Below are 56,003 nucleotides of genomic sequence, written 5' to 3'. Positions count from 1 at the left end.
TTCAGCTAAAAAGTCTAATGCACGATAAATAGTTGCAGGTTTAGCACCTGTTTCAGTTACTTTTAATTGCTCAAGCAAATCGTATGCACCAACACCACCTTGTGCACTGGCTAATAGACGAAATACTTTCTCGCGGATAGGCGTAAAACGCGCACCACGGTTGTCACAAACTTGTTTTGCTTTACTTACGAGTGATTCTATATTCATCATTACTCTTATCCTTATGCTACCGTGGTATACTAACATACTGTGTTGTAGTTGCAGCGTTTTTATTAAGCGCTTTTTACCTAGGAAACCCAGTAATGCACGAACTATTGGCTATATTTATTTTCTTTTTTGCGGTTATTGACCCCATTGGCACTGTCCCTGTATTTATTGCAGTCACACGTGGTGATGATGAGAAATTTAAACGTAAAGTTATATTTAAAGCGGTAGGCGTATCTGCATTAGTGCTCTTATTTTTTGTACTTGCAGGTGAGCAATTACTTAACGCAATTGAAATCCCACTTTCGGCTTTTCAAATAGCCGGCGGAATCATATTACTTATTTTTGCGCTTTCAATGATATTTGGTGAAAGTAAACCTGAAGCCGAAATTAAAAGTGTGCGCGATAGTACTGAAACCGCTATTTTTCCGTTAGCGATTCCATCTATTGCGAGCCCGGGCGCTATGTTAGGCGCCGTATTAATGACTCGTAATGAAGAGTATACCTGGGTTGAGCAGTTACTAACGTCTTCAATGATGCTTGCTGTATTAGCGGTTGTACTGGTTTTGTTATTGCTTGCAACGCATGTACATAAATTAATTGGTGACAGTGGTGCAAGTATAATAAGTAGAATTATGGGGCTTATTTTAAGTTCGGTTGCGGTTACCAATATTTTAAATGGCATAGCCCATTATTTTGGCTTGCAGGTGTTCTCTTAACATTGATGCCCGTTAGGCTTTTGTGTAAAATGCAGCGCCTTTTAAGCTGTGCTTAATAACTTTAATACCCTGAGGTTTGCTTTGAATAAATGTACTTTGGATAGACGCTTTTCTGTGGCACCAATGCTTGATTGGACTGATCGCCATTGTCGTACTTTTCATCGCAAAATGACTAAACATACTGTGCTTTATACTGAAATGATAACCACAGGAGCTATCTTATTTGGTCGAGGCGACTACTTACATTTTAATAAACACGAAGGCCCAGTGGCGTTGCAGCTTGGTGGCTCTGATCCTAAAGCGCTTGCGCAATGTGCAAAATTAGCCGGTGAGCGTGGTTATGACGAAATAAATTTAAATGTAGGTTGCCCGTCAGACAGAGTTCAAAATGGTCGATTTGGCGCATGCTTAATGGCTGAGCCTCAATTAGTTGCGGACTGTGTTGCAGCAATGAAAAACGAAGTAAACATTCCTGTTACCGTTAAAACGCGCATTGGCATTGATGAGCAAGATTCGTATGAGTTTTTATGTGCGCTAATTGAAGCGTCCCATAAAGTAGGGTGTGATGACTTTATTATTCATGCTCGTAAAGCATGGCTCAATGGTTTAAGCCCAAAAGAAAATCGTGAAGTTCCACCGCTTGATTACCTACGTGTTTATCAACTTAAAAAAGATTATCCGCAACTCGATTTAAGCTTAAATGGCGGTGTTAAAACAATTGAGCAGAGCCTAGAACATTTACAACATATCGATGGTGTAATGATTGGGCGTGAAGCTTACAGTAACCCATTTATGCTCAATGACGTTGATGAGAAAATTTATGGTGATGCTGCAAACACACAATCACGCCACGACGTAGTGCGCTCAATGTACAGCTACATTGAAGAAGAAATGCGTTTGGGTGCTAATTTTTGGCATATTGCACGTCACATGCTCGGTATTTTTCAGGGGCAGCCTGGTGCACGAGGCTTTAGGCGCCACCTTTCTGAAAGTGGTCACGGGAAGCAAGCTGATTTATCGGTAATGGATAAAGCATTAAGCTTTGTACCAGAATAAAGCTAAGCTTTAAAAATTCTAAATTTAAGCCACTTTCGAGTGGCTTTTTTGATCCTAAAAATTAGTCAAAATCATAATTTATTGGCCAATTACACTCTATATTGTTCAGCTTGAAGTCACTAAAATTTAGATGGCTTATTATTTATCACCTTGATTTTAAGTGTTTTATTTTTGTTTTGATGGACTTGGCACAACTCTTGGAATCTTCTTGTTGAAATTAATTAAAAATCAACAGGAGAATACCATGGGAATATTTAACCGCGTAAATGACGTTATTCAATCAAACATTGTGGCTATGCTTGATAAAGCAGAAGACCCTGAAAAACTTTTAAACCTAATGCTTAACGACATGCAAGATGCGTTGAATGAGTGTCGTAGTACAGCTGCTGCTTTATTGTGTGAAGAAAAAATAATTAATCGTCAAATTGATACTAAAAAAACAGAATTAGCAGCTTGGCAAGTTAAGGCTGAACATGCGGTTGAAAAAGGCAGTGATAACCTTGCTAAATCTGCTTTACTTGAAAAGCAGCGCGTTAACGAAAGCATTGTAAATAAGAAAACTCAGTTAGAAACTTTGCAAGAGTCTATCGCAAAAATTAAAGTTGATTGTGAGCGCCTGCAGCAAAAAATAGTAGAAGCTAAAACGAAGCAAGCACAATTAGTTAAACGCCATGATGTAGCAGCTGCAAGAAAAAAGATAAGTACAACGTTACAAAGCGACAAAGTAGCTAATGCATTATCTCGGTTTGAGCAAGTTGAGCAACGTGTAGAAAGTATTGAAGCCCAAATAGAAGCGTATGAGTTAACCGACTCTGCAAATACGACTGCTGCACAAATTGAAGCCTTAGTTAAAAATGAAAAAATAGATGCTGAGCTAGCTCAGTTGAAAACAAGTTTAAAAACTGATTTAAAACAGACTGCTTAAGGAGAAGATTATGAATAGCTTTAATCGCCAACGTGGTTGGTATAAAGATACGTTAAATAAAAAAATATCAGGTGTATGTAGTGGTTTGGCGCATCGATTAGATTTTCCGGTGTGGGCAACGCGCTTAGTAACTATTTTATTATTTTTAAGCTTTCCGTTTGCAGTTGCTCTTGGTTATTTTATTGCGCATTGCTGCCTTGAAAATAAAGAGTATTAATACCAATAGGCATAAATATTTGAACAATTTAACGAATTAAATCACTCTATAACGTTGTTAAAATTTATATGTATAACAACTAGATATAAAAACTTTTGCCTAGTTATAGCGCAATTTGCTTATCGTTAAATAAACCCCGTATATAAGCCGGTTGGTATAAGGAGAATTACTATGAAAGCTTTGGCAGTATGTGTAATTATCTATTTATTACTGTTTACTGATTTAATAGCGTTTGTGCATGTCGACTCTTGGCAGTTGCCGTTATGGATTGCTGATATTAGCTGGGCTGGGCTCGAGCTTGTAGGTGCTTTGGCCGCAATTGTTGCTGTAGTTGCTGTAGTGGCTTTAATTACTATGGGATTAGTTGGTGCAGGTGTAGTGGCATTAGCAGGGACTTTTTTAGCGCTTTTATTCGGATCTATAATGATTGCATGGCCGTTACTATTTGTTGCAGTCTTGTGTTGGCTTGTTGCCGATAACAAAAAAGTAGCCTCTTAATCCTTAATTTGACTGACTATTATAGGTTAACTATGTTAAATTTAGCCTGTAATTTAAAGTTTTCATAAGGATAAGAATGATGACGAAACTATGTTTTTCGATGGCTTCTGCATTACTATTTAGTTTTTTTTCGTCATCGTTGGCGGCGCACTCAGGACATGAACATGCTTCTGATGTGGCTGTACTCGAAGTAGCTAACGCGCAAGTTAGAGAGTTTTTACCTGGCAGTACTTCAACTGTAGGTTACTTAACGCTTACTAATCACGGCGGAACAGCAGCAACTTTAACTAAGGCAACGCTTGATGGCTTGGGCCGTGTTGAAATACACGAGCACTCACATGTAGACGGCATGATGAAAATGCAACAAGTTAAATCGGTTGAAATTAAAGCGCATGAAAGTGTCAGTTTTCAACCTGGCGGTTATCATTTAATGGTATTTGAACCACAAGAGCCATTAAAAGTAGGGCAAGAACGTAAACTCACGCTATATTTTAGTGACGGTAATCGCTTATTTACTAATGCTCAAGTCGTGTCGCTTGAAGCGCAAGCTAAACAGTCGAAACCTTCTACTCAACACGCTCACCATTAGGAGTACACATGTCGCAACATAAAGGAAAAATAGCAGGAATAGTTGTTTTACTGCTTATCATTTTTTACGCAATTGCTGTTTATTGGAGCACTGAACCTTCACGTTTTGACGTTGTTGCAAACGCTAAAGAGCAAGCGCAGCTTCGTAATGAAAAAATAGTAACGGGTTATGTAACTACTTCTACATTGATTACAGTAGCCAATACCTTACTCGATAAACCGGGTGGCTACTTATCAAATGATGTAATACCGCCAAGTATTATTATGGATGATATGCCAGCGTGGGAATATGGCGCGCTAGAAATGGTACGTGATTTATCGCTTTCTATGCGAAAAGATTTTAGTCGTTCACAATCACAGTCTACTGAACATGAAGCACTTAAAAAGGCGCAGCCACAGTTTAATATAAGCTCTGAAGCATGGGCATGGCCAAGTGCTGAAGGTGAGTACCAAAAAGGTATTGACTACTTAATGGTATATCGAGGACAAATTGCTAACGAGCATGAGCGCGATAGCCAATTTTACGCACGAGCAGATAACTTACGTAGTTGGCTGAAAGAAGCTGAAAAACGTTTAGGTAGTTTAAGTCAGCGTTTAAGCGCCAGTGTAGGCCAAGAAAAAGTGAATACCGATTTAGCAGGTAATTCATCTAATAAACAAGCAACTCTTGCTCCACTGCAGCAACAAGTAAGAACGCCGTGGTTAGAAATTGACGACGTGTTTTACGAGTCGCGCGGTGCTACTTGGGCGTTACTACACTTTTTACAAGCGATAGAGTATGACTTTAATGATGTACTTGAAAAGAAAAATGCACGTGTAAGTTTACAACAAATCATACGTGAACTTGAGGCAACTCAAGAAACAGTATGGAGCCCACTTATTTTAAACGGGAATGGTTTTGGCTATGTTGCTAACCACTCTTTAGTTATGGCAAATTATATTTCTAGAGCCAATGCGGCTTTAATCGAACTTAGTGAACTACTAGCTCAAGGATAAAAAATGAAAAAGTATTGTTTAGCAGCAGCCCTTTCAATGGCATGTTTAGCACCAGCGGCGCAAGCTGACACCCTATTAGGTTTATATGTAGGTGTTGATGGATGGAAGTCAGATAACGATGGCCAATTTTCTTACAAAAATAATGCATCTCAAGATTTTGATTTTGAAGATGAGACTTTTGTAAGTTACTACGCGGCGCTTGAGCACCCAGTGCCACTAGTTCCAAATATTAAATTAAAGTATACAGAGCTTGAGCTAAATGGTTCAGCGCTGCTTACAGATACATTTAGCTTCAATGGTTCTGATTATGTTGTTGGTTCTACTGTAAATACGGTAAGTGATTTAACGCATATTGATTATATTTTTTATTATGAAATTTTTGATAATGACTTAATTTCAATAGATCTAGGTTTAAATGCTAAACAGTTTGACGGTGATATTGTTGTAAGTGGCACTACCCAAAATGGTGGTACTAACTTTACCGAAACCAAAGACTTCTCCGGTTTTGTTCCTCTTGCATACGGCCGTGCCGAAGCTGGCTTACCATTTACTGGTTTAAGTGTATTTTTTGAAGGTAGCTTTTTGGCTATTGACGATAGCAAAGTACAAGATTACCAAGTAGGCGTAGCGTGGGAACTTATTGATAACCTAGCAGTAGATGTTGCTGTTAAAGCCGGTTACCGCTCTATGGTATTAGAACTTGATGATGTAGATGATATTACTACTGATATTGATGCATCTGGCCCATTTGCGGGTATTCAGGTTCATTTTTAATTAGTATTTTCTAATTAAACAAAGCGTGGCATTTTATTTTATTGCGTGCCACGCTAAATCAAACTCTCCCTCTAGCGCATTATTAATCAACTGCTTATAGACCTTATTGACAGGGAAATTAATGAGTTTAGAAAGCTCATCACCTGTTTGCGTAAATTTGTAATAGCTTAATACCAAATCACTACTCTTTGCCTTTAACGTTACTTTTTGCGATAAAAATGAAAGGGTAAGCTCTTGCCCCGCTTTAAGCACTGCAGATTCAATTTCTTTTCTATACAGTAAATTAAGATCCATGAGCGTTAAAATATCAGGAAAGCTAATACCCGTTTTTCCTAAATTTAGAGATACTTTATTGCCTTTTCGTAGCAAATCAAACAAGGACGGTTTTTTGTAAAAGCCGAGTAATATAAAGTGGCTGTCGTCTTTTTCGTTATAGCCTGAGAGCGACACACATTTTTGCAAAGAGTCTGCTTCTCGCTGTGTCATATGTTTTAAAGTTTGTAGGCTTTTAATTGAAAACGTACCAGGATTAAGGGTTTCTCCCGTTAAAATTTTTGCCCATAAAATTTGCATTGACGAATTAGAAGTATCTTCACACAGAGCTATAAAGTGTTCTACCCAGTCAACATCGGGCTGTTTACTACTTGCTACATCAGGGCAAAATCCCATAGCCATTGCTAAAATTGATTCTATATTTTGTTGTTGTTTAATAAGTAATAAATCTTGGCGTTTTTGAGCGCGAGCTAAAACAGAGTTTTCACTATTGATATGATAAAGCGGCTTAATTTGGCCCTTAATATCGTAACTCTGCTCGTTAGTAGGTAGTACACCGTTGCTTCCTACTTTTGTTATAGGGTAACCAAGTAAGGATTCAATGATGTTGGCTAGATTAATTCTCGCCTGTGCTGTTTTGACTGTCATGACTGTGCATTATCCTTTGTGGATCACTAAGCTGTGCAACAGTTTGAAGGTTATTTAAACCCAGTGAAACTGTATTACTGAGTACGTACTCACTTAAAATTGCAGTGTAACCAGATATTAAAGGAGCCGTTGTTTGACCTTTAATATTACATATTAACGTAACTATACCGTTTTGCTCGCTAAGGTTAAAAGTGCCTCTAATAATATGTTCAGCATTTAAAAGTATGTTGAAGCTGACTTTATTTTGGCTTACCGAAGTTATGATCATTTCACCATACCCCCATTTTCCTTTCCAAGACTGATGAGCTCCTAGGCCAGAACTGGGTTCGCCCAAAGTAAAACGTATGCTGGGGTCTACTTTTTCCCATGGAGACCATTTTTGCCATTGGCTAAAGTCGGTGATAAGCGGCTTTATTACTTTAAGATTGGCATTAATTTCGATTGTTTTATTTACACTATAACTTTGAGGCAGTATTAGCCCTACCAGTGCCAATACCAATAGTAATAACAGCACGCATTTGATTAATATTTTTAATGGTTTAATAAGCACACCTTTTATTAGTTTTTCAAGTTGAAATACAACAACTTTTTATTAATCGACTATAGTATGAATTAGATTATAAACCAAAAATAATTTATAGATTGCTACTTAGGAGAGCGAATGTCGTCAGATCAAAACGATTTTTTATTTTTTGAACAAGATTTTGAAGACGATGCTGTTGTTGAGCAGACTAAGTTTTGGGATATTTTAATTGTTGATGACGAACCTGAGATTCATTCTGTAACAAAATTAGCTTTGTCTGGAGTTGAGTTTTTAGGGGCTGGTTTGCGATTTCACGATGCTTATTCGGGTGCAGAAGCAATAGAGGTGTTAGCTAAAAATAAAAATATTTCGGTTATTTTTTTAGATGTTGTTATGGAAACTGACGATGCCGGTTTGCAGGTTGTAAAAAGAGTGCGTGACGAATTAAATAATCAACATGTAAGAATTATTTTAAGAACAGGGCAAGCAGGCAATACACCAGAAGAAAAAGTAATACGAGAATACGACATAAATGATTATAAAACGAAAACAGAGCTGACTCGCTCTAAGTTATTAACTTCGCTTATAACGGCTATTCGCTCATACGAGCAGGTATGCCAGCTTGAATATCAAAGTGATGCGATGAACACGATTGTTTCAGCATCAAAGTCTATTTTAGGACTTACTGATATTAAGCAGTTATGCAAAGAAGTCATCAAGCATATGAGTGTTATTTTAAAATGCGCACCTAGAGGGCTTGTTTGTAGCAAGCTGGATGGCGATGACTTTATTCAAGTATTAGGTGGTTGTGGGCATTACGAAGGCTATTTTGGTGAAAAATTAATTAATGTTGATAGCAGAGTATTTGAACAAGTTGAGTCATGTTTTGCTTTGTCAAAGCACCAACATATAGATTCAAGTTCAACATTTATATTAAAAAGCAAACATCGAAAAGCGGCTTTATATATAGAGTGCGACCACACTCCCTTACAAGCACAGCTACAATTTGCTGAAATTTTTTTAACTAACGTAAGTGTAGCACTTGATAACATAAGGCTATTTGTAAAGTTAAGAGATGCAGCTTATAAAGATGTGCTTACTGGTATTTCAAATCGTACTAACTTTATTGAACGGGTAGTGCATTATCAAAAGCCGCACGTTAATGATTATGTATTTGTATTACTTGATGTAGTTAACTTTGCAGATATTAATAATGGCTTAGGGCAAGAGGTCGGTAATAAAGTATTAATTGGTATTGTTCAAAGGCTAAAAGAAAATTACCAATCAGCTAAATTACTTTCACGTATTGGCGCAGATGTTTTTGGGTTTATTATTCGCCAAGACGAATTTGACTTAAAAAAATTGAATGAGCAACTAGGTATTCCATTTTACGCAGAAGAACATTTACTGCCTATCGACTTTAGAGTCGGCTTATGCCAACAACAAGACTTTCAAAGTAGTGGTATTGATACACTGAAAGTTGCTTATATCGCACTTAATCAAGCTAAAAAAGCAAAGCATAAAGAAGGCGTTTATTACAGTATTGATATGCAAGATAAAATGGCTTGGCGTTTAGGTATTATTAGGCAGCTACGTCATGACTTTGCTCGGAATAAGTTAGAGGTATGGTATCAACCCCAACTTGCACTAGATGATTTATCGCTAATTGGGTGTGAAGCATTATTACGCTGGCCGACAGGTGATGGCGTGTATATATCACCAGCTGTATTTGTACCACTTGCAGAGGATGCGGGCTTAATTGTCGATATAGGGCAGTGGGTATTAGAGCAAGCTTGCCAACAGCAAAAGCGCCTAGAAAATATGGGTACAGAAATTTGTATTGCGGTTAATGTGTCTGTTCCGCAGTTTAAAGTAAAAGGTTATGCACAAACTGTTAAAAATACATTGTTAAAATATGGTGTTAAGCCAAAGAACATAGAATTAGAAGTTACCGAGAGCGTAGTAATGGATGAGCTAGAAACTGTTATTAATACTCTAAGAGAGCTTAAAGAACTAGGGTTGGAAGTTGCTATTGATGACTTTGGCACTGGTTTTTCGTCGCTAAGCTATATTCAAAGTTTACCACTGGATAGATTAAAGATAGACCGCGCATTTATAAAGGGTTTACCAAACGATGATACAGGTGCTATTGCTGCTTTAGTTATATCACTTGGCGCTAAGTTGGGTTTAAAAACGATTGCTGAAGGGGTCGAAACACAAGCGCAAGCCCAGTTTTTAAAGAATTTAGGGTGTGATGAGGTACAAGGGTTTATGTATGCTAAACCCATGCCTGAGAATGAATTAATAGAATTTATAAATAAACGCTAAAAAAGATTAATTTATTATTTAAGCTAATGAACGATTTAGAATTTAAGGTGCGATATGCTATGACTACTTTGTATATATAAACAATTTAGTAGGGTATAATTCGCGCCTTTTGTTATTCTACGGCCACAATTATGAGCACACTCAAAGCTAAGCGCGCCTTATTTTCATACCCTAAATATTGGGCTGAATGTTATGGCACCGCGCCATTTTTACCAACTACACGTGAAGAAATGGATGCACTTGGCTGGGATAGCTGCGACATAATAATAATTAGTGGCGACGCGTACGTCGATCATCCTAGTTTTGGTATGGCGGTAATTGGCCGTGTACTTGAAGCGCAAGGCTTTAGAGTGGGTATTATTGCCCAGCCCGCGTGGGACTCTAAAGATGCATTTATGGAGCTAGGCAGACCTAATTTATTTTTTGGTGTAACAGCTGGCAACATGGATTCGATGATCAATCGCTATACAGCTGAAAAGCGTATGCGCCACGATGATGCTTACACGCCAGATAACGTAGGTGGTAAACGTCCAGATCGCGCCGTAATGATTTACTCGCAAAAATGCCGTGAAGCATACAAAGGTATCCCAATTGTTATTGGCGGTATTGAAGCCAGCCTTCGTCGTATAGCTCATTACGACTATTGGCAAGAAAAAGTACGTCGTAGTATTTTGTTTGATGCAAAAGCTGATATTTTAATTTACGGTAACGCAGAGCGTCCGTTAGTTGAAGTTGCACACCGTATTGCCGCAGGCGAAACAATGGATACTATTCAAGATATTCGCGGCACGGCTGTTATCAGAAAAGAACCTTTACCAGGTTGGCGTGGAAGTGACTCTACCGCTATAGATAAAATTGGTAAAATTGATCCAATTCCAAATCCATACGGCGCTGATGATGTTGGGTGTAGCAAATCTGAATTTAAACAAGCGGGTATTGATTTAAAGGCGGAAGCTGCAAAACCAATCATGGTTCAGCCTGCGCGACCTAAACCGTGGGAAAAAACTTACGTTAAGTTACCTGCTTATGAGCAAGTAAGTGTTAACAAACCTCTATACGCCCACGCTTCGCGTATTTTACATCAAGAAACAAACCCTGGTTGTGCAAGAGCGCTGTTTCAGCGACACGGCGATCGCTCTATTTGGGTAAACCCGCCTGCATACCCATTAGAAACACATGAAATGGACGCTGTGTTTGGTTTACCGTATCAGCGTATTCCTCACCCAAGTTACGGCGACTCTAAAATTCCAGCTTACGATATGATAAAAACATCGGTAAATATTATGCGCGGTTGTTTTGGTGGTTGTTCGTTTTGCTCAATTACGGAGCATGAAGGGCGTATTATTCAAAGCCGTTCGCAAGAATCTATTATTGAAGAAATTGAACAGATTAGAGATAAAGTACCTGGCTTTACTGGTGTGATTTCTGATTTAGGTGGCCCAACGGCAAATATGTATAAACTGCGTTGTACTAGTAAAAAAGCAGAAAGTACCTGTAGACGCTTATCATGTGTGTACCCTGAAATTTGTAAGCACATGGATACCGACCATACGCCAACAATAGACTTATATAAAAAAGCACGTGAAGTTAAGGGTATTAAAAAGGTTTTGATTGCTTCTGGTGTACGTTATGACTTAGCTGTACGCGACCCGCGTTATGTTAAAGAATTAGTAACGCATCATGTGGGCGGCTACTTAAAAATAGCGCCGGAGCATACAGAGGATGGTCCATTATCAAAAATGATGAAACCAGGTATGGGCGCGTACGATCAATTTAAAGAATTATTTGATAAGTACTCTAAAGAAGCAGGTAAAAAGCAGTATTTAATTCCTTACTTTATATCAGCTCATCCAGGTACAAAAGACGAAGACATGGTAAACATGGCTTTATGGCTTAAATCGAATGACTTTAAGCTTGATCAGGTACAAAATTTTTACCCATCACCGATGGCTAATGCGACGACTATTTACCACACAGAAATGAACTCTTTACGTAATATAAAAAACAATACAGAAGTTGTTCCAGTACCTAAAGGTGCTCGCCAACGTAGATTACATAAAGCTATTTTACGCTACCATGATGCAGCAGGTTGGCCGATGATACGTGAAGCACTGCGTAAAATGGGTAAAGCTAATTTAATTGGTAAAGGGCCTAACTGTTTAGTGCCTGAAGAAGGGCGTGATGAAAAAGCAGGTAAAGGTGGCAGTAAAGGCGGACGTCCGGCACTAACGCGACATACCGGTTTTAGCCAATTTAAAAAGGCAAACACTAAACCAAAAGTAGGCGGTAATCGTCAAAGTACACGTTAGTGATTCAATCTATTAATAACTAGTAGATTAGTTTAATTACGCTAAGGGTTTTTAAACCCTTTACATGCGTAAATTAAGTAAACCTTGCTCTTTATTACTTATATTATTATAGGTGATAAAGAGCGAGCTTTTAGAAACCCCTCTTGAGATAGCACGTATTTAGTGTCTATATACTTGCAGTTAGTTTTTTCTTAAAACGTTGATGATAACCACAAACGTAATTTAAGTGACCATAACGGCTGAATGCCTGTTAGCCCTTGCGTCATTTTATTATCTTTTAAGATTATATAGGAAGGCGTGACTTGCCCTTGCCAATCGGCAAATATCTCACCGTGTTGATCGTTGACAGTGATAAAACTGTAGCCATGATCATTTAGATACTCATGTAGTTTTTGATCCGAGCCTGATTTTATTGCGATGCTCACGACAGGGTAGTTATTCTCGTTTGCGAGTTCGTTTATGGCAGGGGAGGTAATACTACAAATAGGGCACCAAGTTCCCCAAAAATAGACAAGTGTTGGTTTATCTTGGCTCATTGCTGACAAATCAATGTTTTGCCCTTTATAATCTATTAATTGTAATTGAGGATTTGCTGGCATAACAGGTTGTCGCCACCAATTTACAGCGTTATAAATTACGAAAAATATGAAACCATATATCAACACACTTTTTAATATTGATAGGCCTTTTTGTTTTGGTGTTTTTTTAGGTGTGTCTTTTTTATTTTTGGTACCCGTTGTCATAGTTGCAGCTTTACCCTAAGTGTTTTTTACTTTAGTTATTTGCAAAGGTTTCTAATTTAAACCAGCAACCAAGTAGCAGTACCTAAAAAGGCGAATATACCCACAATATCTGTCACCGTGGTTAGCACCACACTCCCTGCAAGTGCTGGGTCTATATTCATTCTTTTAAGAATAATAGGGATACTCGCACCAGCAACACCTGCCACCACTAAGTTCATAAACATAGCGAAGGCGAGTACGCCACCAAGCATAAAGTCCCATTGCCATAGGGCAATAACACCTGCTATTAACAACGACCACAAAACACCGTTTAACGCGCCAATAGCAAGCTCTTTCATCATTAAAAAGCGTTGGTTAGTTTGATTTATATGGCCTACCGCAATACCACGAATAACAAGCGTTAATGATTGGCTACCTGCAACACCGCCCATAGAAGGGACAATACCGTTAAGTACAGCTAAAATAGGTAAAACATCTAAAGTGCCTTCAAAAAAGCTAGCTACAAAAGCAGCTGCAAGTGCAGTTAGTAAGTTGACACCTAACCAAACTGAGCGTTTTTTAGAGCTTTTTAGTACTGGCGCAAAGGTATCTTCTTCATCATCAAGACCGGCTAAGCCCAATAAACTATGCTCAGCATCTTCTCGGATTACGTCAACGATGTCATCGATAGTGACACGGCCAAGGAGCTGATCGTTATCATCGACTACGGGGGCCGATATCCAATTATGACGTTCAAATAATTGCGCGACTTCACTTTCATCCATAGAGATTGGAATGGATTCACAATCTTCATCCATTAAATCGCGAACAATTTTTTCTGGCGGGTTAGTTAATAATGTACTCAGCGATAAAGCGCCTATAAAGCAGTTATGCTTATCAACAACGTACAAGTCATCGGTACCTTCTGGTAACTCGCCACGTAGCCTAATATATCTAAGTACAACATCGAGCGTAACATCAGGGCGAATGGTCACCGTATCGGTGTTCATTAGCGCGCCAGCAGAACGCTCTTGATACGAAAGTGCTTGTGTTGCACGTTCACGGTCTTGAATGTCCATCGCGCTAACAACGTCTTTATAAACGGTGTCCGGCAGACTACGTAATACTTCACCTAAGTCATCGTGGCCCATATCTTCTGTTGCGGCTGCAATGTGCTTAGGTTCCATTTGGGCAATAATGCCTAAACGAACATCTTCTGAGAGTTCTTCAAGAACATCGCCTTGCACATCAGGATCAACCAACTGCCAAAGGAGTCGGCGAATTTTATGTGGTGATGATTCTAATAATAATGCGGTATCACAAGGAGCTGTTTTTGCGAGCATGCGCCTAACTTGAACAAATTGACCACTATTGAGTGACTTAGTCACCTGTTTTAGTTGCTGTAGTGGGTAATCTTGTTCAAAAGCTTCAGGCATTGGCGTCCTTTATAAATTTTTATATTACTTTATGGGGAGAGGTGAGTTAACTGGCGTCACTAACCGTATTTATTTTATATATCTGTTTTAGTTGGGGCATTAGTAATGCGAGCATTATTTTTATAACTGTTTATTCTTGTTCATTAAAACGTTGTGCTATTAATTCTCCAACAGCGTGTAAAGCTTGCTCAGAATCGGGGCCTTTACATACAACTTTTACTTCTTTGCCTTGGCTACTTTCAAGTAACATTAGTGCAAGTACGCTATCGCCTGCGGCTTCTTTGTCATCTTGAAATAATGTAATTGTCGCATCAAACTGCACTGCTAATTGGGCAAGTACGGTGGCTGCTCTGGCGTGCAATCCTAATTTGTTTTTTATTAAAAAAGTGTCTTCACAATGCATAACTTACTCTACCTAAGCTGAACAGGTGATTATTCAGCTATATTATTTTTCTTGTTCGCGATGGCGAATTTTCACATTGGGATGTGTCATTGCAAAACTTTCACCGATAGTTTGCGCTAAATATACAGAGCGATGTTGTCCGCCTGTACACCCAATAGCAATGGTTAAATAACTGCGGTTATTTCGCTCTAAGTGCGGTAACCACGTTTGTACAAATGTTTGAATTTGCCATGTGAATTTTTGCACTATGCTGTGATTGGCCAAATAATCTTTAACGGGTTGATCTAACCCATTTAAAGGTTTTAATTCAGGTTCCCAATGTGGATTTGGTAAAAAGCGTGCATCAAATACGTAATCTGCTTCTTTTGGTATACCGTATTTAAAACCAAACGATTCAAACGTGACAATCAGTTGCTTATCTTTTTTACCTAAAATCTTTTCACGAATAGATTCAGCAAGTTGATGAACGCTTAAATCAGTTGTATCTATCATAAAGTCGGCGCGGGTGATTAATACATCAAGTAATTCTTTTTCTTTTTTGATGGCTAAATCAAGAGGCAACGAGTCAATTGATAGTGGGTGTAATCTACGAGTTTCAGAAAAACGTTTGATCAATGTTTGATCGTCGCTATCTAAATAAAATAACGTAGGTTTTGCAAAGCCAGGCAAGTATTCAAGAATATCGTTAAATTCATCTTGTTGTTTAGGGATGTTACGCACATCAATGCTAACAGCAATTTTATCATAGCTATCAGACACACTGCGAACTAATGAAGGAAGCAAGTTAACTGGAATATTATCTACGCAATAATAACCTAAATCTTCTACAACGCGTAAAGCAACCGACTTTCCAGAACCAGAACGGCCGCTTATGATAATTAACTCCATTTAACACCCTTTATAAAACTATGATTGATTGACAATAACTTGGTAAAGCTCAGCATCTGATTTTGCACTGCGTAACTGTTTACAAAAATCTTTGTTGTTTAGTTTATCAGCAATGGTTGCTAGAGTCTTTAAGTGCTGCTGGTTATCGCCATCTGGTACGATGAGTGCGACGAAAATATCAACAGGGCGATTATCGATTGCATCAAAATTTATTGGAGTTTCGCTAACGAGTACTAAAGCCAAAGGCTCTTCTGCACCGCTCATTCTTCCATGAGGAATGGCAATGCCACGCCCTATACCTGTACTACCCAATTTTTCTCTGCTCATTAAAGCATTAAGAATATCTTGTTGCGGTAAATACGGAAGTTTGTCGTGAGCAAGTTCGCTAATGAACTCTAAAATTCTTTTTTTGCTATTAAAAAGGACCGCAGCTTTGCTGCAGTCCTGGCATATAAGTGAGCTTAATTTCATCATATTAGTGTCGAGCAAGCTTCTCTTTGTGTTTAATTACTTGTCGATCGAGCTTGTCGATCAACGAGTCAATGGCGGCATACATATCTTGATGTTCTGTAGAGGCAAATAACTCAGCACCGCTTACGTGTATGGTGGCTTCTGCTTTTTGATTTAATTTTTCTACATCGAGAATGACATGAACATTATTAATATGATCAGAGTGTCTTTCTAGCTTCGCAAATTTGGTATTAATATAGTCTCTTAGTGAATCGGTTAATTCTACGTGACGACCAGTTAAGTTTAGTTGCATAAGCATTACCCTCTTTTTTTTGCGTCTTAAATCAAACTTTTACGTTGATTTGACGGTGGAATAGCCAGAGATTCGCGGTATTTTGCGATTGTACGTCTCGCTACTTTAATTCCTTGCTCAGCCAATATATCCGCTATTTTGCTATCACTCAATGGTTTTGCTGAGTTTTCTGCTGCGATTAATTTTCGGATAAGCGCACGGATTGCTGTAGATGAACATTCACCCCCGTTTTCGGTGCTTACATGGCTTGAGAAAAAATATTTAAGCTCAAATATACCACGGGGTGTGTGCATATACTTTTGGGTTGTTACGCGCGAAATTGTTGATTCGTGCATTTCTACCATTTCAGCAACATCATTTAAAACCATTGGTTTCATGGCTTCAGGACCGTGTTCAAAAAAGCCTTGTTGTTGCTTAACAATACAATTTGTTACTTTTAATAGCGTGTCGTTTCTACTTTCTAAGCTTTTAATAAACCATTTAGCTTCTTGTAAATGCGAGCGAATAAACTGGCTGTCACCACTGGATTTTACAGTGCGAGACATTGCCGCGTATTGGCTATTAACACGAATTTTAGGCATGCTGTCTGGGTTTAACTCAACAACCCAGCGGCCTTTAATTTTTTTAACTGACACATCAGGAATAACATACTCAGATTCTTCTCTTACAATAGTATCTGCAGGTTTAGGGCTAAGAGTATGTATTAATGTCATTACTTCTTTAAGCTCTTCTTCTTTGAGCTTAGTTTTCTTCATTAATGTACGATAGTCACGAGCAGCTAATAAATCAATATGCTCGGTTAAAATCATTTTTGTTTCATTAATGTAAGGTGTTTCTTTGTCAAACTGGTTAAGCTGAATACACAAACACTCTTGTAAACTACGTGCAGCAATACCAACAGGATCAAACAGTTGGATGCGTTTTAATACAGCTTCAATTTCATCAAGTTCGACTTCGTTATCATCTTCGTTTTCTTGATTAAAGCTTTCTAAAATCTCTTCGCAGCTTAGTGTTAAAATACCTGAATCATCGACGGCTTCTACAATCGCAATAGCAATAGCTTCGTCTGTAGGGCTAAATGGCGTTAGTTGTAACTGCCACATTAAATACTCATGGAGCGTTTCAGTAGAGGCGCCTTGGTATATTGATTCGTCTTCAGGCATCGGACCCGATGATGCTGCTGGGGCGGCACTCATGTACTCATCCCAACTAACATCCATAGCCATGTCGTCACTTAGCGTGTCTTTTGCAAGTGCTTCACCACTATCTTGTTCGTATTCGCTTGGAGCATCATCGGCAGATGCGCTAACAGTTATGTCATCTGTATCTGCTTTTTGCTCGTTTTTACCTGCAGCGTCTTCTGAATAGTCTGCTTCTTCAACCTCTAATAGCGGGTTGCTGTCGAGAGCTTCTTGTATTTCTTGCTGGAGATCCAATGTACTGAGTTGCAACAAACGAATAGCTTGTTGCAGCTGTGGAGTCATTGTAAGTTGCTGGCCCATGCGCAGCTGTAGTGATTGCCTCATGTATCTCTAACAATCCTTTTATGTTGTTATAATTAATACTAGCAGATGCTTAAAGACATGGCGTAAATGTTACAGCCTAAATTGCTCGCCTAAGTAAACATCGCGTACTGTTTTATCATTTAATACGTGTTCTGGAGTACCTGATGCAATCAGCTCCCCATGAGAAACAATGTAGGCTTTTTCACAAACATCAAGGGTTTCTCTTACGTTATGATCGGTAATTAATACACCAATCCCACGATTTTTAAGATGTTCTATTATTTTCTTTATGTCTAATACCGAAATCGGGTCAACACCTGCAAATGGTTCATCCAGTAATATAAATTTAGGATCTGCTGCCAGCGCACGTGCTATTTCAACACGACGACGTTCGCCACCTGACAATGCCATACCTTGGCTATCACGAATGTGTTGTATGCTAAATTCATCTAATAATTTATCGAGAGTGTCTTCTCTAGCTTGTTTATTTAACTCTTTGCGCGTTTCTAAAATGGCCATTAAGTTTTGATAAACAGTCAGCTTTCTGAATATTGAAGACTCTTGCGGTAAGTAGCCAATGCCTAATCTAGCACGACTATGCATAGGTAAAAGAGTAATATCGTTATCGTCTATCGATATTTTACCTTTGTCGCTAGGTACAAGTCCTACTATCATATAAAACGTGGTGGTTTTACCTGCGCCGTTAGGGCCAAGTAAGCCAACAATACTGCCAGCTTTGACTTCAAGGCCGACGTTTTTTACAACTTCACGGCCTTTATAGCTCTTTGCTAATAGCTCTGCTTTTAATGTGCTCATGGTTGACCTTTGTCGCTTTTTTTACTTTTTTTAGTCTCGATTGGCACTAAAATTGTGTGAACGCGGTCAGTTGAGTTTTCATCTTTTTCGGCACTGATTAGCTGCTGCTCTATATCGTAGGTAATGCTTTTAGCATTTATTTTTTGTCCCGCTTGCGATACTTGTGCATTACCAACAAGCGTTAAAAAACGCTTAGATACATCATAACGTACTTCGTCAGCACTGGCGCTCATAGTCGTGCCATCTGATTGCTTTTCTTCAAAGTGCGCAGGGCTACCTGTAGCAATTAATAATTGTTTATTATCACCAAGTTCATCGCGTTTATGTACTTCTAAGCGGTCGGCTGTGATACGGCGGTTACCGTGAATAATTTCAACGTTTTTCTCAAAAATCCCGACATTAGCTTTTAATTGACCTTCTTGCTTATCGGCGCTTATTGAAATTTGATTTGCAGTCGGTTGCGTGTTTTGCTCTGCAGCACTACTATTAAACGCTAGTATAAGTGTAGGAATAATAAGTGATTTTAATATTTTATTGGTCATAATATATGGTTCGCGTATGGTTAATTAGTTTTATCACTTCGGTTTTTAAGTCGGCTTCTAGGCCTTTACCAGTGATTTTTAAATTGGGTCCAGTGATGATAACGGGTTGCTCCGAACGCATTGTTAATAGTTTTATATCTACCTGAATATTATCAGCATTGATTTTGTCTATCATGGCGTTATCGGTTAAGTTTTTGGCAACCACATTGCCTTCTAAAATTAATTGTTTGTCTTCGTATAATGTTGCTTCGTCTGCATTTATTTGCCACGTTTGCTTTTCGTTATATAAAGTAAAAATAGGTTTTTCAAAAAACGTAAAACCTAATTGTTGATATAGCTCCATTTTAGCCGCAGTGACTTTGTGGCTAATTTTACCTTGTTCGTCATAGGCTGTTTGTTTGAGTTCAATGGCTATGTAATCAGGCTTGGCAATAACTTCAGGCTCAGTCTGAGGCACAATATTTGTTTGTGTAAAATAAGGGTACCAAAGCCAAACCATACAGCTAATGAATAAAACGCTTAATATTATGCGCGCTGCATTCATGAACTAGTGCCTTGTGTAGTCAATGCCTTACCATTTTCAAGCATAAGTAAGTCGGTGAGCTCTCTTACTGCACCAAAGCCGCCAGGCATTTGCGTTACATAGTGTGATAAACGTTTAATAAGTGGATGGGCATCATTTACTGCAACAGCAAAGCCGACTAATTCCATAACGGGCATGTCAGGACCATCATCACCGATATAAGCAATTTGTTCATCGCTAAGGTTGAGTTTGTCTTTTAATTCTTGATAGGCAATGAGCTTATTTTCTTGGCCTTGATAAATATGCTGTACGGTTAAGCTGCTCATACGTTGTTGCACTATTTGTGAATGACGACCAGTAATTACAGCCACTTCAAAGCCACTGTTTATAAGCGCTTTAATGCCAAAACCATCTTTTGTATTAAATGCTTTTAGCTCTTCACCTTGATTACCAAGATAAATACGGCCATCAGAAAATACACCATCAATATCGCATATAAGTAGCTTTACTTTTTTAGCGCGTGCTTTTGCATCATCGCTCAGCGGTTGATAGAGTTCTTCAAATTGCATTTATAACACTCCTGCTTTTAATAGGTCTTGCATGTTTAATGCGCCAATAGGTTGGTTTTTCTCATTGACGACGATTAAGCCATTTATACGTTTGTGTTCCATAATATTAAGCGCTTCAGCGGCTAAAATATCTTGTGTAGCCGTAGTACATGACTTGGTCATAACAACATCTATTTGTGTTGTATGAATATCAATTCTTTGCTCTAAAATACGACGCAAATCGCCATCGGTAAATAATCCCACGAGCTGCTGATTTTCATCAACAATGGCTGTCATACCTAAACCTTTGGCGGACATTTCAATGAGGGCGTCTTTAACTGTTTGTGAAACGCTAATAATAGGTGTATTTGCGCCGCTGTGCATAACATCTTTTAAAGTAAGTAATAAGCGCTTGCCTAAACTACCACCTGGGTGAGATAGCGCGAAGTCATCAGCTGTAAACCCGCGAGCTTCTAATAATGCAACCGCCATGGCATCGCCCATCGCAAGCGTTGCAGTGGTACTTGATGTAGGAGCTAGACCCAATGAACAGGCTTCTTTTTCTACTTTAATACACACATGTACATTAGCAAGGGTCGCCATGGTTGATTGCGTATTGCCAGTCATCGATATCATTTTGGCACCAAGTCGTTTTAAAACCGGAATGATATTTAAAACTTCGCTGGTCTCCCCTGAATTAGAAATAAGCATAACCACGTCATTTTTAGTGATCATACCTAAATCACCATGACTTGCTTCACCAGGGTGAACAAAAAATGCTGGACTGCCAGTGCTTGCAAGGGTTGCCGCTATTTTATTGCCAATATGACCTGATTTACCCATACCAATGACAATAATACGGCCTTCGCAGTCGTACATTAATTGGCACGCGTTATGAAAGTTTTCATCTACATATTGTGCAATATCACTAAGTGCTTGGCGTTCAACATCTAAAACGCGAAGGCCTTGTTCAATAAAATTTAGCGTTGCCATCATTTATCCTACTTGACTAAAAATATACCCTTGGTAACCCAAAAATGCTATTAGCAATAAGCCGCCTTCTACTCTATTGATACGTTGGGTGCCTCTAAAGTTCAATGACATAATAATGAGAGCAAGTGTTGCACCAATCATAATTAATACGTCTCGGCTTACTAATGATGGGTCAATGGCAGAAGGGTTAATAATACCGGCAAGTGGTAATACCGCTAGAATATTAAATATGTTTGAGCCAACAATATTACCTAGTGCTAAATCATCTTCATTTTTAAGTACACCTGCAACCGAAGCGGCAAGTTCAGGCAAACTAGTACCGATGGCAATAATTGTTAAGCCAATGACTAAGTCGCTTAAGCCGAAGTATTTAGCAATATCGACAGCCGAACCTATTAAAAAATGAGAGCTAACAGGTAGGAGTATCATGCCGACAACTAACCAAAATACCGCTTTTTTCGTAGGTACATCGTTAGGGACATCGTCGCAGGCTTCTGAGACAAATGGGTCATCTTGGTTTTTTGCACGCATAGATACAATAATTAACCCACCGATGAATACGATAAAGCCAACCAAAAGTGCAACACCTTCATTAAATGAAAAGTAGTTATCTGAGAACACATACCAAGAAGCTAAAGATACGAGCATCACTAATGGCATTTCACGTTTTAACGTACTAGATGAAACTGAAAGAGGGCGAAATAGAGCAGTGATACCTAACACAAGTAAAATGTTTGTAATATTAGAGCCAACAGCATTGCCAACCGCTGTGTCGGTTTTGTTAGCCAGAGCGGCAGAGGCTGAAACCATCATTTCGGGTGCTGAAGAGCCCATAGCTACCACGGTTAAACCAACAATAAGTGTAGGTACACCAAAGTTTTTAGCAAGAGCCGCAGCGCCATAAACAAACCTGTCTGCACTCCAAACAAGAGCTGCAAAACCAAGAATTAAAATAACAAACGAGGTAACCATTGTGTTAAGCCAGTTATACAAAATACGGATGGCGCGAATAGTAACAAAAGCCAAGATGAAAGTATAAATAAAAGAGTAAGGTCAACTAGGTAACAATGCTGCTTTTAAACAGCTAATTTAAAAATTTAAGCCGGGGTTAAGCTGTTTTGAGCGAGTCTTATAATCCTTTTCATGGGTGTATTACAAAATCTTACGAATTGTTTTTTCCATCTTTGACAAAAAAGCTTTAAAATAGGTGCACTAGTGAACATTTTTATGGAGAGCGACTTGTCGCAATCAATAGTAGAAGTCAAGGATGTTAGCTTTTCGAGAGGCAATAGAACTATATATAAAAATATGAGTTTTAGCGTTCCTAAAGGTAAAATTACTGCGATCATGGGGCCAAGCGGAATTGGCAAAACCACTATGTTGCGTTTAATTGGTGGTCAGCTTAAACCAGATTCAGGTGATATTTTATTTGAAGGTGGCAGCATTCCTAAAATGTCTCGTAAAGAGTTATACGAAGCACGTACTAAAATGAGCATGCTTTTTCAAAGTGGTGCGCTGTTTACTGATATGTCGGTATTTGACAATATTGCGTTTCCTATAAGAGAGCACACAAAGCTAAGTGAAGACCTTATCCGATTAGTTGTATTAATGAAATTGCAAGCGGTTGGGCTACGTGGCGCTAAAGATTTAATGCCCTCTGAGTTATCGGGCGGTATGGCAAGACGTGCTGCACTTGCGCGCGCTATAGCACTTGATCCAGAGCTAATCATGTACGATGAACCATTTGCAGGACAAGATCCTATTTCGATGGGCGTATTGGTTAAGCTAATTAAGTCGCTTAACGAAGTATTGAGTTTATCGTCTTTAATTGTGACACACGATGTGACAGAGGTAATGAGTATTGCCGATCACGTTATAATTATCGCCGATCAAGGTGTAATTGGTTGTGGTACTCCTGATGAAATGCGCAATCATGAATCTCCTTTAGTTCAACAGTTTTTAAAAGGCTTGTCGGATGGTCCGGTACCATTTCATTTTCCGGCTCAAGCTTATGCAGACGAACTACTTGGAGAAAAAGCATAATGTTGGATTTATTTCAAAAGCTAGGGCATAAAACGCTAGGACGTTTTGCGGCTCTTGGCCGTTCGGCTTATATGCTGTTTAGTGCGCTTGCGCATGTTCCTAATTTTAAAAAAGGCACACCGTTACTTGTTCGCCAACTTTATATGGTGGGTTCGCAATCGTTACTGATTATTATGGTGTCGGGTTTGTTTATCGGCATGGTGTTGGCTCTACAAGGTTACACCGTATTAGTTGGTTATGGCGCTGAGGATAGTTTAGGGCCGTTAGTGGCACTGAGTTTATTGCGAGAACTGGGCCCGGTTGTTACTGCATTACTGTTTGCAGGACGCGCAGGTAGCGCATTGACTGCTGAAATTGGCTTAATGAAAGCAACAGAGCAACTTTCATCACTTGAAATGATGGCAATCGATCCGCTAAAACGTATTATTGCACCGCGCTTTTGGGCGGGTTTTATAAGCATGCCATTGCTTGCATTGATATTTTCAGCCGTAGCAATCATAGGCGCTCATTTAGTGGGTGTAGATTGGCTGGGGGTTGATACAGGTAGTTTTTGGTCAATCATGCAATCACAAGTGTCGTTTCAGCAAGACATACTAAACGGTATTATTAAGAGTTTTGTATTTGCCATAGTGGTGACCTGGATTGCGCTTTATAAAGGATATGACTGTGTGCCGACCTCAGAAGGGATCAGCAAAGCAACCACCGAAACGGTTGTTCATTCGTCATTAGCAGTTTTAGGTTTTGACTTTATTTTGACAGCGGTAATGTTTACCAGCTAATAGGGTATAGATAATGAATTCACGGAAATTAGAAATTTTAGTTGGTTTTTTTGTAGCGCTTGGCATTTTAGCTTTTGCGATGCTCGCACTTAAAGTTGCCAATTCAGGTATTAGTGGCTCTGGCGAAACATATACGCTTAATGCCAAGTTTGAAAACATTGGCTCGTTAAAAGCGCGTGCACCGGTAAAAGTAGGTGGTGTTGTAATTGGTCGTGTTGAATCAATTTATGTTCACCCACAAGAATTTTTACCAGTCGTTAATATGACTATTGATGCACAGTACTTATGTCGTTTTTCAGACACGAGTTCAATCTCTATTTTAACCTCGGGTATTTTAGGCGAGCAGTACTTAGGTATTCACCCTGTAATTTCTCCAGATTCGGCTAAGCAACGTTGTTTAGGCGAAACAGTGACTGAGAACAAGCAAGATGAAGCAATTGACGATTTGTTTGGTGTGGAAAGTAAAGCACTAGGTGATGGCGATTCAATTACCGACACTAAGTCTGCCATTGTACTTGAAGAATTAATCGGGCAGTTTTTATTCAACCAAGGTAGTGAGTAATTATTATGTTGAAAAAGTTTTTAGCTATTGTAGCAATTAGCACAATGACGCTAACTCAAAGCGTAAGTGCAGCAGATGTGAAATTGGTTGATCCAAATAAAATGGTACGCCAAGTTGCCGATAATACATTTGCACGTATTAAAAAAGATCAGCCATTAATTGTTAAAAATCAAGAGCATCTTCGCGTAATCGTTGAAGAAGAATTAATGCCTTATATCGACTACAAATATGCAGCACTTCGCGTACTAGGTAGTGAAGTATCTAAAGTACGTGCAATTACCGACGAAGCTGAAAAAGCCAAAGCAATTAAAGAAATTCAACGCTTTATTGGTGTGTTTAGAGAGTATTTAGTTGCTACTTATGCAGGTGTATTCACTCAATATACAAACCAGAAAGTTGAGTTTGGTGCAGAACAAGCATTTAAAGGCAAAGATGTCGTTGTCGTTAAAACTAAAATTATTGAAGATGGTAAACCTGATATCAGAATCGATTTTAAAGTACGCGAAGACCGTGACGGTGAATGGCGCGCGTACGATATGATTGCTGAAGGTATTAGTTTACTAGACGCAAAACAAAGTGAGCTACAAGGTATTTTGCGTCAGCAAGGTATTGATAATGTAAGTAACCTTTTAGAGCAAAAGAGTCAGCTACCAGTTCAGTTTAGAGGCAGTAACTCGAATGACTAAATTGGCAATAAGCCAAGTTGATGGACAACATTTTCGAGTAAACGGTGAGCTTACTCGAAATTCAATTGGCGATGAACAGCTTCTGAACAACAAGCTATTAACCAAGCATAAAATCATCTATTTCGACCTAAGTGGTGTATCTAGGGTTGACACAGCGGGCTTAGCTTGGTTAATTCACTCTTTTGCAGAATTAAAGCAGCAAGGCATTCGCCTTGAATTGCAAAACCTACCTGAGCAATTGCAAAATTTAATGCAATTGGGTCAGGTTACAACCCTATTTGAGTGAGAGTTATGGAAACTAGCCAAGTCGAAACATTATTACGCGAAGAACTTCAATTAGCTGAAGTACATGTAAAAGCCAATGGTAGTCATTATGAAGTTGTTGCAGTAGGTGAATGCTTTGACGGTTTAAGCCGAGTTAAAAAGCAGCAGCTAGTTTATGGCCCATTAATGAATACAATTTCAGATGGCACAATTCACGCAGTATCTATTCGTGCATTTACTCCTGTAGAGTGGAAGCGTGAACAAAAATTTATTTTACCGCAATAAATAGGGCCTCTTAATGGATCAATTTGTAATTCAAGGTGGTACTTCACTTGCTGGTGAAGTGACTATTTCTGGCGCTAAAAATGCCGCACTTCCTATTTTGTTTGCTTCATTATTAGCTGATGGAAAAAGTACATTTACTAATGTACCGCGCCTTCGCGATATAGTGACCACTGAAGCCTTATTAAAAACTCTAGGCGCTGATGTTAATTGGCACGGCGATACGCTAGTGATTGACGGCGCAACGGTTAATAAAACATTAGCGCCATACGACTTAGTTAAGCAAATGCGTGCCTCTGTACTTGCATTAGGCCCTTTAGTTGCTCGTTTTGGTGAAGCTCAAGTGTCTTTACCTGGTGGGTGTGCTATTGGTGCTCGCCCTGTTGATATACATATTCAAGGTTTGGAGCGCATGGGCGCACAAATAAACGTTGAAAATGGTTATATTAATGCCAAGGTAAACGGTCGCTTAAAAGGCGCTGAAATATTTATGGAAATGGTAAGCGTAGGCGCTACCGAAAATCTATTGATGGCAGCAGCCCTCGCTGATGGTAAAACCATACTTGATAATGCTGCACGCGAGCCCGAAATAATTGATTTAGCTAACTGCTTAATTGCTATGGGCGCTAAAATTACGGGTGCAGGCACTAGCCGCATTGAAGTTGAAGGCGTTGAGCGTTTAGCAGGATGCGAGCACAGCATTTTACCAGACAGAATAGAAACAGGTACATTTTTAGTCGCTGCAGCAATGGCAGGCGGTGAAGTACTTTGTAAAAACACTGACTTTCATTCTCTTGAGCCTGTGATTGAAAAGTTACGCGCAACAAATGCACATCTAGAAGTGCATAACGACAGTATTTATCTTGATATGCGCGGCCGAGAACTGAGAGCCGTGAATATTAAAACAGCTCCACACCCAGGTTTCCCTACGGATATGCAAGCTCAGTTTACAGCATTAAATGTAGTAGCGAATGGTAGTGCGACTATTACAGAAACGATTTTTGAAAACCGTTTTATGCATGTACCTGAGTTGCAGCGTATGGGCGCTAATATTCGTTTAGAAGGGCATACCGCAATTTGTGGTGAGACTGAGAGCCTAACGGGCGCGCAAGTGATGGCAACCGACCTACGCGCTTCAGCTAGCTTAATCTTAACGGGTATAGTGGCACAGGGTGAAACGGTTGTTGACCGTATTTATCACGTTGATAGAGGCTATCAGCGCATTGAAGATAAGCTAAGTGCGTTGGGTGCAAATATTAAACGTCGAAGTAGTTAAGTAGATATTTAACTAGCTAAGCTATTTTAAAAAGGTCGGATACGCAAATTGCTATCCGACCTTTTTATTGACGATGTATGAAAGTTGGTATTATTTTTTATTAAAGCTTTGTTTCAAGCTCAGCTACCACCACCATGATTTTTTCTATTTTACCATTCCGGTAAAGCTCAAATTCTATTTCTTTACCGGGTTCTGTATTACCTATTTCTTCCAGCACTTTTTGTGGATTTGCTACCGAAAGCCCTGCAATTTTAATAACAATATCTTGCTCTTCAATGCCAGCTTGCCATGCTGGTCCCAAAGGGTCTAAATTAGTAATACGCATGCCAGTAACTGGGGTTAGGCTGTCGTTCACTTCCTTGCCGGTACTATCTACTGCTGTGCCTTCAAAGCCTAAATAGCCGCGCACAACGCGACCATGACGAATGAGCTTACCCATTACTTTTTTAGCAAGTGAGTAAGGAACCGCAAAGAATATTCCTTGAATATTCAAGTTCTCACGCGTTTTAAACTGCGCAGAAGTAATGCCGACTAAATCACCATTGGAGTTAACTAATGCGCCGCCAGAGTTGCCCACATTAATAGCCGCATCCATTTGCAATAAGTTATTGTACGGACTGTCTGTAATTTTTTGCTTACCCGTTGCGCTAATAATGCCTTGCGTGATTGTTTGGCCTAAATTAAGCGGGTTACCTATGGCAAGTACAACATCGCCTACACTGGATACATAGCTATCATTTACAGGAATTACCGGAAGGTGATCTGCATTTATTTTAAGTAAGGCTAAATCAGTAATAGTATCAAAACCAATTAGCTGTACATCAAAAAAGCGTCTGCCATCGGTTAGAATAACCATAATTTGATCTGCATTATTAACAACATGGTAGTTGGTAAGAATGTAACCGTCTTGCGACATGATGACGCCAGAGCCTAGCTCTTGTACCGTGTTTTTTCTTTTATAACGAGGTTCTTTGGAAATACTTTCTGAAAAAATAGTAACCACAGAAGGAGCTGCTCGTTTAACTGCATCAGAAAAACTCAGGTGACTCGAACTCATTGCGCTTGGTAGGGGAACATTTGGAAGTAAAGCCGCTCGCATATTAGGGCTGAAAAAAACCACTAAAAAAGCAATACTTAGGCCTGCAAATAAAGGGGGAAGAATAAATTTTATTAGTTTCAGCACGATTTTCTTATTATGTAAGTGAGCAATCTCTTTATGATGACATAAAAAAAATAACAGCGGCAAGTGCCACTGTTATTTTTATTACATTAATAGTGCTATTTATTACTGAATTAAAATAAATATAGACTCACGACCACGTTGCACGCCAAGTACTATATTACCTTTTGTACTGTCGATGATTTTATTCATGTCGCGAATCGTTTCAACTCGTTGACGATTCACTTGCATAATAATATCACCTTCTTCAAGGCCAACACGGGCAGACGGTGAGCGAGGATCTACAGAAGTAACCTCAACACCTTTATTACTGTTTTTTTGTACATTTTCAAGTGTCGCGCCTTGGAATGCAGGATGGAGTTCTTCACCGGTCGCTGTAACACCTGATGCACCATCAAGGGTTACTTTCACTGTTTTAATTTTACCATCGCGGTAAATGCCTAGTTTTATCTCACGGCCTTCACCTAGCGTAGCAATTTTGCTGCGTAGTTCATGAAAACCACTAATGTCGCCACCGTTAATGCTAACAATAACGTCACCAGCTTCAATTCCAGCCTTACTTGCGGCAGTGTCGTCCATTACTTGCATTACATAAGCACCTTGTTTGACATCAAGTTGCTGTGCTTTTGCAAGTCCAGCATCAAGTGGACGACCAGAAATGCCTAACGAGCCTCGACGGACTTCACCATGTTCAATAATTTGATCGACTAGATTTTTCATCATATTAGATGGAATCGCAAAACCAATACCCACGTTGCCGCCAGAAGCACCTAAAATAGCGGTATTAATACCAATCAACTCACCATTGAGGTTAACTAAGGCACCGCCAGAATTACCTTGGTTAATAGCTGCGTCGGTTTGAATGAAATCTTCGTAGCCCTCAATGTTTAAACCACTTCGACCAAGGGCACTAACAATACCTGATGTAACTGTGTGGCTAAGGCCAAATGGGTTACCAATAGCGACAGCAAAGTCACCCACTCGTAAATTATCTGAGTTTGCGAGTTTGATTTCAGTTAAGTCATCAGCGTCTATTTGTAAAAGAGCGATGTCTGATTCTGTATCAGTACCAATTTTAGTTGCTTCAAATTCACGGCCATCTTCGAGAGTAACTACCATTTTTTCGGCGTCTTGGATTACGTGGTTATTAGTCACTACATAGCCCTCATTAGCATCAATAATGACCCCAGAACCTAATCCACTAAATTGGCGTTTTTGACTGCGAGGCTGTTGCTGTCCAAAAAAATATTCGAGTGGATCTGCACGGCGGCGTACTTCTTTAGAGCCTGAAACTTGGATACTTACAACACCAGGAGATATTTTCTCTAGCATGGGGGCAAGAGTGGGTAGTTGTTGACCATTTACTGCAATTGGCATTTTTGCATAAGACGCTACAGGGCTCATTAATAAGCTTGTAGATAGAATAGCTGCGCTGATAAGTGATAATTTCATTTTCATAGTCAGGGGTAACTCCACTTAAGATAAAGCAAAAACAAAAAGGGCTACTTTAAAAGCAGCCCTTTTTGGTTTATTAAGATAAAACAACAAAGCTGTTATATCTAAAGACTATGGGGTCTAAAAAAAGTTCATCAAGATACTTTAGAATGTTCTGAAACTTTATTTTGACCAGCAAATAAACCAGATTCACCCGATACATAATCAGCTGGTTGTGCTGCGGCTGAAGAACGATCTGAACGACGCTCTTTTAAAGACGCTTGTAGTTGTTCTGTTGTTTCTTTAGAAAAATAAGGTTCTGCTGGTGCTTTATTTCTATCTTCTAAAAGAAGTTGGTTTGTTTCTTCAACGTGACTAAGCAGTTGATCATAGTTTTCTTTCATTTTATTTACGAGCTTGCCAGTATTCGCTAAATGATCAGCTACATCTTGACGATACTGCTCTAACGCATTTTCAGCTTGCTCTGCCTGCTCTTTTAATTCATCTTGTTTGAATTGTTTTTTAGTAACAAATGCGCCAATAAAAAATGCTACAACAGCAGCAATAACAATTAAACCTACCCACATAACTGTGCCCATAAAAACTACCCCTTTGGGAAAATAACTAACGAATGCCGATTCAATTATAAATCATACTAAGTGTAATATACCCCGAGTTATGATGCGTGTTAATATGCTTTGCAAATTAAACTGTGTTTTAACTGTAAATAGATATGACTCCTTGGCAAACATACCAACAAGACTTAAAGCGAGATGACTTTGTACACGACGCAGCACAAGAAAATGCTGTGCGCCATTTACAACGTCTATACGATGACCTGACTCAGGCAAAGCCAAAACAAAAAGGTTTTTTTGCTAAGTTATTTAGTAAAGATGAACCTGCGCCTATAAAAGGTTTGTACTTTTGGGGTGGAGTAGGGCGTGGTAAAACTTATTTAGTTGACACTTTTTACGAATCACTACCGGGCACACGTAAAATGCGCGTGCACTTTCATCGATTCATGCACCGAGTGCATAATGAGCTTAAAAAACTAAACAATACGGCTAATCCATTAGAAAAAATAGCCGACACTTTCAAAGCTGAAACAGACATAATTTGTTTTGATGAGTTTTTTGTTCAAGACATTACCGATGCTATGTTGCTAGGTGGCTTAATGGAAGCGCTATTTGCACGGGGTATAGTACTTGTTGCTACATCTAATATAGTGCCTGATGAGCTTTACAGAAATGGCTTGCAGCGTGCCCGCTTTGTCCCTGCTATAGAACTGGTTAAGCTCAATACAGAAATAGTTAATGTAGACTCAGGTATTGATTATCGGTTGCGTACCTTAGAGCAAGCCGAAATTTTTCATAGTCCGTTAGATAAAGAAGCGGATAAAAACTTATTTGAATACTTCGATAAGCTATCGTCAGAGCCTGGACAATTAGATGAGCCGATAGAGATAGAAGGTCGTTTAATCAAAACGCGAAAAGTAGCTAAATGCGTGGTGATGTTTGAGTTTAGTGAATTATGCGAAACAGCGCGTAGTCAGGTTGATTACATGGAGATTAGCCGCTTATATAATACGGTGATTATTTCTAACGTAAAACAGCTCGGGCAAACTAATGATGATGCCGCTAGACGCTTTATTGCTTTAGTGGATGAATTTTACGAGCGCCATGTAACTTTAATTATATCGGCTGAAAAACCTATTACCGAACTTTATACCCAAGGTAATTTAAACTTTGAATTTAAGCGCTGTATAAGCCGTTTGCAAGAAATGCAGTCTCTAGAGTATTTAGCTAGAGAGCATTTGGTTTAAATTAGTAGGTAAAAGTGTAATAGGTTAGCCATTAAAAATAAGAGGTGCATATATAGTACTTCTTATTTCTAAAATTTCTTGTGGAAAAAACAACCGGCGAGTAGCAATGTGTTTTAAGTGCTGGTATACTCCCGCGTCTGCCACGTTGCGTTCTATGCCCTCATATAGTCTAGCCACTTGTGAGCGGCGCAAAAGTCTAAAACTCGAAGGGGTTATAGCAAACTTAGAGCAGTAGTTAATATTAACTACTTGTGGTTTTAATTGAAAAACATTGGATTTTTATAAATGAAAACGTTTGTTGCTAAACCAGAAACAGTAAAACGTGACTGGTACGTAGTTGACGCTGAAGGTAAAACTTTAGGTCGCATCGCTACTGAAATCGCTCATCGCCTACGCGGTAAGCATAAAGTTGAATATACACCGCACGTAGATACTGGTGATTATATCATCGTTATCAACGCTGAAAAAGTTACTGTAACTGGTAACAAATTCAAAAACAAAGTGTACTATTCACACTCTGGTTTTCCAGGTGGTCTTAAGTCTACTACTTTTGATAAACTTCAAGCTGCAAAGCCTGAAATGATCATCGAGAAGGCTGTTAAGGGCATGTTGCCACGTGGTCCTTTAGGCCGCGCTATGTACCGTAAACTTAAAGTTTACACAGGTACTGAGCACAACCATGCTGCACAACAGCCTCAGGTTCTAGACATTTAAGGAGCACCATCATGGCAAATCAATACTACGGTACAGGTCGTCGTAAAAGTTCAAGTGCTCGCGTATTCTTACGCCCAGGCACTGGTAACATCGTAATCAACAAACGCTCTCTAGAAGAGTATTTTGGTCGCGAAACAGCACGCATGGTTGTTCATCAAGCTCTTGAGCTAGTTGATATGACTGAAAAATTTGACCTTTACATCACCGTTTCTGGTGGTGGTACAACGGGTCAAGCTGGTGCTATCCGTCATGGTATCACTCGTGCACTTATGGAGTTTGACGAATCATTACGTTCACAACTTCGTAAAGCAGGTTTTGTTACACGTGATGCACGTAAAGTTGAACGTAAGAAAGTGGGTCTTAAGAAAGCGCGTAAGCGTCCACAGTTCTCAAAACGTTAATCTATACGTTATCAAGAATTCAAAAACCCAGCTTATGCTGGGTTTTTTGTTTTCAAATCAAAATGTTTACATTTGCAACTTAATATAAAGTTATTTATATCGACGGTGATACTGGGTGATTGCAGCAATTAATGATGATCAAATTGATTAATAACTGCGTATTAATCAAACGAAAGTTAAAAAACACTCAGATAGCTGCAAAAAAGTTAAATAATTATCGTAATTAGTTTAAATCCATCAGTTAATTGGTGGAATTTTTTGCTACAATTGGCATTGAAGTAAAATGAGTGAGTTTAACCGCACTATGTACAGTTTTTACTGTTTCCTCTTAGTGGTGTTGATCTTGGTCAGTATATTGTTTTTACAGAAGCGTTATTATAGTCGTTCGGCTTTATTCTCGAGCTTACTTAATCAAATTTTGATCAAGTTAGTTTTATTCGAGCATAGGGCTTTGAATAACCTTGTTTTAATCAAGGGTTTTAATTATGATCGCTTCTATTTTAAAAATTCGAATAATTAACCTGCTGTAACTGATGTTCTCAATATAGCAAGTGTTGAGAATCATAGTGGAGATAAGTGGATGAGCAATGCGCCTGTAGACAATGGCCGACGTCGCTTTTTAACCATAGCTACCTCTGTTGTAGGTGGTGTTGGTGCGGCTGGGGCTGCTGTTCCTTTTATTGCGTCTTGGAATCCAAGTGAGCGAGCTAAATCTGCGGGTGCGCCTGTAGAAGTAGATATCAGCAAACTTGAACCGGGACAATTAATACGTGTCGAGTGGCGTGGTAAACCTGTATGGGTTGTATCACGGACCCCAAAAATGCTTGAGCAAATGAAAGAACATGAAGGTCAACTTCGTGATCCGCATTCGCAAGAGCCACAACAATTAGAATCATCAACAAATGATTACCGTTCATTACGTCCAGAAATCTTTCTGGCTGTAGGTATTTGTACGCATTTAGGGTGTTCACCTGGCTTTTTCCAAGGTAACTTTAGTGAGAAAGTTGAAGGAACCGATGATGGCTTCTATTGCCCATGTCATGGTTCTAAATTTGATATGGCTGGCCGTGTATTTCAATCGGTACCTGCTCCATTAAACTTAGAGATACCACCTTATACTTTTCTTGATGAGACCACTATTTTAGTGGGCGAAGAAAAAGGGGCAGCCTAATGTTTGGTAAGATTATTGGTTGGATAGACGACCGTATCCCAATGACACGTGTTTGGAACATGCATATTGCACAGTATCCAGCACCTAAAAACTTTAACTTCTGGTACTTTTTTGGCTCATTAGCCATGTTGGTACTAGTAAACCAAATCCTAACGGGTATTTGGTTAACGATGAACTTTGTTCCGTCTTCTGAAGGTGCATTCGCTTCAGTAGAATACATCATGCGTGATGTAGAATATGGCTGGTTATTACGTTACTTGCACTCAACCGGTGCATCAGCGTTTTTCATCGTTGTATATATGCATATGTTCCGTGGCATGATCTACGGTTCTTATCAAAAACCACGTGAGTTACTGTGGTTATTTGGTATGTTTATTTTCTTAGCGCTAATGGCTGAAGCATTCATGGGGTATTTATTACCATGGGGGCAAATGTCGTTCTGGGGTGCACAGGTAATCATCTCCTTATTCGGGGCTATTCCGGTTATTGGTGATGACTTAACACTTTGGATCCGTGGTGACTATGTAATATCAGGTGCAACGCTTAACCGCTTCTTTGCATTACATGTAATTGCACTACCACTGGTTATTGTAATCTTAGTTTTCTTACACATTGTTGCTCTACACGAAGTGGGTTCAAATAACCCTGAAGGTATTGAGATTAAACGTAAGAAAGGCTCAGTAGCTGAAGAAGATAAGCCTAAATTTAAATTTCATGAGTATTACACTGACAAGAAAGATATTGTTGATGCGATACCGTTCCACCCTTACTACACAGTTAAAGATATTGTGGGTGTGGTTGGTTTCTTAATATTGTTCTGTTGGGTTGTGTTCTTTATGCCAGCGATGAATGGCTTCTTTTTAGAAGGTCCAAACTTCGAGGCAGCTAACCCACTTAAAACACCTGAGCATATTTTCCCGGTTTGGTATTTTACGCCATTCTATGCAATCTTACGTGCAATCCCTGATAAGTTAATCGGTGTTGCGGCGATGGGTGCATCGATTGTGGTACTTGCGTTACTACCTTGGGTAGACCGTGGTAGAGTTAAATCGGTTCGTTACCGTTGTGGTTTCCATAAATGGAACATTGCAGGTTTTGTTGTAACTTTCGTTCTTCTAGGTTGGGTGGGCGCAACTCCACAAACTGATATGAAAACGATTATTTCTCAAATCTGTACTGTGACTTACTTTATGTTCTTCGTACTGTTGTTTGTATACAGTAAGAACGAAAAAACTAAGCCATTGCCAGAGAGGTTAACGAAATGATGAAGAAGCTTATTATTGGTTTATTTGCTTTATCAGTAAACTTGTTGCCGAACATGGTTATGGCAGCGGGTCCATCGGTTCCTTTAATGGAAGCGAACAACGACCTTACTGATCAACCATCTTTACAACGCGGTGCAAAGTTGTTCATGAACTACTGTCTTGGTTGTCACCAAATGCAGTATCAACGTTATGAACGTACTTTTCGTGATATCGGTATCCCAACAGAGGTTGGTTTAGAGCAGTTGATTTTTGACGGTTCTAAAGTTGGTAGTCATATTACTAACGCGATTACAAAAGACGATGCAGCAAAATGGTTTGGTGCGGCTCCGCCGGATTTAACTCTAATTGCTCGTGTAAAATCACCAGATTATATTTACACGTACTTAAAATCGTTTTATAAAGATGAATCTCGCCCGTTTGGGGTTAACAACATTGTTTTCCCATCGGTAGGTATGCCTCACGTTCTTCAAGAACTACAAGGTTTACCAACACCTATCACTAAAGAAGTACAAGAGCATGGTCACACTGTGACTAAAGTTATTGCTACTGAAACAGATGGTACGGGCGAATTAAGCATAGATGAATACGACCAAGCGGCTCGTGATTTAACAAACTTCCTTGAGTACGTGGGTGAACCTTCACGTCTTGAATCGGAAGCGCTAGGTATTAAGGTAATAGGATTTTTAATTATCCTGTTTATCTTGGCATTTATGCTTAAGAAAGAATACTGGAGAGATGTTCATTAGGTTGAACATTTTTAAAGGTAATTTTGCAATAGGGGCTTAAGCCCCTTTTGCTGTTTTAGTTATTTAATGGAGGTATAGGCATGGCCGTAGCTGCCAATAAGCGCCCTGTAATGACCCTTTTTTCTGGTGCTAACTGTATGTATAGCCACCAAGTACGTATTGTACTTGCGGAAAAAGGTGTAAGTGTAGATATTCATTTGGCTGAAAAAGATAACTTGCCAGAAGCACTTCACGAAATTAACCCTTACGGTACAGTGCCAACACTGATTGACCGTGAGCTTGGTTTATACCAGGCAAACATCATCATGGAATACCTTGATGAACGTTTTCCTCATCCTCCACTAATGCCTGTTTACCCGGTAATGCGTGGTCGTAGCCGCTTAATGATGCATCGTATTGATACTGATTGGTACAGCCTAGCTGACAAAATCAGTAACAACACGTCAGACGCTGCTCAAGCTCGTAAAGAGCTAACAGAAGCATTGCTTGCTGTAGCACCTATTTTTAGCGAAGCACCTTACTTTATGAGTGAAGAGTTTAGCTTAGTAGACTGTTATTTAGCTCCACTATTATGGCGTTTACCAGAGTTTGGTATTGAGCTTAATGGTGCAGGTTCTAAAGAGCTTAAAGAGTACATGATCCGTTTATTTGAACGTGAGTCATTCCAAGCCTCTTTAACTGAAGCTGAGCGTGAGATCCGTTTATAATGACGCCTAATCGTCCTTATTTATTACGTGCTTTTTTTGATTGGATAGTCGATAACGAGTGTACACCGCATTTAGTGGTAGACGCTGGATTTGCAAATGTACAAGTGCCAACACAATTTGTTCAAGACGGACAAATTGTTTTAAACATAAGTCCATCAGCGGTCACACAGTTTTCGTTAGACTTAACCCAACTTAGCTTCAGTGCGCGCTTTGGTGGTCAGCCAATGCAAGTGTATGTACCTCTAGGTGCTGTGCTTGCAATATACGCGCGTGAAAATGGCGAAGGAACAGTCTTTACCGCAGATGAGTTTTTAGAGGACGAAGACGATTTTGTGCCAGAGCTTGAAAGTGTTGATTCATCAGCTGAGTTTATTGATGAAACACCACCAGAAAAGCCTGAGAAGAAAAAAGGCTCTCATTTACGCGTTATTAAATAATAAGTAAATGCCAAAAAAAACCGCTGAATAAGCGGTTTTTTTATGTCTGTATTTTGTGTTTACAAGTATTCAAATACTTTAATTACACGCTCTACGCCAGAAACATTGCGGGCAATATTTACAGCTTGAGTTGACTCAGAGTCAGATACTAAGCCCATTAAAAAAACTTCAGCATTTTCTGTCACTACTTTAATGTTATTACTGCTAATGTCTTTTGCTGTTAGTAGCTGGGCTTTTACTTTAGAAGTTAGCCAAGAGTCGTGAGTTTGTGTAGTAATGCCAGTATTTGAGCCAATACGAATTTGGTTATGTATTTTACGAATACCTGAAACGCCCTCAATGGTGCGCTGCGCTTCGTTTCTCATTTCTTCGTTAGATACTTGGCCAACAAGTAAAACAATACCGTTAACGCTTACAGCGCTTATATTGGCAAACTTTTCAAGACGTTCTACTTCGCTAAGTGCAATACTGGCTTTTATTTCAATGTTGTTATCGTCAATTTGAGAGCCAATAGTACGGCGGTCGTTCGCTGCAGTTACTGCACTGGCTGTACCTGCAACAACAGCGGCTGCGCAGCCTTGCAGTAATACAACAGTACCTAAAACAATAAGAGAGCGTTTAAACATAATTTTCATCCTGAGGGAAAAGCGTTAAATCAACAAGTTCGCTTAAACAATGTAAGTTAACTAAATGGGATTCGATAATGCGGCTAGGGCGTTTAGATGGCGATCTAATTTCAACATCGTTAGGGCCAAGTAGGCCTACCAACTCGCCACCATCATCACCAACCATAACTATGACCTTCATATCTTTAGTTAGTGCAGCTTCAACGGCAGAAATAACATGTTTTTCGTTACCGTTTATAGCCAGTACAAGCAATAAATCACCTTGCTGGGCAAAAGCGCGGACTTGGCGAGCAAATGTATCGTGATCGTCTACTTGAGTACTTTGCCCAAGATTAACGTTTTCTTGCGATAGAGCAATTGCAGGTAAGCAGGGACGTTCGGTTTCATAATGATTAACCAACACACCCGCCATATGCTGAGCGAGCATGTGGCAATTTGCAGTACCGCAGCAAATGAGTTTATTTCCGTTGATCAGACTTTGTGCAATAGTAAATGCAGCTGACTCAAGCGCACTAGGTAGCACTTCACCAGCAGCGATTTGAACTTGAATGCTTTCTGTAAAAATTTCTTTAATTGTGTCTTGCATAGCCTACCAATAATTTATCTTTGTATTTGCGTTTAAAATACATTTTTAAGCCAATTAATATTAGGAGATACTTCTCCTGTAATGGCTACATAATCAATTCTTAGAGCTTGGTTAGTTAAATTTTTAGCTGCTAAGTAATGATAAATACTACGTTTTAATCGAGCTTGTTTTTGTGGACTAAGCGCATAGTTGGCACCGCCACGAGCATTATTTTTGCGAAACTTAACCTCAACGAATACAAGGGTATCGCCTTCTTTCATAATGACATCAAGCTCACCAAAGGGGCAGTAATAATTACGCTCAATGGGTGTTAGCCCTTGAGTAACTAAGTATTTTTGCGCTTCAAGCTCATAATACTGGCCTTTTTCGCGACTATTGTGCCACAGCTCTTTAAACCACGACATGCCGCCCCCTTAATTAAGTTTAATTGATAGTTTGTATGTCACCCGCTGATTGCATAAACAAAGGTACAGGGCGTTGTGTTTCTAATTGCACAGGCTTAATGCGACGGTTTGTATATTGAGCCCAGTCGAGCGTGCGTTCTATATGGCCGCTGGTATTAACAGATAACTTACCGCTTAAACCACTATATTGATTGCCTGGCATTACGCTTAACTGCCTGATGTCATGTAATATTGATACAGCATCGTACGCCATTGCAAATAAGCGCTGGCTAATATCTACTTGCTCTGGCCATAACGAATCATACTGCTGGCGTAAGTTATGTTGTTTAATTTGCGAATCGAGCATCCACGGCAATTCAGTGAAGTATAGGCCGTCTAAGTCGCCTTTGTCAGTACTGTCAATTTGTTTACTATGACTTTTAGAGCTGGCATAAAGTGGAATACGATCTGCAAATGTACTTACGTTTACATCAAGGTAAGGTTTAATTAAGCGTGTTTCTATTGCATCACCCAAAATATAAATAACGTCTATATCACTACGCGAACGGGTTTCGTTTTCTACTTCCTGTTTAAATAGTGCTTTAATCGTTTTTATGCGCTCTTTTGATTTATCAACTTCTAACAAGCTGGTAATTGTATTAGGCATATCTTTTTTATCGTTATAAAAACCTATTTGCGGCTTGGTTTCGCTATAGCGTTGCCACTGTAAGTTAAAGTAATCAACCAAGCGTTGGCCATTTGCGTTATTTGGTGCAAGCAACATAGGTTTTTGATAGCCCTTAGTTAAAAAGTGTTCTAAGGCTTGTTGTACTTCGTGCTCAGGGTTTAGTGCAAAGTAATAATGCTGAAGCGAAATGCGCTCACCATCAAAGGTGTTTAAATGTAGTACCGGAGTATCAATAAGAGTTTGTGCATTGGCAAGTTTATCAATATTTGCTTTAAGTAGAGGACCAATTACAAAGTCAGGCTTTATTTCTTCAAGTTGCGCTGCAATTTCTTCTGTACTTAGGTTTTCATCAATAAAAATAGTGTCGTTGATATTTTGCGTATCAAGTGCAGCTAATACGCCAGCTTTAAGGGCATCACCTAAACGTTCGTTAGGGCCCGATTGTGGAAACAGCACAACTAAGCGCTCTATATTGATAGGAGCAAGTTCAGTAAGCATTTCATCTTGTTCAGGTAATACAGTAAAAGCCGGATGCCCAATATAGCGTCTGCGCCAATTGTTGATCGCTTGATCTAACTCTACGCCACTACTTGCATATACTTGATGATATAACGCTAGGTTAGCCCACCCTTGCTGAATAACCGAACCACGGTTAAAACGTTCAAGCGCGTAAGAAGAAAGTTGCTTTAAGTTATCCCACAAATTTTGATTAAGTTGAGGGATTTCTATATTATTTTTTGTTGCTGTTTCAGAGGCTCTAAAAAAGTAGGGTGCAGCTTTTTTAGGAAAATTTTGCGATGCGTAAATGCTGGCCGTTAAAAACTGATGCCAAGCAAAATGCTCAGGTTGAGTCAGTTGTCCGTCTAGCGACTGTAAAATAACCAAAGCTTGATCATTTTTATTCTGTTGTTTTTGTGCAAATGCAATATAAAGGCGGTTCTGGATTTGATCAACACTTGCGGTTAATTCAAGCTCATTCCCAATTATCTCTAATAAAGGCCAGTTTTGCTCACTAATTGCTGCATCACGGGCGCTATACAATAACTGTATTTTATCGGCACCTTGGCGGTTTTGCGCCAATTGATAGATAGATTGCGCACTGGTTGCCTGATTTTGCAGTGCATTAGTGCGGTTACTTACGTTATCGCTGTTTTTAGTTGGTTTTTCGGTTGTGCTACACGCCGATAACCCTGACAATATAATTAATAGACTAACTAGTTTAAGTCGCACAATGATTTCCCAATACGTTAACGCGATTTGCTTATATTACTGACTGACGCAGGAGACCTCAATGTTAAATGAGGAGAATTCACAGAAAATTGGCACTCTTTACATTGTTGCCACCCCAATTGGCAATTATGACGACTTAAGTCACCGTGCCATTGCGACATTATCGCAAGTTGACTTAATAGCTGCTGAAGACACTCGCCATACCGGCAAGCTACTTAGCCACTTTGGAATTAAGGCAAAAACGTTTGCATTACACGACCACAACGAAAAGCAAAAAGCACAACAAATTATTGATCAACTTAATCAAGGTTTAAATATTGCTTTAGTATCTGACGCTGGTACACCACTAATTAGTGATCCAGGCTACGCTGTTGTAAATCTGTGTCGCGAACAAGGCGCTCATGTTACACCTGTTCCAGGTGCATGTGCTGCAATTACAGCCGTATGTTGTTCAGGCTTACCAACCGACCGCTTTCAGTTTATTGGTTTTACGCCAGCCAAAAGCAAAGCTCGCCAAGACTTTTTTACCGAAGCTGTTAACTCAGGTATCACCAGTATAATGTACGAAAGTACGCACCGTATTATGGCAAGCCTTGATGATTTAGCACTAGCCCTTGGTGATGAGCAGCAAGTTGTGTTTGCTAAAGAGCTAACCAAAACCTTTGAAACATTTTTTAATGGTAGTGTAAGTGAGCTTAAACAGTTTTTAACTGATGATCCTACCAAGCAGCGCGGCGAAATAGTGCTTATGCTTCCGGGCAAACCAAAGCAAATAGACGATGTTCCGCCTGAAGCGCGCAAAATGCTGGCACTTCTTGAGAGTGAAATGCCAATGAAAAAGGCCTGTGGTGTGGTTGCTGAATACTTTGGTATGAAGAAAAACGCTTTATACAAAACAATTATTGAAGAAAAAGAGTAAATTTTACTGCGCTTGGTATTAGCCTCATGTATACTGCGCGCCGAGTCAGCCAAGATGATCGCTGCCTGTGACGAAAATGATCAGGGGGAGGAAAGTCCGGGCTCCATAGGGCAGAGTGCCAGCTAACGGCTGGGGGGCGTGAGCCCACGACAAGTGCAGCAGAGAGGAGACCGCCAATCTTTGGATTGGTAAGGGTGAAAGGGTGCGGTAAGAGCGCACCGGGCCGCTAGTAATAGTCGGTTGCAAGGTAAACTCCACTCGGAGCAAGACCAAATAGGGTTCCTTATGGCGTGGCCCACGTTGGAACCGGGTAGGTTGCTTGAGCCATAGAGTGATTTATGGCCTAGACGAATGATTATCACTTTCTTCGGAAAGGACAAAACCCGGCTTATACGGCTGACTCACTCATTCAATAAAAAGCCCGCAGTTAACGCTGCGGGCTTTTTTGTGTTTAAATTTTAGTTAATACAACTTCAGCATTATTAAATAATATTTTTCCCTTGTTCTGGATCGCGAGATTGCTCTGCTTGTTCACGTATTTCGTCAGTATCACTACTTACATCATCAAGCGTTTTAGTTTGCTCAACAGTTTCACTTTTTTCGTTTTGTATTTGCGATGGTTGTTCTTCCCCTAAACTAGAAACACTTTCATTAGGGTCGGTGAGTATAATTCTCTCTCGTGCGTCATCAGGCATGCTGATGTTTTGTTTTGTGAACTCATTGACTAATTCGCGCATAAGTTGTGAGGCTACTTTTAATGGGCTGTGTTGCTCGCTATTAACCCAAAAATATAAAACGAAGTTAATAGTAGATGAGCCTAAATTTTTTATTAAAACTTGCGCGGGTGGGTCGCTAAGTACCGCATTTTGTTGATTGGCAATATCGAGGGCGAGGGTTTGTGCGCTGCGTATATCGTTATCGTAGCCAATACCAATTTCTACTTTGCCGCGCATTTTTGGATTGGCAGTCAGATTTTTAATGGTATTTTTATATACAGTCGCATTGGGTATTTGAATATGATTGCCATCGTAATCAACAAGTGTGGTTGCTCTTGCTGTTACTTTTTTAACAATACCTAATCGGCCATCCACTTCAATTACGTCGTCAATTTTAAAAGGTCTTTGTACGCTCAGTAATAAACTGGCAATAAAGTTCTCTGCTATGTCTCTAAAAGCAAAGCCGAGTATTAAACCTATTAACCCAGTCCCACTCATAATAGCAACAGCAAACTGAGTAAGCCCTGCTAAACGTAAAAATAAATATACCCCAAATAAAATTATTAGGGTGCTTATGCTGCGCCTTATAACTAGGTGAACAAGCTTGCTGTCAGTCATATAGTCAATGGGTTTGATTAGTAATCTAGAAAGTGGTCCTGAAATTAAGTAACTGAGTACTAAAAGCATTATACCGAGTAAAATAGTGGGTAATATTTGCGCTGTTACGTGAAGTAATTGCACGCCTTGCTCATAAAAGAAGTTCCACGAAAGTGTATCAACTTTGATCACTTCAGTTATTGGTGTTGTATTATTTAGCGCTACACTGCTTTTTAGGGTACCGAGCATGGCTTATCTTCCGTGTTAGAGTCTTTTATAGATAAATATTAGCAAGTTTGGTACCAAACGCTTATAACTTGGCAAATATTTTGCTGTAGTAACGTAATACAAATATTGAGGTTTAGAATGAAAGAAGCTAAACGAGGACAGCAAGCAGAGCAGCCTGCACATATCCCTTTTATAGGTTGGTGGGATATTGTTAAACGTATTTTTAAGCAAATGAGCGAAGATAATTTATCAATAGTAGCCGCAGGTGTCGCATTTTATGCACTGCTTGCTATTTTTCCAGCCATTGCGGCGATGGTATCAGTGTATGCGTACTTTTCATCCCCAACAGATATTAGTGAGCACTTAAGTAAAATAGTTACTTTGCTTCCACCAAGCACCAGCGAACTGATTTTATCTCAGGTTTCTAGCCTTGCTAAAACATCAAGTGCAAGCTTGAGCTTAAGTGCAATTGGTACGCTCATACTTACTATTTGGAGTAGTTCAAAGGGCAGCCAAGCACTTATTACTGCATGTAATATTAGTTATCGTGAATATGAAAAACGCTCATTTTTTCAGGCTCAATTAGTCCGTTTTCTATTTTCGGTAGGAGCGATTGTAGTCGCAATTTTTGCGCTATTAATTATTGGTATTTTACCTATTGTACTTAATTTAGTGGGACTAAAAGAAAGTATAGATTTATTAATTAAACTCATTTCTTGGCCATTATTGGCTTTTACCTTTAATTTTGCATTGGTACTTTTATATCGTTATGCCCCACATCGTAAACCTGCTAAATGGCGTTGGATCACAATGGGGTCGTCTATTGCTACCGTGCTGTGGATTTTAGCATCTATAGGTTTTTCATTTTATGTGTCGCGCTTTTCTAGTTACAACGAAACGTATGGCTCACTAGGTGGTGTAGTGATCATGCTGATGTGGTTGTATATCAGCGCTTATATAATCACATTAGGTGCTGTAATTAATGCAGCTACTGAGCAGCAAACAGGTAAAGATAGCACTGTAGGGCCGGCTAAAGAGCGTGGGCAGCGAGGCGCCTATGTAGCAGATCACCTCGATGTAAAAAATGAATAGCTATTAATTAGCTAAATTAGTAAGTGCAGTAATTTGCTCTTTAAATTCTTGTGCTGCAGGACCAAGCCTATCGTTGTCGTTGCACATTAAATATAAATTAAGAGTGCGGGTTGTACCTTGGTCTAAATTAAGTGCAATGAGGGTTTGATCTTCAATTAAGTGTGCAATTTGTGTTTTTGGCAGCCAAGCATAACCTAAATTTTGACTAACCATATCAATAGAGTTACGTAAGTGGCTTACTGTCCAGCGCATATCAGCACCTAGCCAGCCTTCGTTGTGACTGGTGTGGGTTGCTGAATCGCGCACTACTATTTGTCTATGTAGCTTTAAATCACGAAAGTTGAGTTGTTCAGTATGTTGGTGTAATACATGGTCTTTATGCGCAACCGCTATAAACTCTATATCGCATAACGTACTGCAGCTAATTCCATAGATAGGAATTGATGAAATGGCTAAATCAACCACTGAGTTATGTAATAATTCGTTTGCACCTGTTAGCACGCTTTCTACTAAATCAATTTTTAAAAGAGGGTAAAGCTCACTCGTTTTAGCAAGTGCTTGGTATAAAATAGCGTGTGGAAAAACCTCATCAACAGCTATTTTTAATGTGCTTTCTACGCCTTCGCTTAGCGTACTTGCTACCGATTCTATTTTAGTCGCTTCTTCAATTAAAAACTCGGCTCTGCGTAAAATCAGCTTACCGCTATCGGTTAAAAATGCTTTACGGCCTTTTACTTCAAGCAACTTAATTTGCAAGGCGGCTTCAAGTTTTTGCACAGCATGGTGTACGGTTGACTGACTTTTATGTACAGCTGCGCTTGCGCCTGCAAACCCGCCATGATCCACAACCGCTTTAAACATTCGCCATTGCTCTAATGTTGCTTTTGCCATTTTTAAATCCTGTTACTACTTTATATCTGATTGCTTAACTTGACCGCGCAGACGCATTATTTATTGCGTAACAGTGATTTTTTGTCTATTTATTTTAACAAAGCTACTTTTTTATCAGCTAGAAGTGCCATAAAACTGCTTTTATTTAAAGGTCTTGAAAATAAATAACCTTGACCGTAATCGCATCCTGCTCCAAGTAGTAGCTGCATTTGTAATTTAGTTTCAATTCCTTCGGCGATTACTTTTAAGCCCAACTGATGCGCCATAACAATGATGGCTTCACACAATGCAAGTTCTTGGCTGCCTATTTGAATATTATCAACAAAACGTTTATCTATTTTTAAATAGTCGGTGTCCATTTCTTGTAAGTAAGCGAGCGACGAATACCCGGTACCAAAATCATCAAGAGCAAGCTGCATTCCTGATTTTACTATTTCTTTTAGGCGTCTTTGCGTAAGTGCTTCAGGGTTAACCATTAAGCCTTCAGTTATTTCTGCGACAATTGACGAAGCAGGCAGTTTTGCTGCTTTTAGCATATCGTACCATTCATCTATGCCACTCTCTGGCGTGGATAATTGCACTGGCGATACGTTTACACTTATTTGAAAAGTATCATCGGTTAGTGTTTTTATATCGTTAAGTGTTTGCAAAGCTTGGGCAAATACAAATTGACCAATTGCATTTATTTGCCTGGTTTCTTCAGCAAGTGGGATAAATGCGATAGGGCTAATTAGGCCTTTTTCGGGATGTTGCCAACGAATAAGCCCTTCAGCTTTATGAATATGTAAATCATTTAAAGCAACTATGGGCTGATAAAATAACTCAAACTGTTCAAGTTCTATGGCACTTCGTAAGTCTTTTAATAGCACCATGCGCGCGTGTGCATATTCGCGCATGTCAGCAGAGAAAAACTCAAAACAGTTACGACCATTACTTTTTGCTTTATACATAGCCTGATCGGCTGCCTTTAAAAGCTGTTCAGTATTTTCACCATCATTAGGAGCGCAAGCAATGCCTATGCTTGCACTAATAAATAACTCTTCGTTTTCAAGATGCAAAGCTGACGATAGACTAAGTAAAATATTACTCGCAATTTGATTAATATGGCGGGTACTTTTAATGAGACTAAATACAATAACAAACTCATCTCCCCCAATTCGTGCCACAAACTCAGCGTTTTTTGCCGACTGGACTATACGCTGAGATACGAGTTTTAATAAGTTATCGCCATAGTGATGGCCTAATGTGTCATTAATATCTTTAAAGTGATCAATATCTAAAAGCATGACAACCAATTGATTATCTGGAGTAACAACATTTGAAAATCGTTGATTTAATCGCTCCTTTAATTCTAAACGATTTGGTAAGTCAGTTAGGTGATCAAAATGAGCTTGTCGCCAAATGGTTTCATCAGCTTGTTTTTTTTCTGTGAGGTCTGTGAATATCGCGATACGACGAATAGGTGCGTTGTTTGTATCATAAATAGTATCGATTGTGAGCCACTCAGAATAAAGCTGCCCGTTTTTTTTACGGTTAATAACCTCGCCTTGCCAGCGGCCTGTTTGCTGTAATTCAGACCACATTTTATTGTAAAAATTCTTATCATGTTTTCCTGATGAAAGAATTGAAGAGGACCGGCCAATTACTTCTTCTTTGCTATATAAAGTCGTTTTGCAAAATGCAGGATTTACATCAAATATGATACCCGTTGGATCGGTGATTGCCATGCCTTCACTACTGTTGTTATACACTAGTGAGGCAAGGTGGAGTGCTTCTTCATTTACTTTTCGTTGTGTTATATCTCGTAGTACAACAACGTATTCATTTTTACTTTGCATTGCGCTAATACGTGCTTCAAAGCTGCGTTTAGGATCTGATTTTTCGAGTGTGAATTCTAAATTACTCGAAACATCAAGTTTAGATAACTGCGATAACAAAAGCTGAACATTGCTGTGTGAAAGTATTGATGATAAATGAGGTACTACAGTGCTGTTAGGATTTACTTGAGGCTTAAACTGTCCTGTTATGTTGAGAATATCGCCATGGATGTTAATTCTAACGTAACTATCGGGCAGAGTATTAAGCAAGCTAGTAAGCTCATCATGCTTGTTTTTTAAATTAGCTTCAGCTGTTAACCGAGTTTGCGCCATTGATTTAAAACGCTGATAGAGAGTATTTAGCTCTGGATTATTGGGTTGTATTTTTTGTGAGGGCATCTCGCCCTTAGCCAATACGTTTGTTGCATTTGTTAGATTATTAATTGGGTCAATAATGCTGGTTTTAAGTAGTTTACGTGCAATTAAAGACAGTATCAGCAGCGATAAAATAAACACACCAATCGCTATAAAAAAATTATTATTTATTTGCTTTAAAGCATGCGTAACAGGAAGTGCGATATGTATATTTAAGCTGTTATTACTCGGATCGCTGTAAATAACAGAGTGGTGAAGCATTCGGGCTTCACCTTCAATAGATTTTATTTTTGTTGATGCCTCATTATTAATCGAAGAATCAGTTGCTAATAAAGTCTGTGCAATATTATCGCCAAGCGCGGCCGTTGTAGGTGGATAACGCGCTAAAATTTTTCCGTTAGAATCAGCAATTGCAGCAATAGAGCCTGGCGGAAGTTCAATGTCATTAAAAGCATTGTTCCACCAGTCAAGCGCAACAACGATAACTACAACGCCCTGAATTACATTTTTTTTATTAATAATAGGTAACGCAAAATTAAGGGTGTTTTTTTGCAGACTTCGGTCGTGCTGAAAATAACCTACCGACAATTGGTTACTTTTTAAGGCGTTTTGGAAATACGCCCGATCGGCAATATTAATTGTTTTGGCTAACCCGCTTGTTGTACATATAACAATGCCATTTGGATCTATAATCCCGATATTGGCAACATGTGCGTAAATAGATCTAAATTGATTAAAATAATTAGGGCAGGTCGTTGCTAAATTTTCTTTCTTACTTTCCTCTTTAGCCAAATAACGCGCTAAACGGTCAATATCATCGACTAAGTGCTTTTGCTGTAAAATTAATTGCTTAGCAATATTTTCTACTTTTTTTTCACTTTGCTCAATAGAGTGATCGCGTTCAAGCAGCAGTGTAAAAATAATTACAGCGGTGCCCGGAATACTTAGCAATATAAGTAAACGATAAAGCTGATGTTTGAGAGAATAAGTAAAAATAACCATTCCTTAGTTTTGTATTTTGCAATAACAATTGTAGCCAAATTCACTCCAAATAACCATAGTAATTATAAGGTTGAAAATGTAACCAATGAATCATTATAGTTCTATTTTTTGGAATGTTAAGGTCGATTTAAAGACATAGTTGTTTTGTTTAATGGATGATTTAATAACCCCATAAACTTATTCTTTAGAGTGAATTAATAAATGAAAATATCAAAAATACTTACAGCTTATGCAACTCAAGATGGCGATGGTGTGAGTATTAGCCGTATACCTGGGTTTGATGGTAAATATTTAGATCCCTTTTTAATGATTGATGAACTTAAGTCAGACGACAAAAAAGATTATATGGGAGGCTTTCCTGAGCATCCGCACCGAGGTATTGAAACGTTTACTTATATTCTAAAAGGTGGCTTTGAACATCGTGACCAAATGGGTAACAGAGAAGCAATTAAAGCAGGTGATGTGCAATGGATGAGTACAGGGCGCGGCGTTATGCACAGTGAAATGCCACTCGCGGATGCTGTAGATGGACTGCATGGCTTTCAAATTTGGATCAACATGCCAAGCGCAGAAAAAATGCGTGATTCACGTTATCAAGATACTACTAAAAACCCAGCTCCGAGTTTTACAAATACGCAAGGTGTGACGTTAAAAGCACTTGCGGGATCGTGGCAGTTTGAAAGTGAAACGCTTACAAGCTCTCTGCAAAGTTTAGCTGCTAATGCGGCGCTTGCTGATATTACATTACCTGCTGGTAAAAGCATTTATTTAGAGCCTCTTAGCCAACAAAAAGTAATGCTTTATATTCATAGCGGCTCACTAATAACGAGCGACAATCAAACAATACCAGCGGGCAAGTTACTTATTTTAGAACCAGGTAGTGACATTAATATTAGCTCTGAGCACGGCGCTGGTGTTTTGGTTTTAGCCGGCGATCCACTTAATCAGCCGATTGCTCATATGGGGCCGTTTGTAATGACGACTCAAGCTGAAGTACAGCAAGCAGTGCGTGATTATCAAAACGGCGAGTTTGGCAAAATTTAACGGTATTTTTAGGAGAGTTTCATGGGATTATTAGTTAACGGTCAATGGCAAAATAAATGGTACGACACTGATTCAAGTAATGGTAAGTTTGAGCGCGAGGCGGCGCAGTTACGTCACTGGATCACTGCAGATGGTAGCGCTGGAATAACGGGCGAGGCCGGTTTTAAAGCTCAAGCGAACAGGTATCATTTATATGTGTCACTTGCGTGTCCTTGGGCGCATCGAACGCTTATATTTAGAGCGCTAAAAGGGTTACAAGATTTAATTACGGTGTCGGTTGTTAGCCCTGACATGCTTGATAGTGGTTGGGCTTTTGATACGCAAAACCACAGTACTGGCGATGCTTTATTTAATAGTAACTACTTACATCAAGTTTATACAAAAAATAACCCAAAGTACTCCGGGCGAGTAACCGTTCCCGTATTGTGGGATAAAAAGCTGAATAAAATTGTTAGTAATGAGTCTGCCGATATTATACGTATGTTCAATAGTGCGTTTAATGAATTAACAGGTAATAACGATGACTACTACTCTGAGGCGCTGCAACCAAAAATTGATGAATTAAACGCGTTGATTTATCCAAGTATAAATAATGGTGTTTATCGTACGGGCTTTGCTACAACTCAAGATGCGTATGAAGAGGCGTTTAACGATGTATTTAAAGCACTCGATACAGTAGAGGGGATACTGAGCAAACAGCGGTATTTAACAGGGGATAACCTCACAGAGGCTGATTGGCGATTATTCACCACTCTCATTCGGTTTGATAGTGTGTATGTTGGCCACTTTAAATGTAATTTGCGCACAATTGAAAGCTACCCTGCTTTGAGCGGATACCTTAGAGAGTTATATCAGGTTAAGGGAGTAGCAGAGACAGTTGATTTTTACCACATTAAACGTCATTACTATTTTAGCCATACAATGATCAATCCAACACAAGTTGTGCCAAGTGGCCCAAGTGTTGGTTACTTATCTGATCACGGTAGAAATGTTTAACGTTTAAGCAAACAGCCTAACAAGCCAGCCGTATTTTCTTACCAAGCTGGTTTCGCCTTTCCCTGCTTGTACAGCTGCGCCGGCTAAAAAGGCACTTGTTAGTCCCACTTTAGTTGCGGCAAAACGCTTTAGTCTATATTGAAACGCTGCATGATGTTGGCGTTTTAACTCACTGCGCGTATCCATTTGCTTACTCAGAGCATCAACGTTTTCATTAGGTGCTTTAATTAAGTAGTTAACTAACATAGTAATTTCCTTATAAGTTAAACAGTTGTTTTAAGCTTTTAAGTGTTTTACTAAAGCCAATTTTATTGCTTAGGTAAACCGTATTTTTCCAAAGCCATGCTAAACAAGCAACTTGCAGCAAAGTAGCTGTTGCAATACTTAGCCATACTGACCCAAAAAGATCATATACACCGTATCCAACAGCACCTAGAAATCCTGCCCACAACAAAACCAAACCACTGGCAAAACAGCCTAAAAATATAGTGATCAATGCAAGCGATCTAAGCGATAACCGCCATTCAGCTTTAGCAAGCTGATGTGTGATCTTTCCTTGAGTTTGGTAATCATCCTTGAGCTGCTTAGAGTACTCTAAAAGCTTTGCAATATGATCTTGCCAATCGTCCTTTTGGCTCTGCTGCTCAGTTGTTTGGTTTTGCGCTTCACCATCCTTGGCTGCGCTTGTTTGTGGGTTATTCATCACTAATTACTTACGACGAAATAGTGATGTAATCAGCATACCCGCAGCAAAAGCAATACCCGCGGTTGCTAATGGATTTTCAGAAGCAAATGCACGGGTTTTAGCTGTACATTCACTTAACTTTTCGCGTGCAATAAGTTGTTTTTCGCTTAATGCATCTGCTGAACTCGAAGCGCCTTTACGAACACTGCTTTCAGCTGTTGCTGCTTTGCTAGAAAGTGCATCTACAGCATCGTGCGCCGCTGATGTTGCTTTTTCTGTAAGAGGTGATTCAGTATTTGTTAGTTTAACGTCAGGCTTAACATCTGAAGTTGTGTTTGGTTTCGTATTTGTTGCAGTAGCCATAATCAATCCTTAATAAGTTAAAAATTTAAATAGTGATTTAGATGATGCAATGATTAAACCAAAACTGTTATTTATTTTAAGTTATTGAGTTTGTTTGTTTTTGTTGTTTGTATATAACTTTTCGTATTTGGTAATTTAAAGCAAACAGTAACTATTACTACACGGTTAGGTAAATTTTACAAAGGGAGTAAAAATGCTTAAAAAGTTGTAAATATTCATTGGTTATTCAGTAAGCAAAGCGTGTAAACAGAAAGTTATAAAAAACAGAGTAAATATTTTTTTCATCACAATCCCACTTTTTCCCACGTAATTCAAACGCTTCGCTTGAGCCCTTATTTTTTCTAGCTTTGGGACTTACTAAAGCTGGTCAGCTTACTTGACAAAATGGCTTGTCAAGCCCTAAACTGGAGCACTGTGGTAAAAAGTGGTTTTTAGTGGATCACACTGGATAAAAATAAACAAAAGTTGAATAAAACAATTTTAAAGTAGGTTTTTTATGTTTCGTGGCGCGAGTTCACTGAGTTTGGATGATAAGGGGCGTTTTGCGGTACCGACTAAGTACCGAGAATCTCTATTGTCTGAAGATCAGGGAACGGTTATTTGTACCGTCGCATTAAATGAGCCGTGTTTATGGTTGTATCCGCTGGCTGAGTGGCTAGAAATAGAAAGCCGTTTAGCTAAAATCTCCAATATGAACCCACGAGCCCGTCGAATGCAGCGTATGTTGCTCGGGAATGCTACTGAATATCAACTTGATAAAAATGGTCGAATTTTGCTTGCGCCGTCACTGAGGGCTCATGCATCACTTGGCAAAAAAATCATGCTAGTTGGTTTGATGAATAAATTTGAAATTTGGGATGAGGCGCGTTGGCACGAGCAAATGCAGCAAGATACTGAGCTTGAAAGGCTTGGCGATTTTGAACCTAACCAAGATTTAGATAATTTTACACTCTAACAGCACAAAAAAAGGCAAATAATAGCTAATGACAGCGCAATTTGAACACGTATCCGTATTAATGGACGAAACCATCGATGCCCTCGCAATTAAGCCAGACGGTATATACATGGATGGTACGTTTGGACGTGGCGGCCACTCTGGACAAATTTTAGCACGCCTAGGTGATGAAGGTCGCCTGCAAGCAATTGACCAAGATCCACAAGCGATACAATCAGCCGAAAAATTTGCTGATGATCCACGTTTTGCGATTGCACATACTCGTTTTTCAAATTTATACGAAGTAGCAGAGCAGAACGATCTAATTGGTAAAGTGGATGGCATTTTATTAGACATTGGTGTCTCGTCGCCACAACTTGATGACGCTGCGCGTGGTTTTAGTTTCATGAAAGATGGGCCACTTGATATGCGCATGGACCCAACAACAGGTCGCAGTGCTGCACAGTGGTTAGCAGAAGCCGAGTTAGATGATATTACCCACGTAATTAAAAAACTGGGCGAAGAAAAGTTTGGTAAACGCATTGCACACAAAGTACTCGAAGTTCGTGAGCACACGCCAATCACAACAACCAAGCAACTTGCTGACCTTGTTGATGAAGCAGTACCTGTAAAAGATAAGTTTAAGCACCCTGCAACACGTACTTTTCAGGCGATTCGTATTTATATCAATAGCGAGCTTGAAGAGATTCAAACAGCGCTACAGTCTGCAGTTAAAGTGCTAAAGCCAGGCGGACGTTTAGTGGTGATTTCGTTTCACTCACTAGAGGATCGTATTGTAAAACAGTTTATTAGAAAACAGAGTAGGGGAGAAGTGTTACCCAGAGGTCTGCCTTTAACTGATGCACAAATAAATAAAAACCTGACGTTAAAAGCAGTGGGTAAGGCTATTAAGCCAAGTACTGTTGAAGTAGAACGTAATCCACGTTCTCGTAGTTCTGTACTTAGGATTGCACAGAGGTTGGGATGAGTAAAAAAGCGAGCTATCGTCAACCCAATTTATTCTTTGAAATATTAAAAGGCCTAGGTGCTAACAAGCTAACCTCGGCCTTGTTGGTTGTGATATTCGCTTCTAGTTTAGCTGTTGTGCAAACAACACATTTAGCTCGTGGGCAACTTATAAAGCAAGATCAATTATTACAAGAACGTGATGAACTCGATTTAGAGTGGCGCTACTTACTTGTTGAAGAAGAATTTTATTCGCAACATGCACGCATTGAAGAAGTTGCTATATCACAATTAAAAATGAAACGACCTACGAGTCAAGATGAGCAGGTAATAATAGTACAATGAGAAATAGAGGCAAAAAACCAGTCACTAATTTAATCACATGGCGCTTTATGCTGGTGTGTACAGTTGTGTTTATGGTGTTTGTAACACTCGTATCTCGCGCTGCTTATTTACAAGTGATAGAACCTGATAAAGCACGTTCAGAAAGTGATAAACGTACGGTACGTGTTGAAAAACTGCATGTGCAACGCGGAATGATTTTTGACCGCAATGGTAAAGAATTAGCGGTAAGTGTGCCTGTGGTAAGTGTGTATGCTGATCCTAAAGCATTACATAAATCGCTTGTATCTAAAGTAATCAAACAAGCCCGCAAAAGCGGCGAAGATCACTTATCTTTAACTGAAAACACTGTTGAGCTTGATAAGCGTACTGCACTTTATTATAAAAACGATTTACGTTGGCGCGAGCTTGCAGATGTGCTGCGTATTGATCCTAAAAAGATTAATTCTCGACTTTTAAACGATCCTTCGCGTCGCTTTGTGTATTTAAAGCGCCAAGTTACTCCTGCTGTAGCAAATTATATTGGTGATTTACGCCTCCCTGGTATCCATTTACTAGATGAATCTAAACGCTACTACCCTGCAGGTGAAGTTACCGCGCATGTAATTGGCTTTACCAATATCGATGGCAAAGGCATTGAAGGTATTGAAAAGCTATACGAAAACGCTTTAACGGGCGAAGAAGGCCGCCGTACTATTCGTAAAGACGCACAAGGGCGTGAGGTAGAAGTACTTGACGAACGTGAACGTGTAGAGCCAGAAAGTATAGAATTAAGTATTGATCAACGAATTCAAGCCATTGCGTACAAGGCCGTAAAATCAGCTGTACTGACTTATAAAGCCACATCGGGCTCAGCTATGGTAGTTGATGTTAAAACCGGTGAAGTACTGGCAATGGTAAATAGCCCTTCATTTAATCCAAACAACTTAAGCGATGCTGCACCTCATAAGCGTCGTAACCGCGCAATTACAGATTTGTTTGAACCAGGCTCAACTGTTAAGCCTCTAGCCATTTTGGCTGGGCTAGACTACGGCGCCATTCAGGCAGATGACACGATTGATACCTACCCAGGTTGGATGCGTTTAGGTGGTAGTTTAGTGAGAGATACCCGTAATCACGGCGAACTAACACTGCGCGAAATACTAAAGTACTCCTCAAACATGGGAGTTGCGAAGGTTACCCAGTTAGTGCCTAAAGATTACCTTGTTGGCTTATACCAAAAAGTAGGCTTTGGCAGTGATACTGGTACTGGAATGGTAGGCGAAAGCAGCGGTTTGTTTTATCCAAATCGTCGTTGGTCTGACTTTGAAATTGCCACTTTATCATTTGGTTATGCGATTTCGGTAAGCACTGCGCAAATGGCGCGCTTTTATACCATGTTAGGTGCTGGTGGAGTTAACCGACCTCTGACTATTTTAAAGCAAGATAATATACCTGAAGGCGAACGTATTTTTAAACAAAAAGACGTAGAAGCCGTAGTGCACATGATGGAAAGTGTATTTGAAAAAGACGGTACTGCTCGCAACATAAAAGTTGATGGGTATCGTGCAGCTGGTAAAACAGGTACATCTAAAAAGGCCGTAGCAGGTGGTTATGGTGATGAATATGTAGGTTATTTTGCAGGTGTAGCGCCGGCAAGTAATCCTCGTTTAGCCGTGGTAGTTATGATTAATGAACCAGGTGGTGATGTGTACTATGGAGGTGCCACCGCTGGCCCTGCATTTGCAGAAATCATCTCTAACGCATTAAGAATATTAAACGTAGCGCCTGACAAGGAAGAGGTTGCGTACGTACAAGGTAAAGATAACGATGCGTGATTTAAAGGATATTTTAAAATACATCGAAATAGATGCGCCCTCGCAACTGGTAAAACATTTACGCCTTGATAGCCGTGAAGTAACGCCAGGTGATGTATTTGTTGCTATTAAAGGCCATGCACTTGATGGCGGTCAATTTATTAATAAAGCAATTGAAAATGGCGCAACAGCTATTATTGCTGACAGATTATGTGAATTTGAAACAAGTTTTGAGCCACTATATTTAGTTTCGGAGCTTGATAAAAAGCTTCCAGAATTAGCAAGTCGCTTTTATAGCCAGCCAAGTCAGGCTCTTGATTTAATTGGTGTGACAGGTACAAACGGTAAATCGACAACCACAGCAATGATTGCCCACTTAGCGCAATTTTGCAGTACTGATTCGGCTATTATTGGTACTTTAGGTTATGGTCATCCTGATAACTTAATTCCACTGATTAATACCACACCTTCAACGGTTGATTTACAGCATATTTTGAGCGATTTAAATTCGCAGCATAAAAAGCTGGTAGCCATGGAAGTGTCATCTCATGGATTAGTGCAGCAGCGTGTTGCTAAATGCGCGTTTAAAGCGGCTGTGTTTACTAATCTTTCGCGCGATCACTTAGATTACCATGGTGATATGGCAAGTTACGGTGATGCGAAACTAATGCTTTTCCGTGATTTTGAGCCGCAAGTTGTAGTGCTTAATCAAGATGATTTTCAAGCTGAGCAATGGCTTGAAAAGTATGATTTTAATAACC

At 39.4% G+C, this 56,003-nt stretch carries 63 protein-coding genes and 1 other RNA gene (2 of these 64 running past the window's edge); 35 read left to right on the top strand and 29 right to left on the bottom strand.

What is annotated here, in order from left to right:
* Positions 1-207, bottom strand: the 5' portion of a protein-coding gene (locus GQR39_RS01595) for a transcriptional repressor (protein WP_024599240.1). It extends 231 nt beyond the left edge of the window; the window shows 207 of its 438 coding nt (coding positions 1-207); the start codon lies at positions 205-207; the stop codon falls past the left edge of the window.
* 95 nt (positions 208-302) lie between these two features.
* Between GQR39_RS01595 and GQR39_RS01590 the strand changes: the two genes are divergently transcribed.
* From GQR39_RS01590 to GQR39_RS01555, 8 genes are all read left to right on the top strand, one after another.
* On the top strand, positions 303-923 hold the full coding sequence (locus GQR39_RS01590; RefSeq protein ID WP_024589771.1) for a MarC family protein: 621 nt from the start codon (positions 303-305) through the stop codon (positions 921-923).
* A gap of 123 nt (positions 924-1,046) precedes the next feature.
* Positions 1,047-1,979: a tRNA dihydrouridine(20/20a) synthase DusA gene (dusA, locus tag GQR39_RS01585; RefSeq protein ID WP_231612776.1), complete on the top strand. Its 933-nt coding sequence runs from the start codon at positions 1,047-1,049 to the stop codon at positions 1,977-1,979.
* Between the two features lie 244 nt (positions 1,980-2,223).
* Positions 2,224-2,904: a PspA/IM30 family protein gene (locus tag GQR39_RS01580; RefSeq protein WP_121953714.1), complete on the top strand. Its 681-nt coding sequence runs from the start codon at positions 2,224-2,226 to the stop codon at positions 2,902-2,904.
* A 10-nt stretch (positions 2,905-2,914) separates the two neighbouring features.
* Entirely contained in the window at positions 2,915-3,121 is a 207-nt protein-coding gene (locus GQR39_RS01575; protein ID WP_024599243.1) for a PspC domain-containing protein, read from the top strand.
* A gap of 171 nt (positions 3,122-3,292) precedes the next feature.
* Positions 3,293-3,619 (top strand): hypothetical protein, encoded by a 327-nt coding sequence (locus GQR39_RS01570; protein ID WP_121953715.1) that lies wholly within the window; start codon positions 3,293-3,295, stop codon positions 3,617-3,619.
* A 79-nt stretch (positions 3,620-3,698) separates the two neighbouring features.
* Positions 3,699-4,208 carry a copper chaperone PCu(A)C gene (locus tag GQR39_RS01565; RefSeq protein WP_024599245.1) on the top strand — a complete coding sequence of 170 codons (510 nt, stop codon included), beginning with the start codon at positions 3,699-3,701 and terminating at the stop codon, positions 4,206-4,208.
* A gap of 8 nt (positions 4,209-4,216) precedes the next feature.
* A complete protein-coding gene (locus GQR39_RS01560; protein ID WP_002957928.1) occupies positions 4,217-5,203 on the top strand; it encodes a DUF2333 family protein in 987 nt (328 codons plus the stop codon).
* Between the two features lie 3 nt (positions 5,204-5,206).
* Positions 5,207-5,977 (top strand): TIGR04219 family outer membrane beta-barrel protein, encoded by a 771-nt coding sequence (locus GQR39_RS01555; RefSeq protein WP_076923723.1) that lies wholly within the window; start codon positions 5,207-5,209, stop codon positions 5,975-5,977.
* A gap of 33 nt (positions 5,978-6,010) precedes the next feature.
* Here GQR39_RS01555 and GQR39_RS01550 read toward each other — a convergent pair whose 3' ends face one another.
* Positions 6,011-6,898 (bottom strand): TIGR03899 family protein, encoded by an 888-nt coding sequence (locus tag GQR39_RS01550; protein ID WP_076923722.1) that lies wholly within the window; start codon positions 6,896-6,898, stop codon positions 6,011-6,013.
* Complete coding sequence (locus tag GQR39_RS01545; protein ID WP_007580289.1) at positions 6,867-7,448, bottom strand: SRPBCC family protein; 582 nt, start codon at positions 7,446-7,448, stop codon at positions 6,867-6,869. Before GQR39_RS01545 ends, GQR39_RS01550 begins: the two co-directional genes overlap by 32 nt.
* A 111-nt stretch (positions 7,449-7,559) precedes the next feature.
* Here GQR39_RS01545 and GQR39_RS01540 point away from each other — a divergent pair, with 111 nt between their 5' ends.
* Complete coding sequence (locus GQR39_RS01540) at positions 7,560-9,749, top strand: EAL domain-containing protein (RefSeq protein ID WP_165734635.1); 2,190 nt, start codon at positions 7,560-7,562, stop codon at positions 9,747-9,749.
* A 131-nt stretch (positions 9,750-9,880) separates the two neighbouring features.
* The gene (locus GQR39_RS01535) at positions 9,881-12,058 is read left to right on the top strand and encodes a YgiQ family radical SAM protein (protein ID WP_007580292.1); all 2,178 of its coding nucleotides are present in this window, start codon (positions 9,881-9,883) and stop codon (positions 12,056-12,058) included.
* 191 nt (positions 12,059-12,249) lie between these two features.
* On the opposite strand, the gene GQR39_RS01530 is transcribed toward GQR39_RS01535, so the two are convergent.
* The 13 genes from GQR39_RS01530 to GQR39_RS01470 all read right to left on the bottom strand — a co-directional run bounded on the left by GQR39_RS01530 (position 12,250) and on the right by GQR39_RS01470 (position 22,169).
* Positions 12,250-12,801 (bottom strand): protein disulfide oxidoreductase, encoded by a 552-nt coding sequence (locus tag GQR39_RS01530; protein ID WP_165734634.1) that lies wholly within the window; start codon positions 12,799-12,801, stop codon positions 12,250-12,252.
* Between the two features lie 56 nt (positions 12,802-12,857).
* On the bottom strand, positions 12,858-14,216 hold the full coding sequence (mgtE, locus tag GQR39_RS01525; RefSeq protein ID WP_010554268.1) for a magnesium transporter: 1,359 nt from the start codon (positions 14,214-14,216) through the stop codon (positions 12,858-12,860).
* Between the two features lie 130 nt (positions 14,217-14,346).
* Positions 14,347-14,619 (bottom strand): HPr family phosphocarrier protein, encoded by a 273-nt coding sequence (locus tag GQR39_RS01520; RefSeq protein WP_002957937.1) that lies wholly within the window; start codon positions 14,617-14,619, stop codon positions 14,347-14,349.
* 42 nt (positions 14,620-14,661) lie between these two features.
* Positions 14,662-15,507, bottom strand: coding sequence for an RNase adapter RapZ (rapZ, locus tag GQR39_RS01515; RefSeq protein WP_010554269.1), 846 nt, complete (start codon positions 15,505-15,507; stop codon positions 14,662-14,664).
* Between the two features lie 18 nt (positions 15,508-15,525).
* On the bottom strand, positions 15,526-15,978 hold the full coding sequence (gene ptsN, locus GQR39_RS01510) for a PTS IIA-like nitrogen regulatory protein PtsN (protein ID WP_024594001.1): 453 nt from the start codon (positions 15,976-15,978) through the stop codon (positions 15,526-15,528).
* Between the two features lie 4 nt (positions 15,979-15,982).
* Entirely contained in the window at positions 15,983-16,270 is a 288-nt protein-coding gene (gene hpf, locus GQR39_RS01505) for a ribosome hibernation promoting factor (RefSeq protein WP_007580301.1), read from the bottom strand.
* Between the two features lie 26 nt (positions 16,271-16,296).
* Positions 16,297-17,796, bottom strand: a complete 1,500-nt coding sequence (locus tag GQR39_RS01500) for an RNA polymerase factor sigma-54 (RefSeq protein WP_007580303.1) — start codon at positions 17,794-17,796, stop codon at positions 16,297-16,299.
* Between the two features lie 69 nt (positions 17,797-17,865).
* Positions 17,866-18,591 carry an LPS export ABC transporter ATP-binding protein gene (gene lptB / locus GQR39_RS01495; protein WP_007580304.1) on the bottom strand — a complete coding sequence of 242 codons (726 nt, stop codon included), beginning with the start codon at positions 18,589-18,591 and terminating at the stop codon, positions 17,866-17,868.
* Complete coding sequence (gene lptA, locus GQR39_RS01490; RefSeq protein WP_007580307.1) at positions 18,588-19,133, bottom strand: lipopolysaccharide transport periplasmic protein LptA; 546 nt, start codon at positions 19,131-19,133, stop codon at positions 18,588-18,590. The genes lptB and lptA overlap by 4 nt, the downstream gene beginning before the upstream one ends.
* Positions 19,123-19,677, bottom strand: a complete 555-nt coding sequence (gene lptC, locus GQR39_RS01485; protein ID WP_007580308.1) for an LPS export ABC transporter periplasmic protein LptC — start codon at positions 19,675-19,677, stop codon at positions 19,123-19,125. Before lptC ends, lptA begins: the two co-directional genes overlap by 11 nt.
* Entirely contained in the window at positions 19,674-20,225 is a 552-nt protein-coding gene (gene kdsC, locus GQR39_RS01480; protein WP_007580311.1) for a 3-deoxy-manno-octulosonate-8-phosphatase KdsC, read from the bottom strand. The genes lptC and kdsC overlap by 4 nt, the downstream gene beginning before the upstream one ends.
* Positions 20,226-21,197: a KpsF/GutQ family sugar-phosphate isomerase gene (locus tag GQR39_RS01475; protein ID WP_024607452.1), complete on the bottom strand. Its 972-nt coding sequence runs from the start codon at positions 21,195-21,197 to the stop codon at positions 20,226-20,228.
* A gap of 3 nt (positions 21,198-21,200) precedes the next feature.
* A complete protein-coding gene (locus GQR39_RS01470) occupies positions 21,201-22,169 on the bottom strand; it encodes a calcium/sodium antiporter (RefSeq protein ID WP_165734633.1) in 969 nt (322 codons plus the stop codon).
* 255 nt (positions 22,170-22,424) lie between these two features.
* Between GQR39_RS01470 and GQR39_RS01465 the strand changes: the two genes are divergently transcribed.
* From GQR39_RS01465 to murA, 7 genes are read left to right on the top strand one after another with little or no spacing between them, the layout of a single operon-like run.
* On the top strand, positions 22,425-23,240 hold the full coding sequence (locus GQR39_RS01465) for an ATP-binding cassette domain-containing protein (RefSeq protein WP_076916424.1): 816 nt from the start codon (positions 22,425-22,427) through the stop codon (positions 23,238-23,240).
* Positions 23,240-24,019: a lipid asymmetry maintenance ABC transporter permease subunit MlaE gene (gene mlaE / locus GQR39_RS01460; protein WP_002957949.1), complete on the top strand. Its 780-nt coding sequence runs from the start codon at positions 23,240-23,242 to the stop codon at positions 24,017-24,019. Before GQR39_RS01465 ends, mlaE begins: the two co-directional genes overlap by 1 nt.
* 13 nt (positions 24,020-24,032) lie before the next feature.
* A complete protein-coding gene (mlaD, locus tag GQR39_RS01455; RefSeq protein WP_002957950.1) occupies positions 24,033-24,581 on the top strand; it encodes an outer membrane lipid asymmetry maintenance protein MlaD in 549 nt (182 codons plus the stop codon).
* 5 nt (positions 24,582-24,586) lie between these two features.
* Positions 24,587-25,267, top strand: coding sequence for an ABC transporter substrate-binding protein (locus GQR39_RS01450; RefSeq protein ID WP_165734632.1), 681 nt, complete (start codon positions 24,587-24,589; stop codon positions 25,265-25,267).
* Positions 25,260-25,553: an STAS domain-containing protein gene (locus GQR39_RS01445; RefSeq protein WP_010554274.1), complete on the top strand. Its 294-nt coding sequence runs from the start codon at positions 25,260-25,262 to the stop codon at positions 25,551-25,553. The genes GQR39_RS01450 and GQR39_RS01445 overlap by 8 nt, the downstream gene beginning before the upstream one ends.
* Before the next feature lie 5 nt (positions 25,554-25,558).
* A complete protein-coding gene (locus GQR39_RS01440) occupies positions 25,559-25,816 on the top strand; it encodes a BolA family protein (protein ID WP_002957953.1) in 258 nt (85 codons plus the stop codon).
* Positions 25,817-25,829: 13 nt separating this feature from the next.
* Positions 25,830-27,089, top strand: a complete 1,260-nt coding sequence (gene murA, locus GQR39_RS01435) for a UDP-N-acetylglucosamine 1-carboxyvinyltransferase (protein ID WP_007580318.1) — start codon at positions 25,830-25,832, stop codon at positions 27,087-27,089.
* Positions 27,090-27,189: 100 nt separating this feature from the next.
* Here murA and GQR39_RS01430 read toward each other — a convergent pair whose 3' ends face one another.
* The 3 genes from GQR39_RS01430 to GQR39_RS01420 all read right to left on the bottom strand — a co-directional run bounded on the left by GQR39_RS01430 (position 27,190) and on the right by GQR39_RS01420 (position 30,302).
* Positions 27,190-28,272, bottom strand: a complete 1,083-nt coding sequence (locus GQR39_RS01430) for a trypsin-like peptidase domain-containing protein (protein WP_007580320.1) — start codon at positions 28,270-28,272, stop codon at positions 27,190-27,192.
* A 102-nt stretch (positions 28,273-28,374) separates the two neighbouring features.
* Complete coding sequence (locus tag GQR39_RS01425) at positions 28,375-29,727, bottom strand: Do family serine endopeptidase (protein ID WP_165734631.1); 1,353 nt, start codon at positions 29,725-29,727, stop codon at positions 28,375-28,377.
* Positions 29,728-29,858: 131 nt separating this feature from the next.
* Complete coding sequence (locus GQR39_RS01420; protein WP_007580324.1) at positions 29,859-30,302, bottom strand: YhcB family protein; 444 nt, start codon at positions 30,300-30,302, stop codon at positions 29,859-29,861.
* Positions 30,303-30,436: 134 nt separating this feature from the next.
* Between GQR39_RS01420 and zapE the strand changes: the two genes are divergently transcribed.
* The 8 genes from zapE to GQR39_RS01380 all read left to right on the top strand — a co-directional run bounded on the left by zapE (position 30,437) and on the right by GQR39_RS01380 (position 36,966).
* Positions 30,437-31,525: a cell division protein ZapE gene (gene zapE, locus GQR39_RS01415; RefSeq protein WP_010554277.1), complete on the top strand. Its 1,089-nt coding sequence runs from the start codon at positions 30,437-30,439 to the stop codon at positions 31,523-31,525.
* A 285-nt stretch (positions 31,526-31,810) separates the two neighbouring features.
* Positions 31,811-32,239 carry a 50S ribosomal protein L13 gene (rplM, locus tag GQR39_RS01410; RefSeq protein ID WP_007378318.1) on the top strand — a complete coding sequence of 143 codons (429 nt, stop codon included), beginning with the start codon at positions 31,811-31,813 and terminating at the stop codon, positions 32,237-32,239.
* An 8-nt stretch (positions 32,240-32,247) separates the two neighbouring features.
* The gene (gene rpsI, locus GQR39_RS01405) at positions 32,248-32,640 is read left to right on the top strand and encodes a 30S ribosomal protein S9 (protein WP_024590200.1); all 393 of its coding nucleotides are present in this window, start codon (positions 32,248-32,250) and stop codon (positions 32,638-32,640) included.
* A gap of 580 nt (positions 32,641-33,220) precedes the next feature.
* The gene (petA, locus tag GQR39_RS01400) at positions 33,221-33,811 is read left to right on the top strand and encodes a ubiquinol-cytochrome c reductase iron-sulfur subunit (RefSeq protein WP_007580333.1); all 591 of its coding nucleotides are present in this window, start codon (positions 33,221-33,223) and stop codon (positions 33,809-33,811) included.
* A complete protein-coding gene (locus GQR39_RS01395) occupies positions 33,811-35,076 on the top strand; it encodes a cytochrome b N-terminal domain-containing protein (protein ID WP_007580335.1) in 1,266 nt (421 codons plus the stop codon). Before petA ends, GQR39_RS01395 begins: the two co-directional genes overlap by 1 nt.
* Positions 35,073-35,822 carry a cytochrome c1 gene (locus GQR39_RS01390; RefSeq protein WP_007580337.1) on the top strand — a complete coding sequence of 250 codons (750 nt, stop codon included), beginning with the start codon at positions 35,073-35,075 and terminating at the stop codon, positions 35,820-35,822. Before GQR39_RS01395 ends, GQR39_RS01390 begins: the two co-directional genes overlap by 4 nt.
* A gap of 80 nt (positions 35,823-35,902) precedes the next feature.
* Complete coding sequence (sspA, locus tag GQR39_RS01385) at positions 35,903-36,529, top strand: stringent starvation protein SspA (protein WP_002957965.1); 627 nt, start codon at positions 35,903-35,905, stop codon at positions 36,527-36,529.
* Positions 36,529-36,966 (top strand): ClpXP protease specificity-enhancing factor, encoded by a 438-nt coding sequence (locus tag GQR39_RS01380; protein WP_007580339.1) that lies wholly within the window; start codon positions 36,529-36,531, stop codon positions 36,964-36,966. The genes sspA and GQR39_RS01380 overlap by 1 nt, the downstream gene beginning before the upstream one ends.
* Positions 36,967-37,025: 59 nt before the next feature.
* Here the strand turns inward: GQR39_RS01380 and dolP are convergent, their stop codons facing one another.
* From dolP to GQR39_RS01360, 4 genes are read right to left on the bottom strand one after another with little or no spacing between them, the layout of a single operon-like run.
* Positions 37,026-37,592 (bottom strand): division/outer membrane stress-associated lipid-binding lipoprotein, encoded by a 567-nt coding sequence (gene dolP, locus GQR39_RS01375; protein WP_007582867.1) that lies wholly within the window; start codon positions 37,590-37,592, stop codon positions 37,026-37,028.
* On the bottom strand, positions 37,585-38,178 hold the full coding sequence (locus GQR39_RS01370; RefSeq protein WP_002957968.1) for an SIS domain-containing protein: 594 nt from the start codon (positions 38,176-38,178) through the stop codon (positions 37,585-37,587). Before GQR39_RS01370 ends, dolP begins: the two co-directional genes overlap by 8 nt.
* A gap of 32 nt (positions 38,179-38,210) precedes the next feature.
* A complete protein-coding gene (locus tag GQR39_RS01365) occupies positions 38,211-38,582 on the bottom strand; it encodes a YraN family protein (RefSeq protein WP_165734630.1) in 372 nt (123 codons plus the stop codon).
* A gap of 19 nt (positions 38,583-38,601) precedes the next feature.
* Positions 38,602-40,479: a penicillin-binding protein activator gene (locus GQR39_RS01360; protein WP_007582872.1), complete on the bottom strand. Its 1,878-nt coding sequence runs from the start codon at positions 40,477-40,479 to the stop codon at positions 38,602-38,604.
* Between the two features lie 61 nt (positions 40,480-40,540).
* Here GQR39_RS01360 and rsmI point away from each other — a divergent pair, with 61 nt between their 5' ends.
* Both rsmI and rnpB read left to right on the top strand, forming a co-directional pair.
* Positions 40,541-41,398, top strand: a complete 858-nt coding sequence (rsmI, locus tag GQR39_RS01355) for a 16S rRNA (cytidine(1402)-2'-O)-methyltransferase (RefSeq protein WP_010554279.1) — start codon at positions 40,541-40,543, stop codon at positions 41,396-41,398.
* A 42-nt stretch (positions 41,399-41,440) separates the two neighbouring features.
* Positions 41,441-41,805: RNase P RNA component class A (gene rnpB / locus GQR39_RS01350), an RNA gene on the top strand.
* 75 nt (positions 41,806-41,880) lie between these two features.
* Here the strand turns inward: rnpB and GQR39_RS01345 are convergent.
* Positions 41,881-42,960, bottom strand: coding sequence for a mechanosensitive ion channel family protein (locus tag GQR39_RS01345; protein WP_165734629.1), 1,080 nt, complete (start codon positions 42,958-42,960; stop codon positions 41,881-41,883).
* Between the two features lie 117 nt (positions 42,961-43,077).
* Here GQR39_RS01345 and GQR39_RS01340 point away from each other — a divergent pair, with 117 nt between their 5' ends.
* Complete coding sequence (locus GQR39_RS01340; RefSeq protein ID WP_007582878.1) at positions 43,078-44,031, top strand: YihY/virulence factor BrkB family protein; 954 nt, start codon at positions 43,078-43,080, stop codon at positions 44,029-44,031.
* Between the two features lie 3 nt (positions 44,032-44,034).
* On the opposite strand, the gene GQR39_RS01335 is transcribed toward GQR39_RS01340, so the two are convergent.
* Together GQR39_RS01335 and GQR39_RS01330 are read right to left on the bottom strand one after the other, a co-directional pair.
* Positions 44,035-44,922 (bottom strand): LysR family transcriptional regulator, encoded by an 888-nt coding sequence (locus GQR39_RS01335; protein WP_010554286.1) that lies wholly within the window; start codon positions 44,920-44,922, stop codon positions 44,035-44,037.
* Positions 44,923-45,011: 89 nt separating this feature from the next.
* Complete coding sequence (locus GQR39_RS01330; protein ID WP_165734628.1) at positions 45,012-48,116, bottom strand: EAL domain-containing protein; 3,105 nt, start codon at positions 48,114-48,116, stop codon at positions 45,012-45,014.
* A gap of 201 nt (positions 48,117-48,317) precedes the next feature.
* On the opposite strand from GQR39_RS01330, the gene GQR39_RS01325 reads away from it, so the two are divergent.
* Together GQR39_RS01325 and GQR39_RS01320 are read left to right on the top strand one after the other, a co-directional pair.
* Positions 48,318-49,160 carry a pirin family protein gene (locus GQR39_RS01325; RefSeq protein ID WP_165734627.1) on the top strand — a complete coding sequence of 281 codons (843 nt, stop codon included), beginning with the start codon at positions 48,318-48,320 and terminating at the stop codon, positions 49,158-49,160.
* 21 nt (positions 49,161-49,181) lie between these two features.
* Complete coding sequence (locus tag GQR39_RS01320) at positions 49,182-50,156, top strand: glutathione S-transferase family protein (protein WP_165734626.1); 975 nt, start codon at positions 49,182-49,184, stop codon at positions 50,154-50,156.
* A 3-nt stretch (positions 50,157-50,159) separates the two neighbouring features.
* Here the strand turns inward: GQR39_RS01320 and GQR39_RS01315 are convergent, their stop codons facing one another.
* The 3 genes from GQR39_RS01315 to GQR39_RS01305 are packed head-to-tail and all read right to left on the bottom strand — an operon-like array spanning position 50,160 to position 51,204.
* Positions 50,160-50,402 carry a hypothetical protein gene (locus GQR39_RS01315; protein WP_007582895.1) on the bottom strand — a complete coding sequence of 81 codons (243 nt, stop codon included), beginning with the start codon at positions 50,400-50,402 and terminating at the stop codon, positions 50,160-50,162.
* A gap of 10 nt (positions 50,403-50,412) precedes the next feature.
* On the bottom strand, positions 50,413-50,859 hold the full coding sequence (locus GQR39_RS01310) for a hypothetical protein (RefSeq protein ID WP_024590208.1): 447 nt from the start codon (positions 50,857-50,859) through the stop codon (positions 50,413-50,415).
* Between the two features lie 6 nt (positions 50,860-50,865).
* Positions 50,866-51,204 (bottom strand): hypothetical protein, encoded by a 339-nt coding sequence (locus GQR39_RS01305; protein ID WP_007582901.1) that lies wholly within the window; start codon positions 51,202-51,204, stop codon positions 50,866-50,868.
* A 496-nt stretch (positions 51,205-51,700) separates the two neighbouring features.
* Between GQR39_RS01305 and mraZ the strand changes: the two genes are divergently transcribed.
* The 5 genes in view from mraZ to murE are tightly spaced (at most 28 nt apart) and all read left to right on the top strand, a layout consistent with a single transcriptional unit that may run on beyond the window.
* Positions 51,701-52,159 carry a division/cell wall cluster transcriptional repressor MraZ gene (gene mraZ / locus GQR39_RS01300; protein WP_007582904.1) on the top strand — a complete coding sequence of 153 codons (459 nt, stop codon included), beginning with the start codon at positions 51,701-51,703 and terminating at the stop codon, positions 52,157-52,159.
* Between the two features lie 28 nt (positions 52,160-52,187).
* Positions 52,188-53,126: a 16S rRNA (cytosine(1402)-N(4))-methyltransferase RsmH gene (gene rsmH / locus GQR39_RS01295; RefSeq protein ID WP_008167099.1), complete on the top strand. Its 939-nt coding sequence runs from the start codon at positions 52,188-52,190 to the stop codon at positions 53,124-53,126.
* Positions 53,123-53,449 carry a cell division protein FtsL gene (gene ftsL / locus GQR39_RS01290; RefSeq protein ID WP_007582915.1) on the top strand — a complete coding sequence of 109 codons (327 nt, stop codon included), beginning with the start codon at positions 53,123-53,125 and terminating at the stop codon, positions 53,447-53,449. Before rsmH ends, ftsL begins: the two co-directional genes overlap by 4 nt.
* Positions 53,446-55,263, top strand: coding sequence for a peptidoglycan glycosyltransferase FtsI (locus tag GQR39_RS01285; protein ID WP_010554293.1), 1,818 nt, complete (start codon positions 53,446-53,448; stop codon positions 55,261-55,263). The genes ftsL and GQR39_RS01285 overlap by 4 nt, the downstream gene beginning before the upstream one ends.
* On the top strand, positions 55,256-56,003 hold the 5' portion of the coding sequence (gene murE, locus GQR39_RS01280; protein ID WP_165734625.1) for a UDP-N-acetylmuramoyl-L-alanyl-D-glutamate--2,6-diaminopimelate ligase. Its footprint extends 731 nt past the window's final position; 748 of the gene's 1,479 nt are visible here — the first part of the coding sequence; it begins with the start codon at positions 55,256-55,258; the stop codon falls past the right edge of the window. Before GQR39_RS01285 ends, murE begins: the two co-directional genes overlap by 8 nt.

It is taken from the genome of Pseudoalteromonas sp. C8, from assembly GCF_011378685.1.
Classification (GTDB): Bacteria; Pseudomonadota; Gammaproteobacteria; order Enterobacterales; family Alteromonadaceae; genus Pseudoalteromonas; species Pseudoalteromonas arctica.
This window is presented reverse-complemented; position numbering and strand designations above follow the sequence as displayed.

Coding starts and splice junctions, on each gene's coding strand:
- GQR39_RS01320 (WP_165734626.1), top strand. CDS start 49,182: ATGGGATTATTAGTTAACGGTCAATGGCAAAATAAATGGTACGACACT.
- murA (WP_007580318.1), top strand. CDS start 25,830: ATGGATCAATTTGTAATTCAAGGTGGTACTTCACTTGCTGGTGAAGTG.
- rapZ (WP_010554269.1), bottom strand. CDS start 15,507: ATGGAGTTAATTATCATAAGCGGCCGTTCTGGTTCTGGAAAGTCGGTT.
- hpf (WP_007580301.1), bottom strand. CDS start 16,270: ATGCAACTAAACTTAACTGGTCGTCACGTAGAATTAACCGATTCACTA.
- rsmH (WP_008167099.1), top strand. CDS start 52,188: ATGACAGCGCAATTTGAACACGTATCCGTATTAATGGACGAAACCATC.
- GQR39_RS01370 (WP_002957968.1), bottom strand. CDS start 38,178: ATGCAAGACACAATTAAAGAAATTTTTACAGAAAGCATTCAAGTTCAA.
- GQR39_RS01520 (WP_002957937.1), bottom strand. CDS start 14,619: ATGCATTGTGAAGACACTTTTTTAATAAAAAACAAATTAGGATTGCAC.
- GQR39_RS01550 (WP_076923722.1), bottom strand. CDS start 6,898: ATGACAGTCAAAACAGCACAGGCGAGAATTAATCTAGCCAACATCATT.
- GQR39_RS01425 (WP_165734631.1), bottom strand. CDS start 29,727: ATGAAAATGAAATTATCACTTATCAGCGCAGCTATTCTATCTACAAGC.
- GQR39_RS01315 (WP_007582895.1), bottom strand. CDS start 50,402: ATGTTAGTTAACTACTTAATTAAAGCACCTAATGAAAACGTTGATGCT.
- zapE (WP_010554277.1), top strand. CDS start 30,437: ATGACTCCTTGGCAAACATACCAACAAGACTTAAAGCGAGATGACTTT.
- GQR39_RS01535 (WP_007580292.1), top strand. CDS start 9,881: ATGAGCACACTCAAAGCTAAGCGCGCCTTATTTTCATACCCTAAATAT.
- sspA (WP_002957965.1), top strand. CDS start 35,903: ATGGCCGTAGCTGCCAATAAGCGCCCTGTAATGACCCTTTTTTCTGGT.
- GQR39_RS01310 (WP_024590208.1), bottom strand. CDS start 50,859: ATGAATAACCCACAAACAAGCGCAGCCAAGGATGGTGAAGCGCAAAAC.
- GQR39_RS01330 (WP_165734628.1), bottom strand. CDS start 48,116: ATGGTTATTTTTACTTATTCTCTCAAACATCAGCTTTATCGTTTACTT.
- rsmI (WP_010554279.1), top strand. CDS start 40,541: ATGTTAAATGAGGAGAATTCACAGAAAATTGGCACTCTTTACATTGTT.
- ftsL (WP_007582915.1), top strand. CDS start 53,123: ATGAGTAAAAAAGCGAGCTATCGTCAACCCAATTTATTCTTTGAAATA.
- GQR39_RS01380 (WP_007580339.1), top strand. CDS start 36,529: ATGACGCCTAATCGTCCTTATTTATTACGTGCTTTTTTTGATTGGATA.
- GQR39_RS01565 (WP_024599245.1), top strand. CDS start 3,699: ATGACGAAACTATGTTTTTCGATGGCTTCTGCATTACTATTTAGTTTT.
- GQR39_RS01540 (WP_165734635.1), top strand. CDS start 7,560: ATGTCGTCAGATCAAAACGATTTTTTATTTTTTGAACAAGATTTTGAA.
- petA (WP_007580333.1), top strand. CDS start 33,221: ATGAGCAATGCGCCTGTAGACAATGGCCGACGTCGCTTTTTAACCATA.
- mraZ (WP_007582904.1), top strand. CDS start 51,701: ATGTTTCGTGGCGCGAGTTCACTGAGTTTGGATGATAAGGGGCGTTTT.
- dolP (WP_007582867.1), bottom strand. CDS start 37,592: ATGTTTAAACGCTCTCTTATTGTTTTAGGTACTGTTGTATTACTGCAA.
- GQR39_RS01570 (WP_121953715.1), top strand. CDS start 3,293: ATGAAAGCTTTGGCAGTATGTGTAATTATCTATTTATTACTGTTTACT.
- GQR39_RS01285 (WP_010554293.1), top strand. CDS start 53,446: ATGAGAAATAGAGGCAAAAAACCAGTCACTAATTTAATCACATGGCGC.
- GQR39_RS01470 (WP_165734633.1), bottom strand. CDS start 22,169: ATGGTTACCTCGTTTGTTATTTTAATTCTTGGTTTTGCAGCTCTTGTT.
- mlaD (WP_002957950.1), top strand. CDS start 24,033: ATGAATTCACGGAAATTAGAAATTTTAGTTGGTTTTTTTGTAGCGCTT.
- ptsN (WP_024594001.1), bottom strand. CDS start 15,978: ATGAAATTAAGCTCACTTATATGCCAGGACTGCAGCAAAGCTGCGGTC.
- GQR39_RS01580 (WP_121953714.1), top strand. CDS start 2,224: ATGGGAATATTTAACCGCGTAAATGACGTTATTCAATCAAACATTGTG.
- GQR39_RS01420 (WP_007580324.1), bottom strand. CDS start 30,302: ATGGGCACAGTTATGTGGGTAGGTTTAATTGTTATTGCTGCTGTTGTA.
- GQR39_RS01325 (WP_165734627.1), top strand. CDS start 48,318: ATGAAAATATCAAAAATACTTACAGCTTATGCAACTCAAGATGGCGAT.
- lptB (WP_007580304.1), bottom strand. CDS start 18,591: ATGAGCACATTAAAAGCAGAGCTATTAGCAAAGAGCTATAAAGGCCGT.
- GQR39_RS01390 (WP_007580337.1), top strand. CDS start 35,073: ATGATGAAGAAGCTTATTATTGGTTTATTTGCTTTATCAGTAAACTTG.
- GQR39_RS01345 (WP_165734629.1), bottom strand. CDS start 42,960: ATGCTCGGTACCCTAAAAAGCAGTGTAGCGCTAAATAATACAACACCA.
- GQR39_RS01555 (WP_076923723.1), top strand. CDS start 5,207: ATGAAAAAGTATTGTTTAGCAGCAGCCCTTTCAATGGCATGTTTAGCA.
- GQR39_RS01450 (WP_165734632.1), top strand. CDS start 24,587: ATGTTGAAAAAGTTTTTAGCTATTGTAGCAATTAGCACAATGACGCTA.
- GQR39_RS01440 (WP_002957953.1), top strand. CDS start 25,559: ATGGAAACTAGCCAAGTCGAAACATTATTACGCGAAGAACTTCAATTA.
- dusA (WP_231612776.1), top strand. CDS start 1,047: ATGCTTGATTGGACTGATCGCCATTGTCGTACTTTTCATCGCAAAATG.
- mlaE (WP_002957949.1), top strand. CDS start 23,240: ATGTTGGATTTATTTCAAAAGCTAGGGCATAAAACGCTAGGACGTTTT.
- GQR39_RS01395 (WP_007580335.1), top strand. CDS start 33,811: ATGTTTGGTAAGATTATTGGTTGGATAGACGACCGTATCCCAATGACA.
- GQR39_RS01445 (WP_010554274.1), top strand. CDS start 25,260: ATGACTAAATTGGCAATAAGCCAAGTTGATGGACAACATTTTCGAGTA.
- kdsC (WP_007580311.1), bottom strand. CDS start 20,225: ATGCAATTTGAAGAACTCTATCAACCGCTGAGCGATGATGCAAAAGCA.
- GQR39_RS01305 (WP_007582901.1), bottom strand. CDS start 51,204: ATGGCTACTGCAACAAATACGAAACCAAACACAACTTCAGATGTTAAG.
- GQR39_RS01590 (WP_024589771.1), top strand. CDS start 303: ATGCACGAACTATTGGCTATATTTATTTTCTTTTTTGCGGTTATTGAC.
- mgtE (WP_010554268.1), bottom strand. CDS start 14,216: ATGCCTGAAGCTTTTGAACAAGATTACCCACTACAGCAACTAAAACAG.
- lptC (WP_007580308.1), bottom strand. CDS start 19,677: ATGAATGCAGCGCGCATAATATTAAGCGTTTTATTCATTAGCTGTATG.
- GQR39_RS01335 (WP_010554286.1), bottom strand. CDS start 44,922: ATGGCAAAAGCAACATTAGAGCAATGGCGAATGTTTAAAGCGGTTGTG.
- lptA (WP_007580307.1), bottom strand. CDS start 19,133: ATGACCAATAAAATATTAAAATCACTTATTATTCCTACACTTATACTA.
- GQR39_RS01560 (WP_002957928.1), top strand. CDS start 4,217: ATGTCGCAACATAAAGGAAAAATAGCAGGAATAGTTGTTTTACTGCTT.
- GQR39_RS01575 (WP_024599243.1), top strand. CDS start 2,915: ATGAATAGCTTTAATCGCCAACGTGGTTGGTATAAAGATACGTTAAAT.
- GQR39_RS01475 (WP_024607452.1), bottom strand. CDS start 21,197: ATGGCAACGCTAAATTTTATTGAACAAGGCCTTCGCGTTTTAGATGTT.
- GQR39_RS01500 (WP_007580303.1), bottom strand. CDS start 17,796: ATGAGGCAATCACTACAGCTGCGCATGGGCCAGCAACTTACAATGACT.
- GQR39_RS01340 (WP_007582878.1), top strand. CDS start 43,078: ATGAAAGAAGCTAAACGAGGACAGCAAGCAGAGCAGCCTGCACATATC.
- GQR39_RS01365 (WP_165734630.1), bottom strand. CDS start 38,582: ATGTCGTGGTTTAAAGAGCTGTGGCACAATAGTCGCGAAAAAGGCCAG.
- GQR39_RS01530 (WP_165734634.1), bottom strand. CDS start 12,801: ATGACAACGGGTACCAAAAATAAAAAAGACACACCTAAAAAAACACCA.
- GQR39_RS01465 (WP_076916424.1), top strand. CDS start 22,425: ATGGAGAGCGACTTGTCGCAATCAATAGTAGAAGTCAAGGATGTTAGC.
- rplM (WP_007378318.1), top strand. CDS start 31,811: ATGAAAACGTTTGTTGCTAAACCAGAAACAGTAAAACGTGACTGGTAC.